Below are 57671 nucleotides of genomic sequence, written 5' to 3' on the forward strand. Positions count from 1 at the left end.
CGCGACACCGGCACCACCACGTCTTCGTTGATCTTGCCGGGCTTGATCGTGCGCAGCGCCGGCGACAGTGCGCGGCGTGCCGCCCACAGCTTGTCGCGCGCGCTGCCATCGGCGGCCACGTCCAGGCTCACCACGCCCTCGCCCTCGGCTGCAGCGTGCAAGGCCTGCAGTGCGTAGGGCAGGGTGTCGTGATCGCCATCGGCTTCGATCAGCAGCATCGCGCCGGCCTCGGGGACATCGCTGCCGTTGCGGCGCAATAGCGCAATCGCACTGGCATCCATGAATTCCAGCATTGTCGGCGTGGTCGGTTGCGCCATGATGCGCGACACCGCTGCCGCGGCGCTGGCCGCGTCGCGATACAGCGCGCGCAAACCGGCTTGTGCGATCGCACGCGGTGTCAGCTTCAAGGTCGCCTCGACGATGATCGCCAGGGTGCCTTCGCTGCCGACCAGCAGATGCGTCAGGTCGTAGCCGGTGGAATTCTTCGTGTACGCACCGCCGCAGCGGATCACCTCGCCGGTGCCGGTCACTGCGACCAGGCCGAGCACGTTGTCGCGGGTGGCGCCGTATTTCACCGCGCGCGGGCCGCCGGCATTGGTGGCCAGGTTGCCGCCGACGCTGCAGATGTCCGCGCTGGACGGATCCGGTGGCCAGAACAGGCCGTGCGGCTGCAGGGCCTGCTGCAGTTCGCCGTTGAGCAGGCCCGGTTGCACCACGGCGCAGCGGTCTTCCGGGCGCAAGGCCACGATGCGATTCATGCGCGCCATCGACACCACCACGCCGCCGGAAAACGGCACTGCCGCACCGGTGGTGCCGGTGCCCGCGCCACGCGCCACGATCGGCACGCCATGGGCGCGACAGGCCTGCACGATCGCCACCACCTCCTCGGTATCGCGCGGCAGGGCGACGGCGGCGGGCAAGGCCCAGCGGCGCGAATCGTCTTCGCCATGGCGGCGCCGCGCGTCGGCGCCGGTCAGCCAGCCATCGGGGCCAAGCCGCGCGGCCAGCAAGTCGGCCAGGGCAGTGGGAAGCACATCGGTCATGACAGGTGATCCTGTGGTGCCGCGCGCTGGATGCATCTCCATCCCAGCGCGGCGGCGGTGAGCGGCAGCCAGACCCAGCGCAGCTCGGAGAGCAGCGTGGCCAGGCCGCGCGCATTGAAGAAACCATTGACGAAGGGCGACACGCGGATCGGCCGCCACGGCGCGAACCAGCGCGCCTCGCTCCATGGCCAGGCCAGCGCAACGCCCAATCCGCCGGAGGTCATCGCATCCAGCAGCGGATGCGATGCGGCGCAGACGAACAAGAACGTTGCTGCCTGCAGCGCGTCCGCACGCAACAGGCGATGTGCAACACCGCCCAGCAGCGCGATCAGCCCGGCGAACAGCAACGAGTGGCTGGCGCCGCGATGGCCGAACGCATCGGCGTACGGAACATGCAACGCGAACGCCAGCACATCGGCGTCCGGCAACATCGCCGCGACGATGCCGGCAGCGAGCAGGCGTGGCGACAGGCGGCCGCGTTCACTGGCGCACCAGAGCGCGAGCGGCACGGCGGCGTGGGTGATGATGGTGGGCATCGCGCGTGGGCCGTTGTCAGCAGTCGTCGGCGCGGAAGGCGTCGCGGATCCAGTTCAGCACCGGCGGCTCGCCACTGGCTTCCACCACGTCAAAGCGGCACGGCAGTGTCGCCAGTGCCGGGTGATAGGCAAGGAACAATTGCGCGGCCAGTACCAGCTTGCGGCGCTTGCGCGCATCCACCGATACCGCGCCACCGCCGAAGCGGTTGTCGCGGCGATAACGCACCTCCACGAACACCAGCGCCTGTCCGTCGCGCATCACCAGATCCAGTTCGCCGCCGCGGTAGCTGGCATTGCCCACCACCAACCGCAGCCCGGCCTGCTCCAGCAGCGCGCGGGCGGCCGCTTCCACCGCCGCACCACGTTGCTGACGCGCTGCCGGCATGGTGTCAGCGGCCGTCGGCGATCGGCACCGGGCGGCCACCGTTGAAGGTGGACCAGGCCGGGGTGCGCAGCACATTGCCGAAGCCGTCCAGATGCAGGGTGCCGGTGGCGCCGCGCAGGCCGCCATCGGTGCCGGTGGCGAGCTTTTCCAGGTACGCGCTGATCTTCCAGGCGTCGTAGCCGAACGCGAACAGGCGCGCACCCGGTCCGCGTGCGCTGGGCAACGTGCTGGCGACCTGGGTGGAGGCCGGCAGCCCGGACACGCCCAGGGCGGTCCAGGTCTCGCTCGGGTAGACGATGCCGTCCAGGGCCAGGTCGTCTTCGACCTTGCCGGTGCCGGCCACCAGCTGCGAGGTGCCCACGCGCGACTTGCCGGCGAACCCGCTCAAGGCCAGTTGCGGCGCCAGCGCGCGCGCGGTGTTGCCACGCACCGCCAGGAACACCGCATCGGCGGTGCCGTAGTTGCGCAGCTGCGCACCGATGTCGCCCGGCACCTCGGCCACGCTGATGCTGCCGGCGATGGTGCCGCCGCGTTCGCTGAAGCGGTCGCGGAAGGCCTTGATGGTGCGCTTGCCGTTGTCGTCGCTGGTGCCGACGATCAGCACGTTGCGACGTTCGCGCGAGAGCAGGTATTCGGCGGCCATGATGCCGTCGTCTTCCGGCGCCAGCGAGAAGCCGGCGCTGCCGCTGGGCGGTGCCTTGTTGTCGGTGGGGCGGTTGAGTGCCAGCACCGGCACCGCCAGCTGGCCGCGTGCGAACATGGCGCTGACTTCGTCGCGCCCCAGCGGGCCGACCACGTAATCCACCCCGGCGCTCACTGCCTTGTCGTAGGCGGCATTGGCGCCGGCGGCAGTGCCGGCGGTGTCGAAGAAGCGCAGTTCCGGGCGGCGGCGGGTTTCGGCGTAGTAGCCGGCCAGCAGACCGTCGCGCACCGGCGCCGAGGCGGTGGCCAGGTTGCCGCTGAGCGGCAGCAGCACGCCCAGCTTGATCGGCGGGCGATAGCCATCGCGTTCGGCCGGCGGGCGCTTGCTGGTGTCAAAGCCCCATTGCGCGTCGCGGTCGAACGCGCGCGGCAGCGCCAGGCCGCGGCTGATCAGGGCGCGGCCGGCGAAGTTGTACAGCGGATCGCCCGCCGGCAGCGCCGCGGTGCGGCCCTTCAGCGTGGCGTCGTCGAGTGCGGCCAGCAGGCGCACGATCGCGCGCTGGTTCTCGCTGCGCGGGGTGCCGGTCAGGCTGGCATCGGCGCGTGCGCGGTCGGCGGCAGCGCCGAACAGGTCGCCGGTGCCTTCCAGTGCGGCGGCGCGTGCCAGCAGCCAGCGGGTCTGCAGCGGCTGGGGCAGGCCTTGCGGGCTGTCGCCCAGGGCCTGCAGCGCCTGCGCGGCCTGCTTGTCGATCACCGCCAGCTCGCCGGTCAGCAGCGCGAAGCGGGCGCGGTCTTCGCCGCCGAGATGCCGCGCGGTGACCTGCGCCAGCAGCGTGCGCGCACGTGCGTCATCGCCGGCGTCATGCCAGCCGAACGCGGACGCGGCCAGCAGGCGGCTGCGCTGCGCACCGCTGGCGCCGGCGGCCTCGGCTTCCAGCTGCTGCGCCGCCTCGCGCGGCTTGCCCTGGTCCAGCAACGCCAGCGCCGCGCTCTGGGTCGGCGAGGCGGTCTGGGTGACGCTGCTGGTGGCGCAACCGGCGGCCAGCATCACCATCAGCGACAGGGCGGAGATCCTTGCAACACGCTTGTTCATTTCAGATCCATTGGACGGGGCCCGCCGGGGCGGACTGTTAAAAACGCTACGATTCTACCCTTTGCCCTACGGAATACCGTCGATGACCTCCCCTGGAACCCTGCACGTGGTCGCCACGCCGATCGGCAACCTGGCCGACCTGTCGCCGCGTGCGCAGGAGGTGCTGCGTGGCGTGGCCGCGATCTGCGCCGAAGACACCCGCCACACCCGCCAGCTGCTCGGCCACTTCGGCATCGACCGCCCGCTGCTGGCCCTGCACGACCACAACGAGGACGCCATGTCCGAGCGCATCGTCGCGCGCCTGCGCGAGGGCGAGTCGCTGGCCATCGTCAGCGATGCCGGCACCCCGCTGGTCAGCGATCCTGGCTTCAAGCTGGTGCGCGCCGCCCGCGCGGCCGGGATCCGGGTCAGCCCGGTTCCCGGCGCCTGCGCGGCGATCGCCGCGCTCAGCGTGGCCGGCCTGCCCAGCGACCGCTTCGGCTTCGAGGGCTTTTTGCCGGCCAAGAGCGCCGCGCGTCGCGAGCGCCTGGCGCACCTGGCCGGCGAAACCCGCACCCTGGTGTTCTACGAGTCCTCGCACCGCATCGTCGAATCGCTGGCCGACCTGCGCCTGGCCTTCGGCGACGAGCGCCCGGCGGTGATCGCGCGCGAGCTGACCAAGCTGTTCGAAACCGTACTCGACGGCACCCTGGCGCAGTTGCAGGCCAAGGTCGAAGCCGACGACAACCAGCGCAAGGGCGAGTTCGTGGTGATGGTGCAGGGCGCCGCCGATGCCGCCGAAGGCCTGCTGGCCGAAGGCCGCCGCGTCTACGCCAAGCTTGCCGAGCACCTGCCGCCGTCCACGGCCGCCAAGCTGGCCGCCGAACTGACCGGCGCGCCGCGCAAGGCCTTGTATGGCGGCTAGGTGTGCTGTTGCAGGAGCAGGTATACGTGCACTGGGATTTTTCTCGGTAAGGCCTTTCGCGCCCGGGTGCGCTCCTACGGGCAATTGCGGGCCTACCGGCAACGGCGGGGGGAAGTCGCGGCGCCGTTGTGCACGGTGGCGATAGCGTATAGTGCGCCCCGGCGGAGTCGGCCAGACAGTCGCGTCACTCGCAAGAGTGCCGAGGAAAGTCCGGGCTCCATAGGGCAAGGTGCCAGGTAACGCCTGGGCGGCGCGAGCCGACGGAAAGTGCAACAGAAAGATACCGCCTACGTCCCTCGTCACCCCTCTGCCGCCACTGACGCGTGTCGGCGATGCGCAGCATCGCCAAGTGCGTTTAGAGGCTGCAGAGGGGTGGCGAGGGGCCGGTAAGGGTGAAATGGTGCGGTAAGAGCGCACCGCGAGTCCGGTAACGGACCGGCACGGCAAACCCCACCTGGAGCAAGACCAAATAGGGATCCATTGGCGTGGCCCGCGCTGGATCCGGGTAGGTTGCTTGAGCGCTGCGGTGACGTAGCGCCTAGACGAATGACTGTCCACGACAGAACCCGGCTTACCGGCCGGCTCCGCCACCTTCGTTCGGGCGTTCGCCCTTCTCGAAGGTGCCCACGCTTTGTACCGCCGTTGGCGGTACAAAACGCGGGTCCCGCTCCGGGCATGCCACACCCCCGCGGCTGTCGCCGCGCCCCCTTGACTCAAGGGGGCTTGCACTCGGGTGCACTGCTGGAGCGTCGGGTCGTCCGCCATCGATGGAACTGCTGTCGATGGAATTGCTTGGTAATGACTGCTGTTTTCTGCTCCGGCTTGCGGAGGGGAATGGCGGGTCCAGACCTTTTTGCCTTCCACCGCTTGCGGGGGAAGGTGCCCGAAGGGCGGATGGGGGCAGCGCGGGAATGCGTGGCGGATCCCACCCTCATCCGGCGCTGGGCGCCCCCTTCTCCCGCGAGCGGGAGAAGGAGAGCGAAGCGGTCTGCTTCCTCCCGGCTTGCGGGAAGGGGAAGAGCGGTCCCGGAGAGCTCTGCCTTCCACCGCCTGCGGGGGAGGGTGCCCGAAGGGCGGATGGGGGCAGCGCGGGAATGCGTGGCGGATCCCACCCTCATCCGGCGCTGCGCGCCACCTTCTCCCGCAGGCGGGAGAAGGTGAGCGATGCGGTCTGCTTCCTCCCGGCTTGCGGGAAGCGGAAGAGCGGTCCCGGAGAGCTCTGCCTTCCACCGCTTGCGGGGGAAGGTGCCCGAAGGGCGGATGGGGGCGCCGTGGGGACGGGGTGCCCATTCCCTCATCCGGCGCTGTGCGCCCCCTTCTCCCGCAGGCGGGAGAAGGGGTGCTGGGCGATCTGCATTTGCCCGGCCTACGGGAGCGATGCGTGGGCCAGGCCCTTTGTTTCTCGCCTCATCGTCCCGCCACGCAGTACCGGTGTCTCTAAATCTCCAGCCGCGTCTCGCCCTGGAAGATGCCGTTCGGGCCGAAGCGCCGTTCGTGGATGAAGCCGTTGCCGTGGTGGTCCACCGCGACGATGGTGCTGGCGCGGGTGCCGTAGCTGGCGCCGCTGATGAAGGCGGCCGACAGCAGGCGTTCGGTGGGCAGGTCCACGCCGGTGTGGGGCAGGGCGTGGTCCGGCGCGATGGCGGGGTTGCCCAGGGCGGTCCACAGCGGTTGCAGGTCGTCGCTGCCTGCGGCGCACCAGTCGTGCAAGGCCGCGGTCAATGCAGCGGTCTTGGGCCAGTGCGCGTCCAGCGGGCCGTTGGACATGCCGTGGATGCCAGGCGCCAGCGTGCGTGCCAGTGGCGGGTGATTGCTGAGGTGTTCGCAGCGCTCGGCGTCGCACACCACCAGATTGAACGGCGGGAACTCGTGCGCGGCGGCCGCCAGGTCGCCGGCGTAGACGGCCGCGTCCAGGCTGCCGGCCAGGTAATCGGCAATCAGGTGACCGCGCGAGCGGCCGGACGCGCTGGCGAGCGGGTCACGCACGTTGGTCACCACCGCGGCGCGGCCGTCACTGCCCAGGCCCACCCAGCTGCCGCCCGAGCGCAGGTCGCGGCCCGCCAGGACCCCGTCGGCGGGTGCTGGCCAGCGCGCCAGCGCAGCGGTCGGGCGCTCGTGGAATTCATCGCGGTTGCCCACCAGCAGCAGGCGCCAGCGCGGGTGGGTTTTCCAGGCAAGAGCGACCAGGCACATGCCGCCGATTGTCGCCTGTTTGCGCATTGACCATGTGCAGCTGGCGCAGTGTGAAGTGAGACTGCGGTCGGGTTTACATCGCCTTCACGCCCCTGAATTTTCGTTCAATCTCAAAATCTGAGATGAAACAGCAACTTGTGGATAACCTTTGAACAAGTCTCTAAAGAGTGCCGCAACTCATTGATGCGACTGGCGATTTGTGGCCCTCAAAGTTGTTGACAACCTTTGACGCGCTGCTAAGGTGGGCAACGGAGGGAAAACCAGGTGTTTTGTGGTTTTTCGTGGTTCAATGATCCCCCAGCGGGTATTCGAGGTTGTATTCGGTGTTTCAGGGCGAAACTGCCATCACGGTGGACGACAAGGGGCGTATGGCGGTGCCAACCGCGTACCGCGACCTGGTCACGCGCGTGAGCGGCAATCGCCTGGTGCTCACCTACAACCCGTTCGAAGCCGGCTGCCTGTGGCTGTATGCGGAAAAGGAGTGGGAGCGGGTGCGTGACGATGTGATGTCCAAGCCCAACACCCAGCGCGTGGTCCGCACGCTGCAGCAGAAACTGGTGGGTTCTTCCGCAGTGCTGGAGCTGGACGCCAATGGCCGTCTGAGCATCCCGGCCAGCCACCGCAACGCGGTCGGCATCGAGAAGAAGGCCGTGCTGCTGGGCATGGGCGACAAATTCGAACTCTGGAGCGAGCAGGCACATCGCGCACTGATCCAGCAGACATTGTCTGACGGGGATCTGGGCGATGAATTGCTCGATCTCAGGTTGTGAGCCGGGGTGCCCGGATGCGCGGTGAAGCGCAGCCCGGTCACCCGGTGTCGCAGCCGCCGGCGGCCCACGTGCCGGTGCTGTACACGCAGGTTCTGGACGGCCTGCAGGTGATCGAAAACGGAACTTATCTCGATGGCACGTTCGGACGTGGCGGACACGCCCGTGGCGTGCTGCAACACCTTGGCCCGGGAGGTCGACTGCTGGTGATGGACAAGGACCCCGACGCGATCGCCGTGGCCGAACAGTCGTTCGGTGGCGATGCGCGCGTGTCCATCCATCGCGGCAGTTTTGCCGGTCTTGGCCAGGTGGTCGCTGCGGCAACCGTCGACGGCATCCTGCTGGATCTGGGCGTGTCCTCGCCGCAGCTGGATGTGGCCGGGCGCGGTTTCAGTTTCGGCAAGGACGGCCCGCTGGACATGCGCATGGACCCGGATGCCGGCCAGAGCGCGGCCGAGTGGCTGGCGCAGGCCAGCGAGCGCGACATCGCCGACGTGCTGTGGACCTATGGCGAAGAGCGCCAGAGCCGCCGCATCGCGCGCGCCATCGTGGCGCGCCGCGCCGAACAGCCGCTGCTGCGCACCGCGCAGCTGGCCGAGCTGATCGCCTCGGTGATGCCGCGCGGCGACAGCAAGACCCATCCGGCCACGCGCAGCTTTCAGGCGATCCGCATCTATATCAACCGCGAGCTGGACGACCTGGAAGCCGGCCTGGATGCCGCCCTGGGTGCGCTCAAGCCCGGCGGCCGCCTGGCGGTGATCAGCTTCCACTCGCTGGAAGACCGCATCGTCAAGCAGTTCATGGCCCGCTACGCCAAGGCGCCGCCGAGCAACCGCCGCCTGCCCGAAGCCCAGCCTTTCGTGCCGACGCTGCAGCTAATCAGCGGCGCCATCAAGGCCGACAACGACGAACTGAGCGTCAACCCGCGCGCCCGCAGCGCGGTGTTGCGGGTGGCCGAAAAGCTGGGAATGGGAAATGGGGAATCGGGAATGGGCAAAGGCAACAGCGCCGCTGCTTCCCGATTCCCGAATCCCGATTCCCGATTCCCGGCGTCTCCGAACGGAGACGCCGCATGAGCCGCCTGCTGCTCATCGTGCTGCTGGCCTGCAGCATCGCCTCGGCGATCGGTGTGGTGTACATGCGCCACATGCATCGCAAGCTGTTCGTGCAGTTGTCCAAGCTCGAACACACGCGCGATGAATTGAATATCGAATTCGGCCGGCTGCAGCTGGAGCAGGCCACCTGGGCGGAAAGCAACCGCGTGGATCAGGTTGCGCGTGCGCGCATCGGGATGAAGTTCCCGGAGACCAACGACATCGTGGTGGTGCGCCCATGACGGTGCGGCAGGACAACCGTTTTGCACCGCGAAGCCGCCCGCAGGGTGGCGCACATGTCGGTGTTGCGCTCATGACAAAACGGCAGGACAACCGTTTTGCACCGCGAAGCCGCCCGCAGGGTGGCGCACTGGGTGGCGCACACGGAGGTGCGCCATGAAAGCCGGCCGCAACCGCGCGCGCAGCAACTTCAACCTGCGTGGCCGCCTGACGCTGGTCGGCATCGCGCTGGGCCTGTGCTCGGTGACGCTGATCGGCCGCGCGGCGTTCGTGCAGCTGGTCAACCGTGACTTCTACCAGCGCCAGGGCGAGGCGCGCTACCTGCGCGAGCTGCCGATCGCCACCTCGCGCGGCATGATCACCGACCGCAACGGCGAGCCGTTGGCGGTGTCCACGCCGGTGGAATCGATCTGGGTCAATCCGCAGGAGCTGTTGCGCAATCCGGACCGCATTCCCGAGCTGGCCAAGGCGCTCGGCCAGCCGCTGGACGAATTGAACGCCAAGCTGGCGCAGAAGGCCGGCAAGGAATTCATGTACCTGCAGCGCCGGATCAACCCGGACAAGGCGCATGCGATTGTCGATCTGAAGATTCCCGGCGTGTTCTCGCAGCGCGAGTTCCGGCGCTTCTATCCGCAAGGCGAGGCGATGGCCCACGTGCTGGGCTTCACCAATATCGACGACCGCGGCCAGGAAGGCCTGGAGCTGGCGTTCGACGAATGGCTGCGCGGCAAGCCGGGCTCCAAGAAGGTGGTGCGCGATGCGCGCGGCGCGATCGTGGAGAGCGTGGATCTGGTGCGTCCGGCGCAGCCGGGCAAGGACCTGACGCTGAGCATCGATCGCCGCATCCAGTTCCTGGCCTACAAGGAGCTGCGCAACGCGCTGGTCGAAAACAACGCTGCCGGCGGCTCGATGGTGGTGATGGATGTGGCCACCGGCGAAGTGCTGGCGATGGTCAACCTGCCGACCTACAACCCCAACGCGGTCACCGGCATCAACCCCTCGGCGCGCCGCAACCGTGCGGTCACCGATCTGGTCGAGCCGGGCTCGACGATGAAGCCGCTGACCGTGGCCACCGCGCTGACCGCCGGCGTGGTGACCAAGGACACCGTCATCGACACCAACCCCGGCTACATGTCGGTGGGGCGCTTCACCATCCGCGATGTGCCGCGCAACAACGGCGTGCTCAACGTCACCGGCGTGATCACGCGCAGCTCCAACATCGGCGCGGCCAAGATCGCGGCCAAGGTGCCGGACCAGACCTTCTATCAGTCGATCCGCAACTTCGGTTACGGCGCTGCGCCGCATAGCGGGTTTCCCGGCGAATCGGCCGGTGTGGTGCTGCAGCCGGCGCGCTGGAGCGGCCCGTCCAAGACCACAATGTCGTACGGCTACGGCCTGTCGGTGACGCCGCTGCAGATCGCGCAGGCGTACGCCACGCTGGGCAATGGCGGCAAGCTGACCCCGCCGACCTTCGTGCGCGGCCAGCACAACGAAACCCGCCAGGTGGTCACCCCCGAAGTGGCGCGCCAGGTCATCGACATGATGGAAACCGTGGTCACCCAGGGTGGCGCCAAGGGCGCGGCGATCCTGGGCTACCACGTGGCCGGCAAGACCGGTACCGCGCGCAAGAACGGCGCCAACGGATACGAGCGCGGGCATTACAACTCGCTGTTCGCCGGCCTGGTGCCGGCCACGCGTCCGCGCTTTGCCACCGTCATCGTGATCAACGATCCGCAGGGCAAGGTGTATTACGGCGGCCTGGTGTCGGCACCGGTGTTCCATCGGGTGATGGAAGGCGCGCTGCGGCTGATGGACGTGCCGCCGGACGACATCCAGTCGTGGCTGGCCGCGCAGGCTGCCGGCAAGACCGGGCAGCCGGTGGTCAAGCCGCAGCCGGCCGACCTAGACCCGGCATTGGTGCCGGATCCGGTGGACGAAGTGTCCGCCGGCATCCCGACCGCGATCGCACCGCCGGCCGCGCCCACCACCGCCCAGCCCGCGCCGTTGCAGGAGAGCCGCCAGTGAGCCGCGCCATGCCGCTGTCGCAGCTGTTGCCGGACGTGCGGCTTGCGCACGACGTGCAGGTGTCGGGCCTGGTGATGGACAGCCGTGTGGTGCGTGCAGGCGATGCCTTCGTGGCGATCGCCGGTTTCGGCGCGCACGGCCTGGGCTTTGTCGACCAGGCGCGCGCCAATGGCGCGGTGGCGGTGTTGTTCGAGCCGCCGGCGCCGGCCGATCTGCCGGTACCGGTCGATGCGATCGCCGTGCCCGGTCTGCGTGCGCGCCTGGGCGCGATGGCCGATCAGTTCCACGGCCAGCCTTCGCAGGCGATGCGCATGGTCGGCGTCACCGGCACCAACGGCAAGACCTCGACGGTGCAATTGCTGGCACAGGCCCTGACACTGCTCGGCACGCCCGCCGGCACGCTCGGTACCCTGGGCGTGGGCCTGTACGGCAGCGCCGTGCCGACCGGGTTCACCACGCCGCTGGTGCTGCAGACGCATGCCTTGCTGGCGCAACTGCGCGACGAAGGCGCGCAGGCCGTGGCGATGGAAGTCAGCTCGCATGCGCTGGACCAGGGCCGCGTGGATGCGGTGCATTTCGACGTGGCGGTGTTCACCAATCTCACCCGCGACCATCTCGATTACCACGGCGACATGGCGCAGTACGGCGCGGCCAAGGCCAGGCTGTTCGCGCGCGCCGGATTGAAGGCCGCCGTGGTCAACCTGGACGATGACTTCGGCCGCACGCTGCTGGCCTCGCTCGACCCCGCGTTGCGCGCGATCGGCGTGAGTTCGCGCGCGCAGGCCCAGGCGAGCGTGCGTGCACAGGCGCTGCAGCTGGATCACAACGGGATCAATTTCGCGCTGCATATCGACGGTCACGTGCATCCGGTGCACTCGCCGCTGCTGGGCCGTTTCAACGTGGACAACCTGCTGGCCGTGGCCGGCGCGTTGTCTGCGCTGGACATCGCGCCGGCACGGATCGCCGAGGTGCTCGGTCGGCTGCAGCCGATCCACGGGCGCATGAACCGCCTCGGTGGCGCGCATGGCGCACCGTTGGTGGTCGTCGACTACGCACACACGCCCGACGCGCTGCAACAGGCACTGGCCAGCCTGCGCGCGCATGCGCAGGACCGGTTGATCTGCGTGTTCGGTTGCGGTGGCGAGCGCGACACCGGCAAGCGCCCGCAGATGGCGGCCATTGCCGAGGTCAACGCCGACGTGGCGATCGTCACCGACGACAACCCGCGGGGCGAAGATGGCGATGTGATCGTGGCCGACATCCTGCGCGGCTTCGCGCGTCCGGATGCGGCGATCGTGCAGCGCGACCGCGCCGCGGCGATCCATCAGGCCATCAGCATGGCCGGTGCCTCCGACATCGTGCTGATCGCCGGCAAGGGCCACGAGCCATATCAGGAAGTGGCCGGTGTGCGGCATGCCTTCGACGACGCCATCGTGGCGGCGCAGGCCTTGTTGCCGCGGACCGGGCTGGGAGTGCGCGCATGAAGCTCACTCCATTGTCGTTGATCGCCCACTGGGCCGGTGGCGAGCTGCATGGCGAGGACGCCATGATCGACACCGTCGGCAACGACACCCGCACGCTGGCCAACGGCAGCCTGTACGTGGCGCTGCGCGGCGAGCGTTTCGACGGCCACGACTTTGCCGCAGACGCGGTGGCACATGGCGCCAGCGGCCTGCTGGTCGATCGGCTGCTGCCGGCGCTGAGCGTGCCGCAGGTGCTGGTGGGCAATACCGAACTGGCGTTGGCGCGTATCGCCGCCGGCATGCAGCGCGACCGCGCCACGCGGGTGATCGCCTTGACCGGCTCCAACGGCAAGACCAGCGTCAAGGCCCTGCTGCTGGCCATCCTGAGCGAGGCCGGGCGTGTCGACGGCATCACCGTGTACGCCACGCCGGGCAACCGCAACAACGAAATCGGCCTGCCGCTGGCGGTGATCGCCGCCCCGGACGATGCGGATCTGGCGATCTACGAAATGGGCGCCGGCAAGCCGGGCGATATCGCCTATCTCACCGAGATCGCGCAGCCGCACGTGGCCCTGGTCAACAACATCGCACCCGCGCATCTGGAACGCCTGGGCAGCCTGCTCGGCGTCGCCCGCACCAAGGGCGCCATCTACGCCGCATTGCCGGCCGATGGCGTGGCGGTGATCAATGCCGACGATGCCTTCGGTGTCTGGTTCGAGCAGCAACTGCAGGCGCAGCCGGTGCAGGGCCGCCGCGTGTTGCGTTACGGCCTGCAGGCCAGTGCCGAGATCACCGCGCATGGCCTGCGGCTGCAGGCGGGCGGGGCGCAGTTCACGCTGGTGACCCCGCAAGGCCAGGCGCAGATCGCGCTGCCGTTGCCGGGCCGCCACAACGTGCTCAACGCGCTGGCTGCGGCCGGCCTGGCGTTGGGTGCGGGCATCGCCCTGCCGGTCATCGCCGCCGGTCTGGCGCAGGCACGCCCGGTGGCCGGTCGTCAGATCACCCACACCCTGCCTGGCGGCGCGGTGTTGATCGACGACAGCTACAACGCCAATCCCGGTTCGCTGGACGCGGCCATCGACACGCTGGCCGCGGCATCTGGCCAGGGCTGGCTGGTACTCGGCGACATGCGTGAACTCGGCCCGGAAGGCGCAGCCTTGCATGCGGCCGCCGGACGTCGCGCGCGCGCGGCCAAGCTGCAGCGCCTGTACGCGCTGGGCGAGCTCAGTGCCGCCGCCGCGCAGGCGTTCGGCGAGGGCGGCCGCGTGTTCGCCACCCATGCCGCATTGATCGCGGCCTTGCAGGCGGATCTGGCGCAGCTCGCCGTTTCGCCGACTCAAACGCAGGAATCTTCTTCGATGTACGAACACACCGGTGCGGCGGCGCAGACTGCCGCCACCACGGCGCACACCCCGCCCACGCTGCTGGTGAAAGGCTCCCGTGGCAGCGCCATGGACCGCATCGTCACCGCGCTGCTGGCCCCGGCGGAGGACGCATCCCATGCTGCTTGAGCTGGCGCGTTGGCTGCAGCAACTGGAGAGCCTGTTCGGGCTGTTCAACTATCTGACCTTCCGCGGCATCCTGGCGGCGCTGACCGCGCTGTTCCTGTCGTTGTGGATGGGCCCGGCGGTGATCCGCAAGCTGGCCCAGTTCAAGGGTGGCCAGCCGATCCGCCAGGATGGCCCGCAGACGCATTTCTCCAAGGCCGGCACGCCGACCATGGGCGGCTCGCTGATCCTGCTGACGGTGACCCTGTCGGTGCTGCTGTGGGGCGACCTGCGCAACCGCTACGTGTGGCTGGTGCTGGCGGTGATGATCTGTTTCGGCGCCATCGGCTGGTACGACGACTGGATCAAGATCGTGCGCCGCGATCCCAACGGCCTGAAGTCGCGCTGGAAGTACCTGCTGCAGTCGATCTTCGGCCTGGCAGCGGGGCTGTTCCTGTACTACACCGCCGACGTGCCGGCCGCGATCACCTTCTACATTCCGATGTTCAAGTCGATCGCGCTGCCGCTGGCCGGCGTGAGCTTTGTGGTGATCGCCTATTTCTGGATCGTCGGCTTCTCCAATGCGGTGAACCTCACCGACGGCCTGGACGGCCTGGCGATCATGCCGACCGTGCTGGTGGCCTGCGCGCTGGGCGTGTTCGCCTATGCCTCGGGCAATGTGGTGTTTGCCGAATACCTGAAAATCCCGCTGATTCCGGGGGCTGGCGAGCTGATCATCATCTGCTCGGCGATCGCCGGCGCAGGCCTGGGCTTTCTGTGGTTCAACACCTATCCGGCCATGGTGTTCATGGGCGACATCGGCGCGCTGTCGCTGGGCGCGGTGCTCGGCACCATCGCGGTGATCGTGCGCCAGGAACTGGTGCTGGTGATCATGGGCGGCGTGTTCGTGATCGAGACGCTGTCGGTGATGATCCAGGTCGCCAGCTTCAAGCTGACCGGCAAGCGCGTGTTCCGCATGGCGCCGATCCATCACCACTTCGAACTCAAGGGCTGGCCGGAGCCGCGCGTGATCGTGCGCTTCTGGATCATTTCGGTGGTGCTGGTGCTGATCGGCCTTGCCACGTTGAAGGTGCGCTGATGAACGACATGTCCCGCCAAGCCACGCGACTGGACGCCATCGGCGGCCGCTACGACCCGTGGCTGCTCGGGGCCGCGGCCACGCTCGCCTCGCTGGGCGTGGTGATGGTGGCGTCCAGCTCGATCGAGCTGTCCGACAACCCGTTCTATTACCTGACCCGCCACCTGCTGTTCCTGGGCATTGGCGTGGGCCTGGCGTTCTGGGCGATGCGTACCGAGCTCAAGACCATCGAGCAGTACAACCAGGTGCTGCTGCTGGCCTGCTTCGGCCTGCTGATGGTGGTGTTCGTGCCCGGCCTGGGCAGCAGCGTCAACGGCGCCAAACGCTGGATCAACCTGGGCGTGTCGAAGTTCCAGACCGTCGAAGCGGTCAAGGTGCTCTACATCGTGTGGCTGTCCAGCTATCTGGTGCGCTTTCGCGACGAGGTCAACGCGACCTGGCCGGCGATGCTCAAGCCGCTGGGCGTGGCGATCGCCCTGGTCGGCCTGCTGCTGATGCAGCCGGACTTCGGCTCGTCCACGCTGCTGCTGGCGATCACCGCCGGCATGCTGGTGCTGGGCGGGGTGAACCTGCCGCGCATGTCGATGCCGATCGTGTTCGGCCTGCCGGTGTTCGCCTTCATCGCGATCCTGGAGCCGTACCGGCTGCGCCGCATCACCTCGTTCTTGGACCCGTGGGCCGACCAGCTCGGCTCCGGCTACCAGCTGTCCAACGCCTTGATGGCGGTGGGCCGCGGCCAGTGGACCGGCGTGGGCCTGGGCGCCTCGGTGCAGAAGCTCAACTACCTGCCCGAAGCGCATACCGACTTCATCTTCTCGGTCATTGCCGAAGAACTCGGCTTTGTCGGCGTGTGCGGGGTGATCGCGCTGTACGCGCTGCTGGTCGGCCGCGCGTTCTGGCTTGGCATGCGCTGCGTGGAAATGAAGCGTCACTTCTCCGGCTACATCGCCTTCGGCATCGGCTTGTGGATCAGCCTGCAGAGCTTCGTCTCGGTGGGCGTGAACCTGGGCATCCTGCCGACCAAGGGCCTGACCCTGCCGCTGATTTCCTCCGGCGGTTCGTCGGTGCTGATGACCTGCGTGGCGATGGGCCTGCTGCTGCGCGTGTCCTACGAGATGGATCGTGCCGAGCGCCTGCGCAGCAAATTGTCGCCGCAGGGCGCGGGCGCGCCGTCGGCCGAGCCGGCCGAACCGGTGGTCGAATCGGTCGCGCCAGCCTATGCGCCGGCGCACAAGCCGCAGCGTGACCCGGTTGCCGCCGCACCCGCAGCCGCAGCCGCACCGGTCGCTGCCGCATCGGTGGCACCGGCGTCGGCCATCCTGCGCGGCACCAGCCGCATGCAGCCGCGTGTGGAACCGACCTTCGGGAGGATTGCATGAGTGCCCATGCGAATCCCTCGCAAACGCCCGCACATCCAGGTGCGGGGGGTCGACCAGTGATGATTCTGGCTGGCGGCACCGGCGGGCACATCTTCCCGGCTCTGGCCGTGGCCAAGGTGCTGCGCGCGCGTGGCGTGCCGGTGACCTGGCTGGGCGCCGATGGCGCGATGGAAACCCGGCTGGTGCCGCAGCACGCCATTCCACTGGACACGCTGGCCATCAGCGGCCTGCGCGGTAAGGGGCTGGTGAAATTGCTCGGTGCACCGGTGCGGGTGATGCGCGCAGTGCGCGCCGCCGGTTTCGTGCTGCGCAAGCGCCAGCCGCGTGCGGTGATCAGTTTCGGCGGCTTCGCGGCCGGCCCGGGTGGCCTGGCGGCGCGGCTGCTCGGCGTGCCGTTGCTGGTGCACGAACAGAACCGCGCGCCCGGCATGACCAACAAGGTGTTGTCGCGGTTTGCGCGCCGCGTGCTGACCGGTTTCCCGGGCAGCTTCACTGGCGAGGAAGCGGTGGGCAATCCGGTGCGCGCCGAAATCGCAGCGCTTCCCGCGCCGGCCACGCGTCTGGTCGGCCGTGGCGGTGCCGTGCGTGTGCTGGTGCTCGGTGGCAGCCAGGGCGCGCGCGCATTGAATCAGGCCGTGCCAGCGGCACTGGCCGCGCTCGGCCACCCGGATGTGGACGTGCGCCACCAGTGCGGCGAGAAGCTGCGCGCCGAAGCCGAGGCGGCGTACGCGCAGGCGGGCGTCAACGCCAGCGTCGAACCGTTCATCGCCGACATGGCCGCCGCTTACGCCTGGGCCGACCTGGTCGTGTGCCGCGCCGGTGCATCGACGCTGGCCGAACTGTGCGCCGCCGGCATCGGCAGCGTGCTGGTGCCCTTTGCCGCAGCGGTGGACGACCACCAGACCCGCAATGCCGAATACCTGGTCGGGGCCGACGCCGCGGTGCTGCTCAAGCAGGACGACACCCTGGCCGTGCGCCTGCAGCAGGTCTTGCAGACCCTGCTCGCCGACCCCGCACGCCGCCTGTCGATGGCACAGGCCGCCCGCACCCTGGCCAAACCGGATGCAGCCGAACGCATCGCCGACATCATTCTGCAGGAAGCCGGGAGTGGTGAATCGGGAATGGGGAATGGGCAAAGCTCAGAACAATTGCAGGAACACACATTGATGCACGCAGACAAGCGCACCGACCAAGTATCCGTCGCTGCAGGCGCTCCGCTCCACACGATTCCCGATTCCCGATTCCCGATTCGCACCTCCACAGGAGGTGCCGCGTGATCCGCCGCCTGCAGGACAGTGGCGATCTGGTGCGTGCATTCCCGCGCGTGCATTTCGTCGGTATCGGCGGCACCGGCATGAGCGGCATTGCCGAAGTGATGCTGACGCTGGGCTATGAAGTCTCCGGTTCGGACAACTCCGATAACGTGGCGACACGGCGGCTGGCCAAGCTGGGCGCGCGGGTGATGCGCGGGCATTCGGCGGCCAACGTGCTCGGCACCGATTGCGTGGTGGTGTCCAGTGCGATCCGCGAAGACAACCCCGAGCTGATGGAGGCGCGCAGCCAGCGCATTCCGATCATGCCGCGTGCGGCGATGCTGGCCGAGCTGATGCGCTTCCGTCGCGGCATCGCGGTGGCCGGCACGCATGGCAAGACCACCACCACCAGCCTGGCGGCGGCCGTGCTGAGCGAAGGCGGGCTGGATCCGACCTTCGTCATCGGCGGGCAGTTGCTGGCCGCCGGTGCCAACGCCAAGCTCGGCGGTGGCCAATGGCTGGTGGCCGAGGCCGACGAGAGCGATGGCAGCTTCCTGCGCCTGAATCCGTTGATGGCGGTGATCACCAACATCGATGCCGATCACCTGGAAAACTACGGCAACGATTTCGCACGCATCCAGGCCGCATTCGCCGAGTTCCTGCAGCGCCTGCCGTTCTACGGGCTGGCGTTGCTGTGCATCGACGACCCGGAAGTGGCCGCGCTGGCCGGCAAGACGCCGCGCCATGTGATGAGCTACGGCATGAGCGAGAACGCCGACGTGCGCGCCGAAGACGTGGTGCAGGACGGCCCGCGCATGCGCTTCACGCTGCGCCTGCCCGAAGGCACCACCACGCCGGTGACGCTGGCATTGCCGGGCCGTCACAACGTGCTCAACGCACTGGCCGCTGCCGCGATCGGCTGGCAGCTGGGCGTGGCGCCGGAGACCATTGCGCGTGCGCTGGAAAACTTCGCCGGCATCGGCCGCCGCTTCAACGACCTGGGCGAAGTCACCACCAGCACCGGTGCGCGCGTGCGTGTGGTCGACGACTACGGCCACCATCCGCGCGAGCTGGAAGCGGTGTTCGCCGCCGCCCGCGGTGGCTGGCCGGACAAGCGCCTGGTGGTGGCGTTCCAGCCACATCGCTACAGCCGTACCCGCGATCAGTTCGACGCCTTTGCCGCGGTGCTGAGCACCGTCGATGCGCTGGTGCTGAGCGAGGTCTATCCGGCCGGCGAGGCACCGATTCCGGGCGCCGATGCGCGTGCACTGGCGCGTGCGATCCGTGCGCGCGGCCGCAGCGAACCGGTGGTGGTCGGGCAGATTTCCGGCCTGGCCGAAGTGCTGCCGGACGTGCTGCAGGACGGCGATCTGCTGCTGATGATGGGCGCCGGCGATATCGGCTATGTCGCACAGCACATCATCAACAACGGCTTCACCGGAGCCACGGCATGAGCGCGGTGATTCCCAATGCACGCATCAGCGATCCGGCCGCGTTCGGCCGCGTCGCCGTGTTGCTCGGCGGTACCTCGTCCGAGCGCGAGGTGTCGTTGAATTCCGGCGGCAACGTGCTCGAGGCATTGCGTGCGCGCGGCGTCGATGCGCAGCCGGTCGACGGCATTCCGGCCCTGGCGCAGGCGCTGGTCGAGCAGCGTTTCGATCGCGTCTTCAACGTGCTGCACGGCCATAACGGCGGCGGCGAAGACGGCATCGTGCAAGGCCTGATGGAAGCCTTCAAGGTGCCGTACACCGGTTCCAACGTGCTGGGCTCGGCGTTGAGCATGGACAAGATCCGTACCAAGCAGGTGTGGCTGTCGCTGGGCCTGCCCACGCCGCGCTATGCGCGCCTGGCTGCCGGTGCCCATGCCGATGACATCCATGCCGCCGCGCGGCAGATCGGCCTGCCGGTCATCGTCAAGCCGGCCAACGAAGGCTCCAGCGTCGGCATCAGCCGCGTGTTCGACCAGTCCCAGCTCGAAGAGGCGGTGGTGCTGGCGGCGCGCTACGACGGCGCGCTGCTGATGGAGCAGCTGATCGAAGGCGACGAACTCACCGTGGCCGTGCTCGGCGAGGTCGCGTTGCCGTCGATCCGCATCGTGCCCAAGGGCCAGTGGTACGACTACGACGCCAAATACGTGGCCGACGACACCCAGTACCTGTGCCCGGGCCTGGATGGCGATGCCGAGACGCAGATTCGCCAGCTCGCGCTCGATGCCTTCCGCGCCGCCGGCGCGCGCGGCTGGGGCCGCGTGGACGTGATGCGCGACCGCGCCAGCGGCCAGTTGTATCTGCTGGAGGTCAACACGGCCCCGGGCATGACCAGTCACTCGCTGGTGCCCAAGGCCGCGCGCCAGCTCGGCATCGATTTCGAAGAACTGGTCTGGCGCGTGCTGGAGCAGACGCTATGACGCCGGGAATCGGGAATCGGGAATCGGGAATCGTGAACAGCGGCTGCGCTGTTGCCGTTGCGATTCCCTATTCCCGATTCCCCATTCCCACGCGCGGAGCGCGCGCATGAACGCCACCCTGCGCATCCTGGCGTGGTTGCTCGCGGTGGCGCTGGTCGCGTTGCCGGTGGTGGCCGTGCTCAATGGCTGGGTCGGTGCCGAGCGCTGGCCGTTGGCGCGGCTGCGGGTGTCGGGCGATTTCAAGCGCGTGCCGGCCGAGCAGTTGCGTGCGGTGGTCCTGCCGTATGCGCGCGCGGGCTTTTTCGCGGTGAAGTTGCAGAGCGCGCAGGACGCCATCGCGCGCCTGCCTTGGGTGGAAAGTGCGCAGGTGCGCAAGCGCTGGCCGGACGTGCTGGAAGTGCACGTCACCGAGCACAAGCCGTTCGCGCGCTGGGGCACCGACCGCATGTTGTCCGAGCAGGGCCGGTTGTTCCGCACCCCGCCGTTGTTGAAGGACTTCAAGCTGCCGCAGCTCGGCGGCCCGGACAGCAAGACCCAGGACGTGGTGGCGCTCTACAACGAGTCGCGCGCGCTGTTCGCGCCGACCGGGCTGGATGTGGAACGTCTGGAAATGGATGCGCGCGGCAGCTGGTCGCTGGGCCTGAGCAACGGCGTGCAGATCGTGATCGGCCGCGACGACGCCCGCGCCCGCCTGCAACGCTTCGCCCGCGTGCTGCCGCAACTGGCCGACCCGCAACGCCCGATCGCCCGCGCCGACCTGCGCTATACCAACGGCTTCACGGTGGAACGGCGAATGGAGAATGGGGAGTCGGGAATGGGCAAAAAGCCAAAGCCAGTGTCGCCCGCTGCGCCGCACACGCTTGTCCTGAACTCTCCCCGCATCCGTGCACCGCTGTTGACCATTCCCCATTCGCTATTCCCTATTCCCGGCTTTAAGACATGAACCGCAAAGGCGACAAATCCCTCATCGTTGGACTGGACATCGGCACCTCCAAGGTCGTCGCGCTGGTCGGCGAGTACTCGCCCGGCAATCCGATCGAAGTGATCGGCATCGGTTCGCATGAATCGCGCGGTCTCAAGCGCGGCGTGGTGGTGGACATCGAATCCACCGTGCAGTCGATCCAGCGCGCGGTCGAAGAGGCCGAGCTGATGGCCGGCTGCGAGATCCGTTCGGTGTATGCGTCGATTTCCGGCAACCACGTGCAGTGCAAGAACTCGCCCGGCATCGTGCCGATCCGCGACGGCGAAGTGACCTGGAGCGATCTGGAGCGCGTGCTGGATGCGGCCAAGGCCGTGGCCATTCCCGCCGACCAGCGCATCCTGCATGCGATCCCGCGCGAATACGTGCTGGACGATTCGCAGGAAGGCATCCGCAATCCGGTCGGCATGACCGGCGTGCGCCTGGAGGTGCACGCGCACCTGGTGGTGTGCGCGCAGTCGGCCGCAGCCAACATCACCAAGTGCGTGCAGAAGTGCGGCCTGCAGGTGGACGACCTGGTACTGTCGTCGCTGGCTTCCAGCGTGGCGGTATTGACCGCCGACGAGCGGGAACTGGGCGTGGTGCTGGTGGATATCGGCGCCGGCACCACCGACCTGGCGGTCTACGTGCAGGGCGCGATCTGCCACACCGCCTCGCTGCCGATCGCTGGCGACCACGTCACCAACGACATCGCGCACATGTTGCGCACGCCGACCCCGGAAGCCGAGCAGATCAAGGTGCGCTACGCCTGCGCGCTGGCGCAGCTGGCTACCGCCGAGGAAAGCATCCAGGTGCCGTCGGTGGGTGATCGCCCGCCGCGCCGCATGCCGCGGCATGCGCTGGCGCAGGCGGTGCAGGGCCGTTACGAGGAAATCTTCGAGATGGTGCAGGCCGAACTGCGCCGCTCCGGTTTCGAGGAAATGGTGCGTGCCGGCATGGTGCTCACCGGTGGCGCCTCGAAGATGGAAGGCGTGGTCGAACTGGCCGAAGAAATGTTGCAGATGCCGGTGCGCGTGGGCATTCCGCAGCACGTCACCGGCCTGGGCGAAGTCGTCGGCAACCCGGTGCACGCCTCCGGCGTGGGCCTGTTGCTGATGGGCAGCCAGATCGAACACCCGCGCCGCCCGTCGATCCCGACCGGACGGGCCGGCAGTTTGTTCAAGAAATTGAAGAATTGGTATCGCGGGGAATTCTGAAGAATCGGGATTCGGGATTCGAGAATTGGTTGAAGCAAAGGTAAAGCGGTTGCGGCAGATTTGAGTGGAGAGCGGTGAGAGCGGGCAGGGCGTAAATACTTTTGTGGTTCCGCTGAGAAAGTGAAGTTGGTGTGGAGATCGCTCGCAGTTGCGATTCCCCATTCCCAACTCCCCATTCCCGGCATTCAAACAACAACATTCGCCGACGTGCGGGTGTTGGGCTGGCGAACGGAGCAATCCGATTCCCCATTCCCGATTCCCCATTCACGGCATCTAAAGAGGACACTGACATGGCACATTTCGAACTGATTGAAAAAATGGCTCCCAACGCGGTCATCAAGGTCGTTGGCGTGGGCGGCGGCGGCGGCAACGCGGTCGCGCACATGGTCAACACCAATGTCGATGGCGTGGAGTTCATCACCGCCAACACCGACTCGCAGGCGATCAAGAACTGCGGCGCCAAGCTGCAGCTGCAGCTCGGCACCAACGTGACCAAGGGCCTGGGCGCCGGCGCCAATCCGGAAGTCGGCCGTCAGGCCGCGCTGGAAGATCGCGAGCGCATCATGGACGCACTGCAGGGTGCGGACATGGTGTTCATCACCGCCGGCATGGGCGGCGGCACCGGCACCGGCGCGGCGCCAGTCGTTGCACAGCTGGCCAAGGAAATGGGCATCCTGACCGTGGCCGTGGTCACCAAGCCGTTCCCGTTCGAAGGCCGTCGCCGCATGCAGGTCGCGCTGAAGGGCATCGAGGAACTGAGCCAGCATTGCGACTCGCTGATCACCATCCCCAATGAAAAGCTGATCACCGTGCTCGGCCGCAACGCCACCATGATCCAGGCCTTCCGCGCTGCCAACGACGTGCTGCAGGGCGCCGTGCAGGGCATCGCCGACCTGATCGTGCGTCCGGGCCTGATCAACGTCGACTTCGCCGACGTGCGCACCGTGATGTCGGAAATGGGCCTGGCCATGATGGGTACCGGTTCGGCACGCGGCGACGATCGCGCGCAGGCCGCTGCCGAAGCCGCCATCCAGAACCCGCTGCTGGACGACGTCAACCTGGCCGGTGCCAACGGCATCCTGGTCAACATCACCGCCGGCCCGGACTTCACCATGTCCGAGTTCGACGAGATCGGCCGCACCATCGAGGCGTTCGCCTCGGAAGATGCGACCGTGGTCGTCGGCACCGTGCTTGACCCGGACATGCAGGACGAAGTGCGCGTCACCGTGGTGGCCACTGGCCTGAACCGTGCGGTTGCCCGCCAGACCCAGCGTCCGGACCAGCGCGCGCCGATCAAGCTGGTGCGCAACGCCACCACCGGCCAGCCGGAGTTCGGCGATTTCGACACCAGCGGCGGCGATGCGGTGTCCAAGGCCGTCGGCGGCAGCATGGGCCTGGGCCTGCGTCGTCCGAGCAGCGACTCGGTCGGCAGCGGCAGCGGTAGCAACAACGGTGGCGGCTCCGCTGCGCCGGCCGCAGACCTGCCCAACGACTACCTGGATATCCCGGCGTTCCTGCGCCGCCAGGCCGACTGAGGAGCGTCGGCCGCGTCGCTACGGCGGCGCGGTCCGTCCCGCCCCGGGGTTTGCCCCGGGGATGCTGTGCCATGTCCTTTCTGCCGGATCGGCCACGATCCGGCAGCTTTTGCAGTTGCGTGACCCGGGAATTACAGTTCCCGTCACGCGCGACTTGTTAAAATTCGGATAATCTCTACGGATTAGACAGCCGGTTCAGCGTCTGTCTGCATTGTTCATCCAGACTTCGCATATGACCCAGCAACGCACTCTCAAGAACACCATTCGCGCCACCGGCGTCGGCCTGCACAGTGGCGACAAGGTGTACATGACGCTGCGACCGGCCCCGGTCGATCATGGCGTGGTGTTCCGGCGTGTGGACCTGGAGCCGATCGTCGAAGTTCCTGCCGATGCCGAACTGGTCACCGAGACCACGCTGTGCACCGGCCTGACCTGCAATGGCGCCAAGATCCAGACCGTCGAGCACCTGATGTCGGCGCTGGCCGGCCTGGGTGTGGACAACGTCATCGTCGAACTGTCCTCGGCCGAGTTGCCGATCATGGACGGTTCGTCCGGCCCGTTCGTGTTCCTGCTGCAATCGGCAGGCATCGTCGAGCAAAACAAGGCCAAGCGCTTCATCCGCATCAAGCAGACGGTGGAAGTGCGCGAGGGCGACAAGGTCGCGCGCTTCGAGCCGTACGAAGGCTACAAACTCGGCTTCACCATCGAATTCAATCACCCGATGATCCCGGCCAAGCAGTCGCGTCAGGAAATCGAGTTCTCCACCTCGGCCTACGTCAAGGAAATCTCGCGCGCCCGGACCTTCGGTTTCATGCGTGATCTCGAGTACATGCGCGAGCGCAATCTGGGCCTGGGCGGGTCGATGGACAATGCCATCGTGCTGGACGAGTTCCGCGTGCTCAACGAGGACGGCCTGCGCTACACCAACGAATTCGTGCGGCACAAGATCCTGGACGCGATTGGCGACCTGTATCTGGCCGGCGGCGCCATCCTGGGCGCCTACGAAGGCTTCAAATCCGGCCACGCACTCAACAACAAGCTGGTGCGCGCGCTACTGGCGGATCAGGCCGCCTGGGAATGGGTCAGCTTCCCCGAGGGCAGCGTGCAGCCACCGGTCACCTACGCCAGCCCCGTCTACGCCTGATGTCGGGGAATGCCGTAATCGGCGTTCGAAGTGTGAACTGCGTCGGATTTACGGCCCGTTCTTAACTTTTATTTAAGACTTCTCTAACTCCTGCGCGGCCCAGGCCCGCTAGGATGCGTCGGGTCGTGCGCGGCCTTCGCAACTCTTTCACGCCGCGATGGCCGTCGCGTAACAGGCGGCACCGACTCACCGTTTGGTGGGTGGAACGTCCTGCAGGGAGGCCAGCGCATCGCGCAGACCTCGGTGCGTGGCCTCCGACACAGGACGTGGACGCTCGCGATTCTGCTGCGTTGGGGAATGCAGCGGGGTGGTGGTGGTCTTGATGGTCACTGCGGTGGCCTTCAGTCCGATGGATCGGGCGGCATCCAGTAATTGGGTCTCGGCAAGTCGCAACTTGGCATGCCAGACAGGTGAATCAACCAGAAAAACCAGCTGTTCGTCTCTGACATTGGCCAGCCGGCAACGGGTGGCCAGATGAGGCGGTAACAGGGGGCGCAACTGCCGGTCCAGCGCATCGAGCCACAAGGCGCGGCGCAAGGGGTCGCCAGCCTTTTCACCCAACGCGGCCTCGATGGCCGGTTGTGGGACGGAAGGGTTGCGTGCGTTGGACTTGGGCTTGGACATGACACTCATATGGCGTTGAAGAAAGTTGTAATCAAATCTCGCGAAACCCGGGCGCAACGGTTGGCCCGGCAGTTCCAGGGCTTCGCTGCGGATCGACCGATGGTAGTCCTCGGTGCCGTGCTCGGGCTGGGCATGTTGATCGGCATCGGTGCCAGCACCGCCACCGGCATGGTGACCAATTCCGCGTTGCAGGCCAAGGTTGCCCGGCAGCAGGCCGAGCTGGCCCAGGCGCAGCGCGCCTCGCAGGCGCAGGTCAACGCACTGGCCGCGCGCATGGGCGAGCTGCAGGCGCAGGCCACCCGTCTCAATGCATTGGGCGAGCGGCTGACCGAAATGGGCAAGCTGAAGGACGGCGAGTTCGACTTCGACGCGCCGGTCGGCGTCGGTGGCGGCGATGAGCCGGTCAGCGACATGCCGGTCGAATCGCTCAAGCAGACGCTAGGGCAGGTCGAACAGCAGTTCTCCGCCTCCGGCCAACAACTGAACGTGCTGGCCACGCTGATGTTCGATCATCAGCTCGAACAGAATTCGGTGCCCTCGCGGATGCCGATCCGCAACACCTACATCACCTCCGGCTTCGGCGGCCGCGCCGATCCGTTCGACGGCGGCTCGGCCTTCCACAAGGGGGTGGACTTCCACGCCAACGTGGGCGACCCGGTGATGTCGGTCGCCGATGGCGTGGTCAGCTACGCCGGCGTGCGCGGCGGCTACGGCAACGTGGTGGAAGTGGACCACGGCAACGGCTACGTGACCCGCTATGCGCACAATTCCCGCCTGGTGGTGAAGGTGGGCGATCTGGTCCGCGCCGGCCAGCAGGTGGCCAGGGCCGGATCCAGTGGCCGCTCCACCGGCGCGCACGTGCATTTCGAAGTGTGGGCGGACGGGCGGGTGGTCAATCCGCGCAAGTTCCTGGGCGATACCAATACGCCGGTGGGCCGCCGCGGGCGCGGTTGACGACGGCGCGGGTGGTGCTTGATTCGTGAAGGCCCGCCCCAAGCTACAATAGGGTGTTGCCATCGACAGGGCGCAGTGCGCCCTGTTTCGTTTACGGCGGCCGGGTCTTGGGGACCGGCGTCGGTCAAACCGTTCCTTTTCAACCGGTTTCTTCAATGATCAACAGTCTGCTTACCCGTGTCTTTGGCAGTCGTAACGAACGCCAGCTGCGCCAGCTCAACCGCCTCGTCACCCAGATCAATGCGCTGGAGCCGACGATCGAGAAGCTCTCCGACGCCGAGCTGCAAGCCAAGACCCCGGAGTTCAAGCAGCGACTTGCCGCCGGCGAGTCCCTGGACAAGATTCTTCCCGAAGCCTTTGCGGTGTGCCGCGAGGCCAGCCGCCGCGTGCTCGGCATGCGCCATTACGACGTGCAGCTGATCGGCGGCATGGTGCTGCACCTGGGCAAGATCGCCGAGATGCGCACCGGTGAAGGCAAGACCCTGGTGGCCACGCTGCCGGTGTACCTCAACGCGCTGCAGGGCGAGGGCGTGCATGTGGTCACGGTCAATGACTACCTGGCCCGACGCGACGCCGCGCAGATGGGCAAGTTGTACAACTGGCTGGGCCTGAGCGTGGGCGTGGTGTATCCGGGCATGCCGCACAGCGACAAGCGCGAGGCCTATGGCAGCGACATCACCTACGGCACCAACAACGAGTTCGGCTTCGACTACCTGCGCGACAACATGGCGCTGTCCAGGGCCGACCGCTACCAGCGCAACCTGCATTACGCGATCGTCGACGAAGTCGACTCGATCCTGATCGATGAGGCGCGCACCCCGCTGATCATCTCCGGCCCGGCCGACGAATCGCCGGAGCTGTACATCCGCGTCAACCGCATCGTGCCGCAGCTGACCCGGCAGGAAAGCGAAGAGGGCGAGGGCGATTACTGGATCGACGAGAAGGGCAAGCAGGTGCATCTGTCCGAGGCGGGCATGGGCCACGCCGAAGAATTGCTGATGCAGGCCGGCATTCTCGAGAATGCCGAGGACGGCCTGTATGCCGCGCAGAACCTGAGCGTGGTGCATCACCTCAATGCCGCGCTGCGCGCGCATGCGATCTACCAGCGTGACGTGGACTACATCGTGCGCGATGGCGAAGTGGTCATCGTCGACGAATTCACCGGCCGCACCCTGTCCGGGCGTCGCTGGTCCGACGGCCTGCATCAGGCGGTCGAGGCCAAGGAAGGCGTGCCGGTGCAGCGCGAGAACCAGACGCTGGCCAGCATCACCTTCCAGAACCTGTTCCGCATGTACAAGAAGCTGTCCGGCATGACCGGTACGGCCGATACCGAAGCCTACGAATTCCAGAGCATCTACGGCCTGGAAGTGGTGGTGATCCCGACCAACCGCCCGACCGTGCGCAAGGACCATCCGGACCAGGTGTTCCTCAACCGCAAGGGCAAGTTCAACGCGGTGCTGGCCGACATCGAAGACTGCGCCAAGCGCGGCCAGCCGGTGCTGGTGGGGACCACCTCGATCGAGACCTCGGAGATGCTGTCCGAGCACCTGCGCAAGGCCGGGGTCAAGCACGAAGTGCTCAACGCCAAGCAGCACGAGCGAGAAGCCACCATCGTGGCCAACGCCGGCCAGCCGGGCGCGGTGACCATCGCCACCAACATGGCCGGTCGCGGTACCGACATCGTGCTGGGCGGTTCGCTGGAAACCGAACTGCATGCCATGGGCGAGGACATCAGCGACGAGCAGCGCCTTGCGGCCAAGACCGAATGGCAGCGTCGCCACGACGCGGTCAAGGCGGCCGGCGGCCTGCACATCATCGGTACCGAGCGGCACGAGTCGCGGCGTATCGACAACCAGCTGCGCGGCCGTGCCGGTCGTCAGGGCGACCCGGGTTCCTCGCGCTTCTACCTGTCGCTGGAAGACAACCTGATGCGCATCTTCGCCTCGGACTGGGTCCAGAAGGCGATGCGCATGATGGGCATGAAGGAGGACGACGTCATCGAAGACCGCCTGGTCAGCCGGCAGATCGAAAAGGCCCAGCGCAAGGTGGAGGCGCACAACTTCGACATCCGCAAGAACCTGCTGGATTTCGACGACGTCAACAATGATCAGCGCAAGGTGATCTACGCCCAGCGCGATGAATTGCTGGATGCCGAATCGGTCAAGGACAACGTCGACGGCATCCGTGGCGATGTGATCTACGACCTGGTCGCGCGCTTCGTGCCGCCCAATTCGGTCGACGAGCAGTGGGATCTGAAGGGGCTGGAAGCCACGCTGGAATCGGAGCTGGGCATGCCGCTGGCGCTGAGCGAGATGGCACGTACGCAGGAAGAACTGGACGCCGAGCAGATTGCGGCCAAGGTGCAGGCGGCGGTGGATGCGCACTTTGCCGAGAAGGAAGTGGCGGTGGGCAGCGACACCATGCGTGCCTTGGAGAAGCACGTGATGCTGACCGTGCTGGACCAGGGCTGGAAGGAGCATCTGGCCAAGATGGATTACCTGCGCCAGGGCATCTATCTGCGCGGGTATGCGCAGAAGCAGCCCAAGCAGGAATACAAGAAGGAAGCCTTCGAGCTGTTCTCCGAGATGCTGGAGAACGTCAAGCGCGAAGTGATCAACCTGCTGGCGCGCGTGCGCATCCGCAGCGAGGAGGAAGTGGCCGAGCTGGAAGAGCAGGAACGCCTGCAGGCGCAGGCGCGGCTGATGGCCTCGCAGTTCCAGCATCAGGACGCCGGCGGCTACGGTGCCGACGAGGAAGTGGAACAGATGCAGGGCGGCAACGCCCCGGTGCCGGTGTCGCAGGTGACCCGCGACGAGCCCAAAGTAGGCCGTAACGATCCGTGCCCCTGCGGCAGTGGCAAGAAGTACAAGCACTGTCACGGTCAACTCAGCTGAGCTGAGTTGACCGTGGTGCAGCCCGCCTGGCGGGCTGCACACCAGGCGTCCGCGTCGCGGACGCCTGGTACACGGTCCTTGCTTCCGATCCCCGCGCCTCTGGCGGGCCCCTTACCAAGGGGGCTCTGCTGACGGAGGGATTCGTTGGAGCTGCTGATACTCAGGCATGGAATGTGGGTGGCGGGGTGCAATGACCCCACTGAATCTCACGCTTTTTCCAACTCTCCGCCTAGTCCCTGTCAACGGCTTGGCTTGCGTGGTTGCCAGGCACGGTCTGCAACCCGTGGCATAGACGCCAGGAGCGTTCGACCAGCTCGATGGGCGCTGTCCTGGTGAGCCTGGGCTTGGCGCGGTTCGCCCCACGCTTGTCCATCGCGCGCCGGTGGCAACCATGCCTGCTGCACGCAGGCTTTTCCGCCTGCGACACTGCGGGGCGTATGCTCGATCCACGTCCTGCGGGGGAGTGCGTCATGTCGCAGCTGTCGAGCCAGCAACTGAAGGTGTTCGTGCCTGCGCGCGACTACGCGCTGTCGCAGCGGTTCTATCGCGCGCTGGGCTTCGTGCAGGAGGACGAGGTGGGCAATGTGACCTGCTTCCGGCATGGCACGCATTGCGCGTTCCTGCTGCAGGATTTCTACCTGCGCGAGCTGGCCGAGAACCTGATGCTGCACCTGTGGGTGGACGATGCCGACAGCTGGTGGCAGCACGTGCACGATGCCGGCCTGGACGCGCAGTTCGCAGTGACCTGCAGCGTGCCGGAAGACCGTCCATGGGGCGCACGCGATTTCACCCTGCACGATCCCAGCGGAGTGCTCTGGCGCATCGGCCATCCACTGTAGACGTGAATCGGGAATCGGGAATCGGGAATGGGGAGTTGCAAAGGCGGGCATGGTGCGTGCTTCAAACGATTCCCGATTCCCGAATCTCCAATCCCCGCCCTCAAGCGATTGCGCTGAACCGCTCACTCGCGGCACTCTTGTGCCCATGCCCGATTCTCTGAGATCCATCCACGTCGTCGCCGGCGTGATCACCGACGCCCGCGGCCGCATCCTGCTGACCCGCCGCACCGAGACCCGCGACATGCCCGGCCTGTGGGAATTTCCGGGCGGCAAGCGCGAACCCGGCGAAACCTCCGAACAGGCCCTGGTGCGCGAACTCAACGAAGAGCTCGGTATCGAGGCGCAGGTCGGCGAGTGGTTGATGGACGTGCCGCAGCTGTACCCGGACAAGCGGCTGCGCCTGGAAGTGCGCCACATCACCGCCTGGAAGGGCAGCCCGCGCGGCCGCGAAGGCCAGGCAATGACCTGGGTGGCCGCGGACAAGCTGACCCGGTATTCGATGCCGCCGGCCGACGTGCCGGTGGTCGGCGTGCTGCGCCAGCCCGACCGCTATCTGATCACGCCCGAGCCGGACGATGACGCGCTGTGGCTGGAAGGCCTGGAGCGTGCACTGCAGGACGGCATCACGCGCATCCAGCTACGTGCGCGGCAGGCCGAACCGGCACGCTGGCAGGCCTTGCTGCAACAGGTGCTGCGCCTGCGCGGCCGTACGCGCGCGCAGCTGCTGCTCAATCGCGACATCGCACTGGCCGGCGAACTCGGCATCGGCGTGCACCTGGGCGCGGAGCAGTTGGCCAGCCTGCAGGAGCGCCCGTTGCCGGCCGAACAGCCGGTTGCCGCCTCGTGTCATGGGTTGGAGGATCTGCGCCACGCCCAGCGTCTGGGCTGCGATTTCGCGGTGCTGGGGCCGGTGCAGGCGACCGCATCGCATCCGGGTGCGACACCCCTGGGATGGGAGGGGTTCGAACGCTTGCGCGAGCAGGTCTCCTTGCCGATCTACGCACTCGGGGGCATGCAGGTCGACGACCTGCGCGAGGCACGTGCGCATGGCGCGCAGGGCATCGCGGCGATTCGCGCGCTGTGGCCGCAGTGACTGCGCCGTCAGCGACCTTGGTGGTGTTCGGCGGATTGCCCGGCGTCGGCAAGAGTTCCATTGCCCAGGCGCTGCTGACGCACTGCACTGCGTTTTATTTGCGTATCGATACGATCGAGCAGTCACTGCGCGAAAGTGGTGCACTGGCCAACGACGTCGGACCAGCCGGCTACATGACCGCCTATGCGCTTGCCGCGGCCAATCTGCGGCCGGGTCACGTGGTGGTCGCCGATTGCGTGAACCCACTGCCGGTCACCCGTGAGGCGTGGCGTGATGTGGCGCGCCGCACACGCAGCCGCCTGTTGGAGATCGAAGTAGTGTGCAGCGATCGCAAGATGCATCGGCAGCGCGTGGAATCGCGGCAGAGCGAGGTGCCCGGATTGCGCATGCCGGATTGGTCCTCCGTGCTCGCGCATGACTACGTGGCGTGGACCGAGCCGCATTGGATGATCGACAGCGCCGCGCTGAATCCGCAGCAGGCGGCTAGGCAGATCATGGACCGGCTCGCCGCGTAGCCTGCGGGCCTCACCTCCTGAGGCATGGGGTCCAACGGACTCTCGGAGCCGATACGCTCTACCGACGCAGGTACTTCGCCACTGCAATCCGCCGGCGTCCGTCAAGACGGGCGTTGCGCTAGAACGTCACCCAGAAGCAGTTGTACTGCCGACGCAGCCGCAATACGCTGCGCGCGGGTGTGCCGCTGGCGAGATTCTGCTCCAGGCGCAGGCCCCAGGGGCGTGGGCGGCCCGGGGGTGCCGGGAGTGGGGTGTCGGTCGCACTGCCGTCCAGTGATGGAGCCGCCGCCGACGTGTTCGCATCGGCTTGCCAGGTCGGCGGATCGCGTTGCGGGTACATCGGGACGATATCCAGCAACGGACGTTGCACGATGGCTTCCAGCCGGCTCAGTACCTGGCTGGCGGCCGCGTCGGACTGGCCGCTCCACAGGTACAGGCTGGAGAGCCGGTTGACGTCGCGGCTGTCCACCGCCAGTTGCAGCAACGACACCAGTTCGCTCAGCCGGCGCGGGCAGCCGTAGCCAGACAGGCCGGTAGTGCCCTGCGTGCGCGTGGCCGGCGGCGGGCGCGCCGCGGCGCCGACATCTTCGCAGCGGCGGTCGGTGAACATGGTCTGCCCGTCTGCTGTCACGCAGCGGCGGATCTCCTGCGCCTGCCCGCGCATGGCCGGGCAAAGGCAGGACAGCAGCAGCAACGGCAGCAGGAGGCGGGGCATCGACGCAGCGTAACGGGCCGTGCGTGAGCCGGCGCGCAACGTGCCAAGACAGCGGTAGCCTGTACGGCGCTTGCGCATCACGCGCGCCTGCCGGTGCCGTGCCCGCACAGACAGCCAGCAACGGCATGGCATCGCTGGCGTGGCTCAGCGCCCGAGCAGCTGCAGCACCTGCGTGGTCGGCTTGGCCAGGTTGAGCGTGTAGAAGTGCAGCGCAGGCGCGCCACCGGCGATCAGGCGCTCGCACACGGTGGCCACTACTTCCGCACCGAAGGCGCGCACCGCCTCGGCATCGTCGCCGAAGGACTGCATCTTCTTGCCGATCCAGCGCGGAATTTCCGCGCCGCATTGCTCGGAAAAACGCCGCAGCTGCGAGAAATTGGAGATCGGCATGATGCCGGGGATGATCGGGATCTCCACGCCCATGCGCTGCACCGTGTCGCGGAAATGAAAGTACGCATCGGCGTTGTAGAAATACTGGGTGATTGCGGCATCGGCACCGGCATCCACCTTGGCCTTGAAGTAACGCAGATCGCTCAGTGCGTCGGTCGCCTGCGGATGGGTTTCCGGATACGCACCGACCTCGATCCGGAACGCATCGCCATGCTCGGCGCGGATGAAGGCGATCAGGTCCGAGGCATAGCGCAGGTCGCCCGGATGGCCCATGCCCGAGGGCAGGTCGCCGCGCAGGGCGACGATGCGGGTACAGCCGATCGCGCGATACAGCTTGAGCAGCTCGCGGATCTCCTGGCGGCTGCCGCCGACGCAGGACAGGTGCGGGGCGGCCTCGAAACCGTGCTTCTGCTTGAGGTGGCGCACCGTCTCGGAGGTGTAGCTGAGCGTGGAGCCGCCGGCGCCGAAGGTGCACGAGACGTACTCCGGCGCGTAGCCCTTCAACCTGGCCGCCGTGCGGTCCAGCTGTGCGCGCTGGTCGTCGGTCTTGGGCGGGTAGAACTCGAAACTGAGAGGCGTCATCGCGGCGGGTCCGGCGGATCGTGCCGGCATAATATCGCTTCATCGCGATGAATGCATATTTGGTTGCGAGTGTCCTGGATGCGGCTGCCTCGGGGAACTCGTGCATGCCTGCGCCATGTGCGACAGGGGTTGGGGCCGCTTCGGGCGCCAGTCTCCGGGGTGCGGCGTACACGGTAAGCTCCAGTCCCCCAGGCCATTTGATCGGAGCGCGACATGCAAGAACAGCAAATGGATGTCATCGCCGAATCGCTGGGCCGCATCTGGGTTGCGTTGGCACGCAGCGTCGGTGATCTGGCGCTTGCCCTGGCCGAGCAACCCGGCGTGGATGGCGACAAGTTGCTGAGGGACTTCGCCGCCCGCCTGCCGTCGGATCAGGATGACGGCACCTCCAAGGTGTTCGAGGCGATTCGCCAGTACATCGACCAGGACGCCGCGCCCAGCGCGCAGTGATGCGTTGCCACGTGCGTCTGCAATGCAGGCGCGCGTGCTGATGCGGTGTGGTCTTGCGATGCGCTTGCCGGCAACGGAATGACGGCCCGGTCTGCGGGCCTGCGGGCGATTGCCGCATAGAGGCGCACCCGGACTGGCATCAGTGCGGTGGCGTGCGTCCGTTGCAGCACCGCTTCAACGCGTGCGCCGGCCATCGCGTAGTCGCTCGCCCTGCGTTGGTTGAGAGTGGGGTCACGCCGCGCGTGGGTGAGGTGTGGCGACCGGGCGTGCGCCATGCCTTGACGCAGGGATCCCTACACTGGGCGCACTTTCTACGGAGTGCTGCGCATGAGCGATACCACGATGACCGCAATCGCCATCCGCGATGGCAAGGGCGATGCGGATGCGCTTTACCCCGACGAGCAGCCGCGTCCCCGCCCCGCGCCGGGGCAGGTGCTGATCCGCGTGCATGCGGCCGGCATCAATCGTCCCGATCTGCTCCAGCGTGCCGGCCACTATCCGCCGCCGCCCGGCGCACCGCAGACGCTCGGGCTGGAAATCGCCGGGGAGATCGTGGAGCCGGCCGGCCGCTGGAAGGTGGGTGATCGGGTATGTGCACTGCTGGGCGGTGGCGGTTACGCGCAATACGCAGCGGTCGATGCGCGGCATGTGCTGCCGATTCCGGCCGGCATGGAGATGGCGCATGCCGCGGCGCTGCCGGAAACCGTCTTTACCGCGTACGCCAACCTGTTCGAGCATGGCCGGCTCGCCGCCGGGGAATGGCTGCTGCTGCACGGCGCCACCTCCGGGATCGGGGTGACGGCGATCCAGATGGCCAAGGCCGCCGGTGCGCATGTGCTGGCCACCGCGCGTTCGGCGGGCAAGGCGGCGCAGGCACGCGAGCTGGGCGCCGATGTGGCGATCGACTCCACCACCGAATCCTTTTTCACCGTGGCCAAGGCGCACGGCGGGGTGGATGTGTCGCTGGACATGGTGGGCGCTGCAGTATTCGCCGACACCCTGGAGGCGCTCAATCCGCGCGGACGTATCGTCTACATCGCCTCGCAGGCCGGCTCGACCATCGAGGTACCGATTCCGTTGCTGATGCGCAAGCAGGCCATCCTCACCGGCTCGACGCTGCGCCCGCGCAGTGCCGACGAGAAGGCGCGCCTGGCTGCGGAAGTGGAGCGCGTGGTGTGGCCGTGGATCGCGCAGGGCAAGCTGCGCGTGCTGCTCGACAAGCGCTTCCCGCTCAGCGAAGCCGCTGCAGCGCACCGCTATCTGGAGCAGGGCAGCCACCTGGGCAAGGTCGTGCTGGAGATGTGAGTGCATGCGGCGGCCTGCCTGACGCGTGCGTGTCGGGCAGGTGGCGCGGACCGTCGCAGCGTGAGGTTGCCGGCCAGCGCATCGCCATGCGCGTCCAGGCAGCTGTCTGCAGTCGGCGTGGCTGCCACGGCAGATCATGCAGGCGTGTCGACCACCGCTTCGAGGTGGTGCCCATCCGGATCGATGACGAACGCGGCGTAGTAATCGTCGCCGTAACCCGGTCGCAGGCCGGGTGCGCCGTTGCAGCTGCGCTTGTTGCCGCAATGGCCGCCCTTGCACGGCCACCGGGCGCCGCAGGTATAGCAAAACAAGCAGGAGCGATGTCTCGCAGCGAACCGCGGCCTGACCGTACACTGCGCCGTTGCGTGCGCTTGTGCATCGCGCCGCTGCTGCAGTGTCCGTGTACAAGCGCCTGAAACGGGCGATCGCGGGTCCCGCCACTTCACCATCAGCCCGAAGGTTTCGATGAAGCATCCAGACGCATTGCGCATTGCCCTTGTCGGCATCGGCAAGATCGCCCGCGACCAGCACGTGCCCACCATCGCCGCGCGCGCCGATGTGCAACTAGTGGCCACCGTGAGCCGGCATGGCACGGTCGACGGCGTGCCGGCCTATCACACCCTGGAAGAGGCCTTCGCTGCGCATCCACAGATTGAAGCGGTCGCGCTGTGCACGCCACCGGTGGGGCGGCATGCGCAGGCACAGGCCGCGCTGGCTGCCGGGCGCCATGTGTTCCTGGAAAAACCCCCGGCCGCCACCCTGGCCGAGATCGACGACCTGCGCGCATTGGCGCAGCGCGCGCAACGCAGCCTGTTCACCAGCTGGCATTCGCGCTGCGCCGCCGCAGTGGCGCCTGCGCGGGCGTGGCTGACCGACAAGCAGATCCTGCGCGCGCATATCACCTGGAAGGAAGACATCCGCCATTGGCATCCGGGCCAGGACTGGATTCTGGAGCCGGGCGGCATGGGCGTGTTCGATCCCGGCATCAACGCGCTGTCCATCGTCACGCATCTGTTGCCGCGCCCCTTCGCGCTGCGCCAGGCAGAGCTGCACACACCGGAGAACCGTCAGGCACCGCTGTACGCCAGGCTCGGCTTTGTCGATACCGCCGGTGTGCCGGTGACGGCAGAATTCGACTTCCTGCAGACCGGCCATCAGCGCTGGGATATCGAAGTGGACACCACCGATGGCCTGCTCATGCTCAGCGAGGGCGGCGCCAGGCTGAGCATCAATGGCCAGCCGCAGCCAGTGGAGGCGGCCGGCGAGTACGACGGTTTGTACCGCCGTTTCGTGCAGTTGGTGCGTGCCGGCGAGTCGGAGGTGGACGTCACCCCGTTCGTGCATGTGGCCGATGCGTTCATGCTCGGCGCGCGCAAGGTCACCGCGCCGTTTGCCTGGTAAGTCGGCGCGGTATCGCTCGCGTTCCAGCATGGCGTGGAATGGAAGTGCGCTGTGCGCAACACCCCGACTGAGGTCTCGACGACCCGGGCAATGACACGGCACCAGGCGCATGCAGCGATGTGCCTGGTGCCTGCGCGCCTACCTGCTGTCCAGCGCCACGGTGCCAGCTGCCACGCCGCTCGCATCCAGCGGCCTGGCACGCGTCGCAGTGCGCGCAGCGTGCTGGCGCAGTGCGGGAGTGATCTGCGCACGGAAGCGCCGTACCACCCATGTCTCGTCCAGTAGCGCAAAGGCGAAAAAGCCCAGCAGCGTGCCGGCAACCAGCGTGGGTGCATGTGCGAACGTGCCGGGCAGCAACAGGCTCAGCCACAGGAAGATGTTCGGCGAGGTCTGCAGCAGGTGGATGTCCGAGGCGATCGCCGCGGATACGCCCTTGTCCGTCACGCGCTGGTAGGCGGACAGATACGCTGCGCTGCCCAGGCGGCAGGCCAGCAGCAGCGCAAACGGCAGCAGCAAGGCGGCCCATGCCTGCCAACCCCCATGCCGCAGGGCGTCTGCCAACGGCCTGCCACCCGCTTGCAGCCCCACCAGCAAGGCCAGCGGCACCATCGTCAGCGAGCCCGCCCAGCCCCAGTTGGTGGCCAGTTTGCCGGCTGCGATCGGCCGCGCACGTCGCCAGCCCTGTGCCAGCAGGGACGGCGCCGCCAGCGCGATCAGCAACACCACGAAGAAGCGTTCCAGTGCATGCGCATTGCCCAGCACTTCGTGGTGATCCAGGAACAGCAACAGCAATGCAACCGGCAGCACGATCGACAGCACCAGCGTGTAGCGCGCCGCAAAGAAATAATCGCCGCCGCGCGCAAGCGAGAAGGTGGGCACCGACAGCGCTGGTGGCACGATCAGCAGCAAGCCGAGGACATGCACCCATTCGTTATGCGACTGCGTGAGCAGCACCATGGCCAGCCCGGCGCGTGCCGCACTGACCACGCTCAATGCGAGGTTCTCCGGTCCTCCGGTCAGGCGCAACGCACCCGGTTCGATACGGACCGACAGGAAGAACGCATTCACCGCCAGCAGCGCCACGATGATGGTGGAGATCAGGCCATGCGGTAGTGCGAGGCCCATGCACGACAGCGCAAAGCCGGCCACGGCGGCGATCAGCATCCATTGCAGCAAATGGATTTCGGTCTGCTCGCCCAGGTAGTTCAGACGCGAGGAACTGCGCGCGGTCATGCGCTTGAGCTCCTCCCACGACAACGGGCGCGAGTTGGGCAGCCGGAAGTCGATGTACTCGGCGGGCGGCAGGCCCGAGGCGATCAATGCGAACACTTCGACGATGTACTTGTGCGCCACCACCAGCACCTGCTTGCCCTGGCGGTCCAGCGGTGCCAGCACCGTGTCGTAGTAGTGCTTGCAACGCGCGTACATGTCCATCCAGTGCTCGCCGTCAGGCGGTGCACCATCGGCATCATGAAAACAGGCATCGAAGAGGCCATGGCCGATCGACTTCTTGATCAGCGTCTTGTTCTTGCCGGCGAAAATGCCGAAGTCGCGCTCCTTCAGCGCATCGCTGTACAGCACCTGCGGAGCATCAGGGGCGCCTTCCAGGATGATCGCCGCGGTGGCCTGGGCGCGTTCGAGCGTCGAGACATGCACCTGGTCGAAACGCAGCCCGCGTTGTCGAACGAAGTCGGCTGCCTGCCGAGCCTGTCGGCGGCCCAGTGGCGTCAGCGGCGAATCCTGCGCACCGGCAAAATAGTTCTGCTCGTTGGCGAGCGACTCGCCATGGCGGACGAAGTACAGAGGCATCGGCTTGCTCCGGTTGCTCGATTGTTCGGCGGTCGAGAACGTTGTCCGATGACCGGGCAACGCCCTTCGCTGCACTCGGCACGCCTGCCTGCAGGCGACAACGGCGTGCATCGGGCTGCCACATAGGTCCGGGGCGCAGCAGGATTCGTTGCATCAACGGACTCTCCGTGCCGGTTTGGTTCAGCGCCTGTCCAAGTTTGTGTTGATGGCCACTGGATACAAAGCGGCAGCCGCGGCACGACTGCCCGCCATGGCCGCATGCGGGTGCCTGAAAGCACGCAGCCTGCGCGCGCATGCTGCGGCGCAGGCCGCGTATCGAGCGGCTGGTGACGCGGTGCTGCACAGGAGTGCGAATGCTTACCTGCCCGGTCAACGGTCACCTGCGTGCGGCCGATTCAACAACCGTGGCGATCGCTCAGCGACGCCACATGCGCGCGCCACGCGCCGGCAGCGTAAAGGTGTGGGAGCTGCCGGTGATGCGGACCACGTTGCCGGAGCCCAGCGCATCGGTGTAGTCGGCATTCCAGTACAACACGCTGTTGTTCATGCCCACCGTGGTGGTGACCGGATTGCCGCACTTGTTGATGCCAACGATGCCCAGGCTGCCACGACGGAACAGGATATGGCAGGCGCTGGACGACAGCACCTGCATGTCGGTGCCCTGCATGCCGTTGTGGAAGCCGATCATGCGACGCAGATCCTCGCGTTGGTAGGCGTTGACCCAGCGGTTGTCGCCGCTTTCGTTGTTGTCGGTGTAGATCATCGGCATGCCACCGTTGCGGCCGATCAGATACGCGTACGCCAGCGTCTCATCGACCGGGTCGAGGATGGCGTAACGGAAGCCGGCATTGTTGGGGATGTCGTGGGTGACGGCGAAGGTCACCGCGCGATTGCCTGGCAAGGCCTGCCCGGTGGATGCCGGATCCACCAACTGCTGCAGGCTCGCGCCAATGCCGAATGCATTGCGGACCGCGTTGAACAGCGGGAAGTCGTAGGCCGCATGCGGTGTGGATTGCAGATACGGTGCCAGGAATTGATCGTAATCGCCGTTACCGGTGCCGCCGCCGGTGATGACTTCGCCAAACACGTACACGCCGGAGCGGATGCCGGCATCGAACACGCGGTTGAGGTGGTCGAAGGACATGTGCTTAGCCGCGTCGACCCGGAAGCCGGTAACGCCCAGGCCCTTGAGTGCCTGCAGATAGGCGCGCTGTTGTTGCACCACCCACTCATTGCCGAGCAGATCCGGCAGGCCCGGATCGCTGCCGCCGCCGCAGATACGGTAATTGCGCACCTGATAGGCGTCGTTGTAGTTGGTGATGCACTGCGCAGGGCCGAAATCGCTGGCGCTCAGGAAGTTCGATTGCAGGGTGCCGAACAGGCGCAACGTATCGTAACGGCCCGGATCTGCAGCATATTGCGCGAGCACGGCGCTGCCGGGGTAATTGAGGTCCGAACGTGTCGCCGCCTCGTTGGCCATGTGGTTGAGCACGACATCGGCATAGGTTTCCACGCCGTTGTTGGCCAATGCCTGCACCATGCGCCTGAAGGCGATGGTGTCGCCGAGCGGGTTGTCGATCAGGCGGATGTCCTGCGGCTGGTAGCGCGCCCACCAGGCGCTGCCTTCGGAACGGTACGCCGGCGCAACCAGGACCTTGCGATACCCGGCATCGGCAATCTGCCTGGCGCGCGCTTCCACGGTGGCATACGGCCAGTTGAAGGCATGCAGGATGACATCGGCCTGGACGTTGGCTGTCACCAGCAGCAAGGCCAGCGCGGTGAGCAATGCGCGGGCGCCGCGCTGCAGGGCCGAGGTTGGAGAGTGGGCAGGTGTGGTGCGCATCGGGTGGTTCTCCAGTGGTAGGCGCAGGCCGGCGTGTGCATCACGCTGCCCGCGGCAAGGCCTCCGGCCCCTGTTCCGGAGAGCGCGCGCACGGCGTGCAGCGCGCGGTGATGCTAAGCGTGCATCGCGACGCAGCATCGGTGTTGTGCATACGTATTCAATGCAATGGACCGCGGAACTGCGCACGGCGTTCGGCGGCAACAGGGTGGCCGGTCGCACAATGCAGCGCAGCGGCGAGCGGCGCCGCGCTTGGTTTCGGCCGGGAGCTCGCGGAAGCCGGGTGCCGGGCGCGCTAAACTAGCGGCCAGTTCATTGCCGATCCTTCCCATGCGTAATCCATTGCAAGAACAACTGCTCAAGGCCGGGCTGGTCAAGAAGGCCCAGGTGGACAAGGTGGCGCGTGAGCAGGTCAAGCAACGTCATGCCAAGGGCGGGGCGGCATTGCCCGCAGATGCCGACAAGGTGGATGCAGCGCGCCTGCAGGCCGAGCGCGCCGAGCGTGATCGCGCACTGGCCGAGGAGCGCAAGGTGCAGCTGCGGCGGCAGGAACTGCTGGCCCAGGTCCGGCAGATCGTGGAGACCAACAAGATCAAGCGTGAGGGCGAGATCGACTACCGCTTCAACGACGGCAGCGTCATCCGCAGCGTGCTGGTCAACACTGCGCTCCGCAGCCAGCTGGCCAGCGGCGCGCTGGTGATCGTGCGGCATGGCGATGGCTTCGAGCTGATTCCGCGCGCCGCTGCCGACAAGGTCTACAGCCGCGATGCGGACGCTGTGGTGCTGGATCATGGCCGTAGCAGCACGCCAGCGCCGCCGGACAGCGACGACGACTACTACAGCCAGTTCAAGGTACCGGACGATCTGATCTGGTAAGTGGTCGCGCCGCAGGGCGGCAGGCTACCCTGGCGTCCTTCGCCATCCGACCACGCTCATGTCCATCGTTCTCACACCGTTTGCCCGCACCCGTCTGTTTCCCCGCGATGGTCGTCGCAACGCCATCCAGGATTGCACGCCCGAGCAGTTCATCCAGCGGCTCAACGAAGAAACGCCGGTGCGCGTGATCGCAGGCTATGCGCCGTTCTGCCAGCTGCATGTGCACCGCAACTGGACCTTGACGCGCTGCCTCACTGCGCCGATTACCGACGACAACCGCCATCAGTTGCGTTCCGGCTATGAGGCACGCAGCACGCAGGAGTTGCCGGTGCTGGTGCGTTGGTTCGAAGGTGTGGAGCCGCCGGTGGCGACGTACTTGCTGCCGATCCTCTACAGCCGCGATCAACTGGCCAGGGAAGGCGCGCCGATCGACGCCGATTGGGGCGTGGTCGGTTGCCTCTACACCACCGAGCCGGAAGAAATTCCGATGGCGCCCATCACCATGCTGCGCAACGCACTGGGCGTGGACGAGGGCGGCTCCGGTGTGGCACTGGACCGCGATGCGTACTGGCGCAGCGTTGCGTTCTGGGAACGCAATGCGAACTGGCGGCCGTAGCAGGCCGCCAGCTGCAGCGCATCGTGCGATTTTTCGCGCGGCAGGGAAAAGGGCGCTGCTGCTTAACTCGGGCCTGTCGATGTCGCCGCATGCGGCGAGCGGAGGTCGATCGCCGTGTGGGGCCGCTTCCACGCATGGCCATCACCATCCGGCATCCTGCAAAGAAAACGGGCGCCTTGCGGCGCCCGTTCTGTTCAAGCGGTGACATCCGGGCAATCAACCGCCCGGCTGATCAGTAGCGGTAATGATCCGGCTTGTACGGGCCGGCCACGTCCACGCCGAGGTACTCGGCCTGGTCCTTGGTCAGGGTGGTCAGCTTGACGCCGATCTTTTCCAGGTGCAGACGTGCCACTTCTTCGTCCAGGTGCTTGGGCAGGATGTAGACCTTCTTCTCGTAGCTGTCGCGCTTTTCCCACAGGTCGATCTGCGCCAGGGTCTGGTTGGCGAACGAGTTGGACATCACAAAGCTCGGGTGGCCGGTGGCGCAGCCCAGGTTGACTAGGCGGCCGTCGGCCAGCAGGAAGATCGCGTTGCCGTTGGCGAACACGTACTTGTCGACCTGCGGCTTGATGTTGATCTTCTCCACGCCCTTCAACGCATTCAGCGCATCGACCTGGATCTCGTTGTCGAAGTGGCCGATGTTGCAGACGATGGCCTGGTCCTTCATCGCCTGCAGGTGCTCGACGGTGATGATGTCCTTGTTGCCGGTGGTGGTGACATAGATGTCACCGCGGCCCAGGGTGGATTCGATGGTGTTGACCTCGAAGCCTTCCATCGACGCCTGCAAGGCGCAGATCGGGTCGATCTCGGTGACGATCACGCGGGCACCGTAGGCACGCAGCGAGGCGGCACTGCCCTTGCCGACGTCGCCATAGCCGCAGACCACCGCAACCTTGCCGGCCAGCATCACGTCCATCGCGCGCTTGAGGCCATCGGCCAGCGACTCGCGGCAGCCGTAGAGGTTGTCGAACTTGCTCTTGGTGACGGAGTCGTTGACGTTGATGGCCGGGATCAGCAGCTTGCCGGCTTCGGCGATCTGGTACAGACGGTGCACGCCGGTGGTGGTCTCTTCGGAGACGCCCTTCCAGTCCTTGACCACGCGGGTCCAGTAACCCGGACGCTCGACGGCCACGCGCTTGAGCAGCGCCTTGATCACGCCTTCCTCGTGCGAGGAGGCCGGCTCGTCGACCCAGGTGCTGCCGTTTTCGAGCTCATAGCCCTTGTGGATCAGCAGGGTGACGTCGCCGCCGTCGTCCACCACCAGCTCCGGGCCGGTCTGGGTGCCGTCGGGCAGGGTGAAGGTCAGCGCGTCCAGGGTGCAGTCCCAGTACTCTTCCAGCGTCTCGCCCTTCCAGGCGAACACCGGCGTGCCGGAGGCGGCGATCGCGGCGGCCGCGTGGTCCTGCGTGGAGAAGATGTTGCACGAGGCCCAGCGCACGTTGGCACCGATGTCCTTGAGCGTTTCGATCAGCACCGCGGTCTGGATGGTCATGTGCAGCGAGCCGGTGATGCGCACATCCTGCAGCGGCTTGGTCTGCGCATGCTTGCGGCGGATCGACATCAGGCCCGGCATCTCGTGCTCGGCGATGTCCAGTTCCTTGCGGCCCCAATCGGCCAGGGAAAGATCGGCGATCTTGTAGTCCGTCTGCGCGACGGTTTTTGCGACAGCGTTCATGCAATAGCTCCGGTAGGCAAACAAATGTCTGCAGTTCCGGGCGCCGTTGAACGATGAATGCTGGTCGAGCCTGGCCGTAGTTTCCTGCACCTGTGGTGCAGTAGGCAGATCAGTCCGCCATACCGGTCGCAGCGCCCCTCGACGAGAGCATCGATTATATCGGCAGCACCCCCCTCCGGCATGAATTGGTGTGCACCCAACCAACGGCAGGGGGAGCGGTGCGCGGGCGGCTGCTATGGTCCGGAGTCGATCGACACTGGGGATGGACAATGCAGGCGATACCCGATGCACGGCACGGCAGGCGGCGGCAGCGATGGGTCCTGGTCGGCGCGCTGGCGCTGAGCGCAACACCACTGGCTGCAGCGGCAGCCGTCGCACCGGCCGCCCAGCCCGCCGCGGCGGCAAGCACCGGCTACCAGCTGCCCTCCAAGGCGCTGCAGGCGGTGGTGGATGCCCCGCGCGCACCGCTGCTGCACCTGTCGCCCAAACGCGACCTGGGCGCGATGGTGCAGTTGCCTGCATTGCCGGACATCGCCGAAGTGGCCCAGCCCGAGCTCAAGCTGGCCGGCCTGCGCATCCATCCCAAAACGGTTGCCAGCAGCCGGTTTGCCTTTGCCGACAAGCTGTGGCTGCTGTCGGTGGCCGATGGCAGCGAGCGGCAGATCACCGGTCTGCCGACGCCGTTGGCGCTGGCTACGGTGAGCTGGTCGCCGGATCAGCGTTATCTGGCGTTCCGCCGCGAGGACGCGGCCAGCGGGGCCAACGAACTGTGGCTGGTGGACGTGGCGGCCGGGCAGGCCAGGCGCCTGGTCGCCGGCTTGAACACCAGCGTCGACGACGCCTTGCACTGGTTGCCCGATGGCAGCGGCCTGCTGCTGCAACAGCAGGTGGCCGGGCAGGGCACGCCACCGGCGCGCGACGCGACCCCGGACGGCCCGGCGATCCAGCAGACCAGTGCCGCGGCCGGCGTGCGCTCGCTGCCGACCTACCAGGACCTGCTGCGCAACGAGGCCGACGCGCGCGTGTTCGAGTACTACGCCACCGGCCAGCCCATCATCGTCGGCGTGACCGGGCAGGTGCGCCCGATCGCCACGCCCGGCATCTATCTCAACCTGTCGGTATCGCCGGATGGCCGCTACCTCCTGAGCGAACGCGCCGAACGGCCGTTTTCATACGTGGTGCCGGTGGACAATTTCGCCCGCCGCATCGAGGTGCTGGACCTGCAGGGCAAGCTGGTGCGCCAGATCGCCCAGCTGCCGTTGGTCGAAGGCCTGCCGACCGGCAACGACGCGGTGCCCACCGGCGTGCGCGATATCGCCTGGCGCGCCGATGCGCCGGCCACGCTGGTCTGGGCCGAGGCGCAGGACGGCGGTGATCCGGCCCGCGCGAGCACGGTCCGCGATGCGGTGCTGATGCAGGCCGCGCCGTTCGCGCGCGCGCCGGTGACGCTGGCACGGTTGGGTAGCCGGTATGAAGGCATCCAGTGGGGCCGCGGCGATCTGGCCATCCTCAGCGAAAGCTGGTGGAAGACCCGCCGCACCAAACAGTGGCGCATCGCACCGGACCAGCCACAGCGCGCACCCGAATTGCTCTGGGACCGCTCCTCGCAGGACCGCTACAACGATCCCGGCACGCCGGCGACCGTGGCCGACGGCAAGGGCCGCACGCTGCTGCAGACCGGTGCCGACGGCAACAACCTGTTCCTGCTCGGCAAGGGCGCTTCGCCGGAAGGTGATCGCCCGTTCGTGGATCGCTTCGATCTGCGCAGCAAGCGTGCCACGCGTCTGTTCCATTCGCAGGCGCCGAGCTATTCCGCGCCGCTGGCGTTGCTGGACGCGCAGGGCACGCAGTTGCTGCTCAGCCGCGAATCGCCCGAGGAGCCGGCCAACTACGTCGTGCAGACGTTGGGCGACGCAGCGCCTGCACCGCGGGCGTTGACGCATTTCGCCCACCCGCTGCCGCAGTTGCGCGGCGTGCAGAAGGAGCAGATCCGCTACAAGCGCGCCGATGGCGTGGACCTCACCGCCACGCTGCTGCTGCCGCCCGGTTACGACCCCAAGCGCGACGGCCCGCGGCCGCTGCTGATGTGGGCCTACCCGGGCGAGTTCAAGAGTGCCGATACCGCCAGCCAGGTCACCGACTCGCCGTACCGTTTCAACGCGATCAGCTACTGGGGCCCGCAGGCGTTCCTGGCGATCGGCTATGTGGTGCTCAACAACCCGACCATGCCGATCGTCGGCGAGGGCGATGCCGAGCCCAACGACACCTACGTGCCGCAGTTGGTCGCCGATGCGCAGGCCGCGGTGGACGAAGTGGTGCGGCGCGGGGTCACCGACCGCGAACACATCGCCATCAGCGGGCATTCCTATGGCGCCTTCATGACCGCCAACCTGCTTGCGCACACGCGGCTGTTCAAGGCCGGCATCGCGCGCAGCGGGGCCTACAACCGCTCGCTGACGCCGTTCGGCTTCCAGGCCGAGGAGCGCAACTACTGGCAGGCGCAATCGGTGTACCAGGCGATGTCGCCGTTCAACTACGCCGACAGGATCAAGGACCCGCTGCTGCTGATCCACGGCCAGGACGACAACAACACCGGCACCTTCCCGATCCAGAGCGAGCGCATGTTCGCCGCGATCAAGGGTCTGGGTGGTACCGCGCGGCTGGTACTGCTGCCCAACGAATCGCATGCGTATCGCGCACGGCAGTCGATCCTGCAGATGCTGGCCGAGAGCGAGCAGTGGTTGAAGACCCATCTCGGCGAACCGGTGAAGGAGACCGGCGCGACGCGTACGCGTTGATCGATGGTGGGCCGGCACCGGCAGGAGCGCGCTTGCGCGCGATGCGGGGTTACCGGTGAAGCGTCGTCGCGCCCGGGTGCGCTCCTACGTGGATGCGGTCTGCGCGTCCCGGGACGCATCGCTGCGCCGCCCACGCGATTGCCGCGGTCACCCGTAGGAGCGCACCCGGGCGCGACGGGGCATGACCAGGACAACCCCACCCCGCAGGCGCGGCTTGTCCGCGATGGGCGTTACCCGGACAGCCCCACCTCGCAGGAGCGGGCTTGCCCGCGATGGGCATTACCGGGAAAGCCCTATCGCGCGCCAGCGCGCTCCTACGAGAGTCATCGGACAAAGCGCTGGCACACGATGGTTGATGATGAAACCGTCGTGCCGGTCGCGATCATCTAATCCTTTTGGGTTAGTCTTCGACGACTTTGCGCTTGAGAGGGTGTGCGTTTCCGATGAACGAGTACCGCAGCAGTCTTGTGTTCGCTACCCCCGACCTGCCCTTGCGCGACGATGTGCGTCGGCTCGGCGCCCTGGTCGGTGACCTGCTCGCCGAGCAGGTCTCTGCGGAATTCCTCGAGGAAGTCGAACGCGTCCGCACCACCGCGATCGCGCGGCGCGAGGGCGATGCGCCGCCGTCCACGCTGAGCGCGCAACTGGCCGGGCGTGAACCGCGCCAGGCCGAGGCGCTGGTGCGTGCCTTCAGTACCTATTTCCAGGTGGTCAACATCGCCGAGCGCGTGCACCGCATCCGCCGCCGCCGCGAATACCAGCGCAGCGGCACCGACACGCCGCAGCCCGATGGCCTGCACGATGCATTGCGTCGGCTCAAGGCGCAGGGCGTGAGCCTGGACGAACTCAGCGCGTGGTTGCCGCGCATCGACGTGGAGCCTGTGTTCACCGCCCATCCCACCGAAGCGGTGCGCCGCGCGCTGCTGGAAAAAGAGCAGTTGATGGTCGCCAGCCTGGTCGACAACCTGGACGGCATGCGCACGCCCAACGAGCGCGCCACCGACGCGGCGCGCTTCCGCATGGCCCTGACCGCCTCCTGGCAGACCGCCGACTCCTCGCCGGTGCGTCCCACCGTGGAGGACGAGCGCGAGCATGTGGGGTTCTACCTCACCCAGGTGCTCTACCGCGTGGTGCCGGTGATGTACGAAACCCTCGAACACGCCATCGAAGAGACCTACGGCAGCGTGCCGACCCTGCCGCGGCTGCTGCGCTTCGGCACCTGGGTCGGCGGCGACATGGATGGCAACCCCAATGTGGATGCCACCACCATTGCCGGCACGCTGGATGCGCAACGGCGTGCGGTGCTGGACCGCTATCAGAAGGAACTCTGGCAACTGGCCAGCCTGCTCAGCCAGTCGACCACGCTGGTGGCGGTGAGCCCGGCGTTGAGCGAGCAACTGCAGCGCTACCGCGCGTTGTTGCCGGAAGACGCCGCACGCTCGCGTCCGCGCCATGGCGACATGCCGTACCGGCTGCTCAACGATCTGATGCGCGCGCGCCTGCAGGCCACGCTGGACGATGCCGAGGGCGCCTATACCAGCCCGTCCGAGCTGGAGCACGATCTGCAATTGATCCTGGACAGCCTGCAGGCCAACAAGGGCCTGCACGCCGGTTGGTTCGCGGTGCGCCGCCTGTTGTGGCGCGTGCGCAGCTTCGGCTTCCACCTGGCGCGTCTGGACGTGCGCCAGGAATCAAGCGTGCATGCGCGCGCGGTGGCCGACGCATTGGGTCAGGCAGACTGGGACGAACAGGACGCCACCCAGCGCGCCGCATTGCTCGGTCCGTATGCCTCCGGCGAACAGGCATTGCCGCGCGTGGATGACGAAGGCAATGCGCGGCTGGATGCGGTGTTCGCCGCGCTCGCCGACGCGCGCAGCCGCCATGGCGCCGATGCGCTGGGCAGCTACATCATCTCGATGGCGCACAACCGCGCCGACGTGCTGACCGTGCTGGCGCTGGCACGGCGCGGCGGCCTGGTCGATGACGCCGGCACGGTGCCGCTGGATATCGTGCCGCTGTTCGAAACCGTGGACGATCTGCGCGGCGGCACCGGCACCGTGCAGGACCTGCTCGCCGACCCGGTCTACCGCCAGCACCTGGCTGCGCGCGGCGATACGCAGATGGTGATGCTGGGGTATTCGGACAGCGGCAAGGACGGCGGCATCACCGCCTCGCGTTGGGGGCTGCAACGCGCGCAGGTCGAACTGCTGGAGGCTGCCGCCGAACTCGGCGTGCGGCTGACCTTCTTCCACGGCCGCGGTGGTTCGATCGCGCGTGGCGGCGGCAAGACCAGCCGCGCGCTGGATGCCGCGCCGCGCGGCAGTGTCGATGGCCGGCTGCGCGTGACCGAGCAGGGCGAGGTGATCCATCGCAAGTACGGCATCCGTGCCCTGGCGCTGCGCTCGCTGGAACAGATGACCGGCGCGGTGCTGCTGTCCAGCCTGCGTCCGCGTGCGCCCGAGCCGCGCGAGGAGCGCTGGCGCCCGGTGATGGATCTGGTCGCCGAGCGCAGCACCGTGGCGTATCGCGCCTTCGTCGGCGCGCCGGATTTCATGCAGTACTTCCGCCTGGCCACGCCGATCGATGTGATCGAACGCATGACGCTGGGCTCGCGTCCGTCGCGCCGGCTCGGCCAGGACGCGGCCTTGTCCAACCTGCGCGCGATTCCGTGGGTGTTCGCCTGGAGCCAGGCGCGTGCGGTGATCCCGGGCTGGTACGGCGTGGGCAGCGGCCTGCAGGCGGCAGTGGATGCGGGGCACGAGGAGACCTTGCGCGAGATGGCGCAGGACTGGCCATTCTTCCGCACCTTCCTCGACGACGTGGCGATGGTGCTGTCCAAGGGCGACCTCACCATCGCCGAGCTGTTTTCGCGCTTGTCGGGCGACCTGCATGCGCGGTTCTTCCCGGGCATCGGCGCCGAGCTGGCGCTGACCAAGGGCTGGGTGAAGGCGTTGACCGGCCAGCAGTCGCTGCTGCAGCACGACCCGCGGCTGGCCTTGTCGATCCGCCTGCGCAACCCCTACATCGACCCGATCAGCGTGCTGCAGGTGGACCTGCTGCAGCGCTGGCGCGCCACCGATGGCGAAGACGACGAATTGCTGCGCGCGCTGGTGGCCTGCGTCAACGGTGTCTCGCAAGGCGTGCAGAACACCGGCTGATCCGTTCGCTGCTCCGGCCGTCGGAGGCGGCTGCCGGAGCAGGCTGCCGGAGCAGACCGTTGGTCGGAGAGGGCGCAGATTGGTGAAGCGGACTCTGGTGTTACCGGACAAATCTGTCCGATAATGCCGCGATGACGACTTCCCGCCCTGATGCCGCGCTGCGCCGCCGGCAGATACTCGATGCCGCCGACGAAGTGTTCAGCGAACACGGCGTCAACGCCCCGCTGGAACTGGTGGTCGAGCGTGCCGGCCTTGGCCGCGCCACGCTGTACCGCAATTTCCCCGACCGGCTCGCGCTGATGACGGCGCTGATGACCCGTGGCCTGGATGGCCTGGAACGGCTGGCCGCCGATCTGGCCGAGCGCCCGGACGGGCTGGCCGTGCTGCTGCACGATGTGGCCGAGCACATCGCCCAGTCCGCGCCGCTGGTGGATTTCTGGCGTTCGATCGAACGCGCGCACCCGGCCGTGGACGCGGCCGACCGGCGTGTGGTGCGCATCTTCCTGCCGTTCGTGCACCGCGCCCGCGACGCCGGCCTGTGCCGTGCCGATGTCGATGACGAGCAACTGCTGCTGGTGATCGACATGCTCGGCAGCTGCCTGCGTGGCAACGACGAATCCGAACGCAAACGGCTTGCCCATCGCTCGGCCGACTTGTTGATGCACGCACTGGGCATGCAGGTGCCGGAAGGCGGCACCCGATGAAACCGGCCACGCGTTCGCGCATCGGGCGCTGGGCGCTGCGGGGGGCGCTGGTGCTGGCCGCGCTCTGGGGCGGGCTGGCGATCTACTTCGCGCTGACCGGCAATGCGTTCGTGCGCGCGGCGTGGGTGGGCTCGTGGTGCGCGATGGCAATCGCGGCGTTGTGGGGGTTGCGGCGTGGCCGCGAGAACTGGGCCTTGGTGGGCATCTTCAGTGCCGCCTTCGCGGTGCTGGCGCTGTCGTGGTGGATGATGCAGCCCAGCCAGGAGCGCGACTGGGCCGACGATGTCGCCCAGCGCCTGCAGCCGGAGGTGCACGGCAACATCGTCACGCTGCACAACGTGCGCAATTTCGACTGGCATGGCGAAACCGACTACCAGCCGCGCTGGGAAACCCGCCAGTACGACCTGGATCGCCTGGTCAGTGCCGATCTGGCGCTGTCGTACTGGATGGGCCCGGCGATCGCGCACACGTTGGTGTCGTTCGGTTTCGACGACGGCTCGCATGTGGTGTTCTCGCTGGAAATCCGCAAGGAGCGTGGCGAATCGTTCTCGGCATTGGGCGGGTTCTTCCGCAGTTTCGAAGAAACCCTGGTGGCCGCCGACGAGCGCGACATCCTGCGCGTGCGCACCAACGTGCGCGGCGAGGACATGTACCTGTACCGGCTGGCGCTTCCCAAGGCCGGGCTGCGCCGCATGTTCATGGGCTACGTGGGCCTGGCCAACGACCTGAATCGCGCGCCGGCGTTCTACAACACGCTCACCAGCAACTGCACCACGATCGTGTTTGCGTTGGCGCGCCAGTTGCAGCCCACCTTGCCGCTGGATCATCGCCTGTTGCTGTCCGGCTACGTCGACGAATACGCCTACGATCACGATGGGCTGATGCCCGGCTACGACTTCGCCACCCTGAAGCAGCGCGGACATTTCACCGCACGTGCGATCGCCGCCGACAAGGCCGCGGATTTCTCCGAGCGCATCCGTGCCGGCATGCCGCAGGCGCCAGCACCAGCACCAGCCGGAAGCGCAGTGCGATGACGCCGCGCCTGCGTGGATGCCGCGCCGCTGCCGTGCTGGCAGGACTGCTGGCGAGCCTGTGGCTGAGCGGCTGCGCGATGGTCACGGTGCAATCGCACAGCAGCGGCGACTACATCGCGCGCACGCGCGGCGATGTGCTCAGTACCGGCGCATTGAGCCAGGCCAGCAGCGAGACGGTGCAGGTGGCCGGTCTGCAGCCCAAGGCCTGCCGCAGCGACCCGCTGCCCTGCCTGCAGCAGCTCACCACGGTCGCAGGCATCGGCAACGAGCGCCGGCTGGCGACGCAGGCCGAGCTATGGACGGCGCAGGCGATTGCCCTGGGCGGGCGCGACCCGGCAACGATGAGCGATGCGGCAGTCGACGCCTGGCTGGAAGCGGCGCGGCATGCCTACGCCTACCTGTTCTTCACCGATCGGGCGCCCAGTGCGCGTGCGTTCGAGAATCGCCAGACGCAGGTACGCGACTACTACAACTATGCGGTGCAGCAGGTGATCGAACGCCTGTTCGCGCGCGCGCAGCAGACCGGCCAGACCGAGCGCGAACCCACCACCCTGGGGCGCTGGCAGGTCAGGATCGACATGTCTGCGTATCGCTTGCCGGGCGGTGGCAACACGCCGCGCGCGATCTTCGCCGCCTCGGCGTTGCGCTTCGATGGACTGCGCAGCACGTATCGACGCGACGGCTTCGGGGCCGAACTGGTGGCCGAGGTGGACCCGCAAGTGGTCGGCGATCCGGCCGGGCTGGCCTTGCAACCAACCGCCACCGTCGCAGCACCGGAGCGTCCGCTGCCGACCTTCAGCGAGATGCCGTACGCACCGGCAACGCTGCTGCTGCGTTTCGATGGACAGACGCTGGATGCGGTGCTGCGTGGCCATGCCGCCACCGTGGTGCCCTACGACCCCTATCGCCAGAACGAGGTGGTGCTGCATGGCCAGCGCGTGCCGCTGGCGGCCAATTTCACCGCCGCCTATGGGCTGTGGCTGGCCAGGTCCGGGTTTGCCGCGCAGTCGCTGCGGTCGATGCTGGGCCGCGCGCGCGGCATCGACCGCCCGCATCTGTATCTGATGCAGCCCTACGACCCGGACCGGCGCGTGCTGCTGATGCTGCACGGGCTGGCCAGCAGCCCGGAAGCCTGGGTCAATGTCGCCAACGAAGTGATGGGCGATGAAGCGCTGCGCCAGCGCTACCAGATCTGGCAGGTGTACTACCCCACCAGTGCGCCGGTGGCGGTCAACCGCGCCGAAATCCAGGCCCTGGTGGAGCGCAGCCTGCAGCACTTCGATCCGGCCGGCACGGCGCTCGCATCGCAGGACATGGTGTTGATCGGCCACAGCATGGGCGGGGTGATCGGCCGCCTGCTGGTGTCCTCCTCCGGCGAGCGCCTGTGGAATTCCCTGCTGGAAAACTACCGCCTGGACGGCGAGCGCGGCGCACGCATCCGCGCGAAGTTGTCGCCGCTGCTGCATTTTTCGCCAATGCCGCAGATCGACCGCGCTATCTTCATCGCCGCGCCGCATCGCGGCACGCCCCTGGCCGAGGGTGGGCTGGGGCGTTTCGTCGGCCGCCTGGTGCGTTTGCCGATCGCCTTGCTGGATCGCTTCGGCGATGTGTTTCAGGACCTGGCCAGCAGCGAGCGTGGCGGGCAGGGGGGCGACCCGCGCCGCAAGCGGCGCCTGCTGCCGCCGACCAGCATCGACAACCTGCGCGATACCGATCCGTTCGTGCGCGCCAGCATGGACCTGCCGATTTCCCCGCAGGTGCATTACCACACCATTGTCGGGCGCGAGAAACCGCAGGTGCCGCTGGCCGACTCCGACGATGGCCTGGTGCCGTATCGCAGCGCGCACCTGGACGGTGCCGAGTCCGAACTGGTGGTGACCTCCTGGCACAGCGTGCAGGAAACGCCGCAGGCGATTCTGGAGATCCGCCGCATCCTGCACGAGCAATTGCGCTCCGAGGCGGTGGGCGCAACGGATGCGCAGGGCAAGCCAGCGGCCGCAACGCCCGCGACATTCTGATCGCGCTGCAGCGCACTGCCGGAAGGCGTGGCTTACAGGGCACGCACTGCGGATGTGGAATTTGCCAGCGGCCGACAATGCGCCCTGCCATCCGATGCGCGTCCCGCACTAGCGCATTGTTTATCTGGCCCGTGCTATCAGGCGGTTTCCCGAAGACGCCTGAAGCAGGGAAGAGGCAATGCGTACGATGCGGTCGGCAGTGATCCGGGTGCCCCTGCTATTGGCCGGCCGCGGCCGCGACGAAGGCCAACGGCAGGCGGCCGGTCCCGCGGGCACCACGCCGCTGCCAGCACAGACCGCAGCGCCTTCATCCGCAGCGCCACCCGTGGCCGATCAAGCGCTACCCGGATTCCCGGCCATCCCGCCGATCGTGATTGCATAAGCACGCAGGACAACGACGATCCCGTGCAGGTGGCGCAGCATGCGCGTGCTGAGGACAGATGTGCCGATGCGTTGATGCCGGCCCATCGCAAGTCATCGTGCCGCGGCCCTGTGCAGGGCGTCCTGACGGCCGGTGCGAAGGCTATCCACGCAAGGTGGCGCACCGTGCGGCGCGGTGCGGTTCGTAAGGGCGCCTGCCGCGCCCGTCACCGCGGCCGCGCGGCTGATGCGCAGCATCATCGTCGCGTGGTGCCTGCCCGGACATGTTCGCGAAGTTCCGCCGGATGTCGTCTGCCTGGCACATTGGCAACGTAGATTCCGCCATGACCAACGGGATGACCACCAAGCATGTGTTCTGGGCACGCGATGACAACGGGGCAGGGTAGTGACCCGACGCCTGCAGGCGATGACGGCAGCGACGCGATGGGGGTTGCGTTGTTGCCATCCTGCAAAGGCGTCGCGCCGTTGCGCGCAGGCATCAGGCCGGCATCGACGACAGCGTCTTGGCTGCGATGGCTGGTGCCGGCGCTCAGCTTCGGCGCGCTGCTGCTGATCGGCTGCACGCCGCGTCCGCCCGGACCGCCCGCAGTCGCAAAGACCGCGCAGGCCGCGCAACTGGAACGCGTGGTGGTTGTCTTTCGGCACGGCGTGCGCGCACCGCTGCAGGGCGAAGCCGCCGCGGCGCACTACGCCGACGCGCCATGGCCGCAATGGTCCACAGCGGCCAGCCTGCTGACGCCGCGTGGGCGCATCGGCGTGCAATTGAGCGGCGACTATCTGCGCCAATGGCTGGTGCAGCAGGGCGTGTTGCCACCGAGCGGGTGCCCGGTACCAGGCAGCGTGTCGGTCTGGGCCAATACCGACCAGCGCACCATCGACAGCGGCGCCCTGCTGGCCGCGGCGCTGGCACCGGGCTGCGGGATCGTCGCCGGGCATCGCCAGGCCGGCAGCAACGATCCGTTGTTCCGACCGATCGAAGCCGGCGCAGTGCCGTTCGATGGCGCAGCGGCAGTTGCGGCGATCAAGAGAGAAACCGGTGGCCCAGCCGCGGTGTTGCGAGGGCACGCGGCCGAGCTGCAGGCGATGCAGCAGATCCTGGGCTGCACGCGCACACCCTGCGACTTTGCGCAGATGCCGTCCACGCTGACGCCGTCGGCCAACGGGCGCGGCCTGGCGCTGGGTGGGCCGATCGATCTGACCTCCGGCACCGGCGAGGTGTTGCTGCTGCAATACGCCGAAGGGCTGCCGCTGGCGCAGGTCGGCTGGGGCCGTGCCACACCCGAGCGGCTGGCGCAGGTGTCCCGACTGCATGCCTTGTTGTTCGACATCTATGCACGTCCGCATTACATGGCCTCACGCTCGGGCGCACCGCTGGCGCGCAACGTGCTGCAGCGCTTCGGCAATATGCAGGCGCCAACGGTCTCTGTTTTCGTCGGCAGCGATACACATATCGCCGCGTTGAGCAGTTTGCTGGGCCTGCACTTCCATCTGCCCGGCTACGGCGCCAATGATCCGCCGCCGGGTGGCGCGTTGGTGCTGGGCCTATGGCGCGAACCGAACGGGCAGCAGGTAGTGCGTGCGCAGTATCTGGCGCAATCGCTGGATCAACTGCGGACGCTGGCGCCGTTGGATCTGGCGCACCCGCCGTTGCAGCAGACGTTGGCGCTTGGCATTTGCACAGCTGGGCAACGCATGGCATGCCCGTTGCCGGAGTTTATGTACTCGCTTGAGAAACAGCTGCAGCTCGATCGGTAACCGTGCAGCAGCAATCCTGATCTGGAAAAGGCGATCACCGGTTGTTCCTTCTCCCACCGGGAGAAGGTGCCCCGCAGGGGCGGATGAGGGTACGCGCGACGCCTGGTGTCATCGAATATGCAAAGAGGCTACGCCCCGTACCCTCACCCCAATCCCTCTCCCGCAGGAGAGGGGCTTTTCTTTTTTCAGCCTCCGACGATGATCGGTGGTGCTTGCGCGCGTGCCGGTGTGGGGCCTTGAGCGGCATGGATGCCGCGCCAGAGCCTACAAGGACGTACTTGCGGCGTGTCCCACGCCGGTACGCGCGCAAGCACCCGCAGCAGACCGAAGCTTCTACGGAGCACCAGCAGATCTCATGCGCAGGTTGGTCGGTGTGCGGAGTTGGTCGGCAGCGCGGCGCCGCATCCAGTGTCGGGACACGCCGTGAATCCATCCCTGGAGGCTCGGTGGCGGCATCCATGCCGCCACACGGTCCCGCCCCCGGACGCGGCACCGCGCTCCCAGCGTTGCCACTGCTGATCGGCAGGCGATTACGCTTGCAAGCGCCTTCAGTGGCCGAAGCCTTCAGTCACAGAGCGTCAGTGACTGGAGCATTCGCACAAACCCACTAGATGTCCAACGCGCAGATTCGTCAGTAAGCGGTGGCCGCATCAAAAACCCGGACACGCAGTGAATCCAGCCGTGGGGTTCGGTTGTAAGCATCCATTCCACCAAAACGCACATGGGCCGCATCAGCGGCCCATGTGCAATTCACTGCATCCGCTCCCGCAGGAGCAGTCTGCTTACTTCAGCTTGGCGTCGGCGCGCAGCGCGTCGGCGCGGTCGGTCTTTTCCCACGAGAACGCGGTGGCGTTATGCTGCTCCCCGGTTGCGTCGGTGTAGGAGAAGTCCTTCGGCTTGCGGCCGAAGTGGCCGTAGGAGGCGGTCTGCTGATACATCGGGTGGATCAGGTCGAGCATCTGGATGATGCCGAACGGACGCAGGTCGAAATGCTTGCGGATCAGCTTTTCGATCTGTTCGTCGGCGATCTTGCCGGTGCCGAAGGTGGTGACCGAAATCGAGGTCGGCTCGGCCACGCCGATGGCGTAGGAAACCTGCACTTCGCAACGGTCGGCCAGGCCGGCAGCCACCACGTTCTTGGCCACATAGCGCGCGGCGTAGGCTGCCGAGCGATCGACCTTGGACGGATCCTTGCCGGAGAACGCGCCGCCACCGTGGCGCGCCCAGCCGCCGTAGGTGTCGACGATGATCTTGCGGCCGGTCAGGCCGCAATCGCCCACCGGCCCGCCGATCACGAACTTGCCGGTCGGGTTGATGTGGAACTTGGTGCCCTTGTGCAGCCACTTGGCCGGCAGCACCGGCTTGAGGATTTCCTCGCGCACGGCCTCGACCAGGTCCTTCTGCTTGATGCCCGGATCGTGCTGGGTCGACAGCACCACCGCGTCGATCGCGGTCGCAACGCCGTCTTCGTAGCGCAGGGTGACCTGCGACTTGGCGTCCGGACGCAGCCAGGACAGCGCCGAGTTCTTCTTCTTGCGGATCTTGGCCTGCTGCTCGACCAGGCGGTGCGCCAGATGGATCGCAGCCGGCATGTGACTGTCGGTCTCGTTGGTCGCATAGCCGAACATCAGGCCCTGGTCGCCGGCGCCCTGCTGCTCGGGGTTCTTGCGGTCCACGCCCTGGTTGATGTCGGGCGACTGCTTGCCGATCAGGTTGAGCACGCCACAGGTCTCGCCGTCGAAGCCGACGTCGGAGCTGTTGTAGCCGATGTCCAGAATGACCTTGCGGGTCAGCGCTTCCAGGTCGATCCAGGCACTGGTGGTCACTTCGCCGGCAACGATCGCCACGCCCGTCTTGACCATCGTCTCGCATGCCACGCGGGCGCGCTTGTCCTGGGCCAGGATGGCATCCAGCACTGCGTCGGAGATCTGGTCGGCGATCTTGTCCGGATGGCCTTCGGAGACCGATTCGGAGGTGAACAGGTAGCTGGACATCAGGCTTATATCCCTTGATTCGGATGAAAAGATGGGTGCGGATGATACACCGTCCGACAACCCTGTGCATTGTGCGCCTGAACAGCCCGGTGTGGCGTTAAACCCGTGTCGTGGCACGGGTTTGCACGGTCATCGGGGTGTCGTCAGCTTGCCATGCAGTGGTCGTATCGAGCGGTCAGCATGCGCGCGTACCTGGCGCCTTGGCTGCTTGCGGCCGGGGCGCCGCAGGGGAATCAGCGATGCCGTTGGACAGCGTGCCGGGGCGAGGGCGCATGGCTGCTATGGCGCCCACGACCCGCGATGCGGTGTCCGAGGCAGCGCGTCGCGGCTTGCGGCGGGGCGTGCATCTACGCGCGTGCGCTGCCGGCGCCTGCGGGCGGCGCACGC

General features: G+C 67.3%; 44 protein-coding genes, 1 other RNA gene, 1 pseudogene and 1 riboswitch (1 of these 47 only partly in view). Of the genes and pseudogenes, 33 read left to right on the forward strand and 13 right to left on the reverse strand.

Annotated features, from left to right (window positions below; all coding sequences use genetic code 11):
* The 4 genes in view from EO141_RS02975 to EO141_RS02990 are tightly spaced (at most 16 nt apart) and all read right to left on the reverse strand, a layout consistent with a single transcriptional unit that may run on beyond the window.
* Positions 1-1043 carry the 5' portion of an FAD-linked oxidase C-terminal domain-containing protein gene (locus EO141_RS02975; protein ID WP_127168507.1) on the reverse strand. Its footprint begins 346 nt before the window's first position, so 1043 of the gene's 1389 nt are visible here — the first part of the coding sequence; its start codon is at positions 1041-1043; its stop codon lies off the left edge, out of view.
* A complete protein-coding gene (locus EO141_RS02980; protein ID WP_127168508.1) occupies positions 1040-1579 on the reverse strand; it encodes a metal-dependent hydrolase in 540 nt (179 codons plus the stop codon). The genes EO141_RS02975 and EO141_RS02980 overlap by 4 nt, the downstream gene beginning before the upstream one ends.
* A gap of 16 nt (positions 1580-1595) precedes the next feature.
* Positions 1596-1964, reverse strand: coding sequence for a YraN family protein (locus EO141_RS02985; RefSeq protein WP_127168509.1), 369 nt, complete (start codon positions 1962-1964; stop codon positions 1596-1598).
* Between the two features lie 4 nt (positions 1965-1968).
* Positions 1969-3699: a penicillin-binding protein activator gene (locus EO141_RS02990; protein ID WP_127168510.1), complete on the reverse strand. Its 1731-nt coding sequence runs from the start codon at positions 3697-3699 to the stop codon at positions 1969-1971.
* A gap of 82 nt (positions 3700-3781) precedes the next feature.
* On the opposite strand from EO141_RS02990, the gene rsmI reads away from it, so the two are divergent.
* Both rsmI and rnpB read left to right on the forward strand, forming a co-directional pair.
* Entirely contained in the window at positions 3782-4603 is an 822-nt protein-coding gene (gene rsmI / locus EO141_RS02995; RefSeq protein ID WP_104649691.1) for a 16S rRNA (cytidine(1402)-2'-O)-methyltransferase, read from the forward strand.
* 163 nt (positions 4604-4766) lie between these two features.
* An RNA gene (rnpB, locus tag EO141_RS03000) (RNase P RNA component class A) lies at positions 4767-5193 on the forward strand.
* 847 nt (positions 5194-6040) lie between these two features.
* On the opposite strand, the gene EO141_RS03005 is transcribed toward rnpB, so the two are convergent.
* Entirely contained in the window at positions 6041-6796 is a 756-nt protein-coding gene (locus EO141_RS03005) for an NRDE family protein (protein WP_126946159.1), read from the reverse strand.
* 314 nt (positions 6797-7110) lie between these two features.
* On the opposite strand from EO141_RS03005, the gene mraZ reads away from it, so the two are divergent.
* The 15 genes from mraZ to lpxC all read left to right on the forward strand — a co-directional run bounded on the left by mraZ (position 7111) and on the right by lpxC (position 24864).
* Positions 7111-7566 carry a division/cell wall cluster transcriptional repressor MraZ gene (mraZ, locus tag EO141_RS03010; RefSeq protein WP_016903087.1) on the forward strand — a complete coding sequence of 152 codons (456 nt, stop codon included), beginning with the start codon at positions 7111-7113 and terminating at the stop codon, positions 7564-7566.
* Positions 7567-7580: 14 nt separating this feature from the next.
* The gene (gene rsmH / locus EO141_RS03015) at positions 7581-8639 is read left to right on the forward strand and encodes a 16S rRNA (cytosine(1402)-N(4))-methyltransferase RsmH (protein WP_164739040.1); all 1059 of its coding nucleotides are present in this window, start codon (positions 7581-7583) and stop codon (positions 8637-8639) included.
* Positions 8636-8899, forward strand: coding sequence for a cell division protein FtsL (gene ftsL, locus EO141_RS03020; RefSeq protein ID WP_005991913.1), 264 nt, complete (start codon positions 8636-8638; stop codon positions 8897-8899). Before rsmH ends, ftsL begins: the two co-directional genes overlap by 4 nt.
* A 154-nt stretch (positions 8900-9053) precedes the next feature.
* Positions 9054-10922, forward strand: coding sequence for a penicillin-binding protein 2 (locus EO141_RS03025; protein ID WP_119130736.1), 1869 nt, complete (start codon positions 9054-9056; stop codon positions 10920-10922).
* Between the two features lie 8 nt (positions 10923-10930).
* Positions 10931-12406: a UDP-N-acetylmuramoyl-L-alanyl-D-glutamate--2,6-diaminopimelate ligase gene (locus tag EO141_RS03030; protein ID WP_181116520.1), complete on the forward strand. Its 1476-nt coding sequence runs from the start codon at positions 10931-10933 to the stop codon at positions 12404-12406.
* Entirely contained in the window at positions 12403-13896 is a 1494-nt protein-coding gene (murF, locus tag EO141_RS03035) for a UDP-N-acetylmuramoyl-tripeptide--D-alanyl-D-alanine ligase (RefSeq protein ID WP_127168511.1), read from the forward strand. The genes EO141_RS03030 and murF overlap by 4 nt, the downstream gene beginning before the upstream one ends.
* A complete protein-coding gene (mraY, locus tag EO141_RS03040; protein ID WP_104538520.1) occupies positions 13886-14971 on the forward strand; it encodes a phospho-N-acetylmuramoyl-pentapeptide-transferase in 1086 nt (361 codons plus the stop codon). Before murF ends, mraY begins: the two co-directional genes overlap by 11 nt.
* On the forward strand, positions 14971-16350 hold the full coding sequence (gene ftsW / locus EO141_RS03045; RefSeq protein ID WP_115676106.1) for a putative lipid II flippase FtsW: 1380 nt from the start codon (positions 14971-14973) through the stop codon (positions 16348-16350). Before mraY ends, ftsW begins: the two co-directional genes overlap by 1 nt.
* The gene (gene murG, locus EO141_RS03050) at positions 16347-17627 is read left to right on the forward strand and encodes an undecaprenyldiphospho-muramoylpentapeptide beta-N-acetylglucosaminyltransferase (RefSeq protein ID WP_127168512.1); all 1281 of its coding nucleotides are present in this window, start codon (positions 16347-16349) and stop codon (positions 17625-17627) included. Before ftsW ends, murG begins: the two co-directional genes overlap by 4 nt.
* Positions 17624-19057: a UDP-N-acetylmuramate--L-alanine ligase gene (murC, locus tag EO141_RS03055; protein ID WP_104584564.1), complete on the forward strand. Its 1434-nt coding sequence runs from the start codon at positions 17624-17626 to the stop codon at positions 19055-19057. The genes murG and murC overlap by 4 nt, the downstream gene beginning before the upstream one ends.
* Positions 19054-20010: a D-alanine--D-alanine ligase gene (locus EO141_RS03060; RefSeq protein ID WP_127168513.1), complete on the forward strand. Its 957-nt coding sequence runs from the start codon at positions 19054-19056 to the stop codon at positions 20008-20010. Before murC ends, EO141_RS03060 begins: the two co-directional genes overlap by 4 nt.
* 106 nt (positions 20011-20116) lie before the next feature.
* Positions 20117-20953, forward strand: a complete 837-nt coding sequence (locus tag EO141_RS03065) for a cell division protein FtsQ/DivIB (RefSeq protein WP_127168514.1) — start codon at positions 20117-20119, stop codon at positions 20951-20953.
* Entirely contained in the window at positions 20950-22185 is a 1236-nt protein-coding gene (gene ftsA / locus EO141_RS03070) for a cell division protein FtsA (protein WP_003485272.1), read from the forward strand. Before EO141_RS03065 ends, ftsA begins: the two co-directional genes overlap by 4 nt.
* A gap of 290 nt (positions 22186-22475) precedes the next feature.
* The gene (gene ftsZ, locus EO141_RS03075) at positions 22476-23720 is read left to right on the forward strand and encodes a cell division protein FtsZ (RefSeq protein WP_104584569.1); all 1245 of its coding nucleotides are present in this window, start codon (positions 22476-22478) and stop codon (positions 23718-23720) included.
* A gap of 232 nt (positions 23721-23952) precedes the next feature.
* The gene (gene lpxC, locus EO141_RS03080; RefSeq protein ID WP_104584571.1) at positions 23953-24864 is read left to right on the forward strand and encodes a UDP-3-O-acyl-N-acetylglucosamine deacetylase; all 912 of its coding nucleotides are present in this window, start codon (positions 23953-23955) and stop codon (positions 24862-24864) included.
* A gap of 186 nt (positions 24865-25050) precedes the next feature.
* On the opposite strand, the gene EO141_RS03085 is transcribed toward lpxC, so the two are convergent.
* On the reverse strand, positions 25051-25497 hold the full coding sequence (locus EO141_RS03085) for a DUF721 domain-containing protein (RefSeq protein WP_104543326.1): 447 nt from the start codon (positions 25495-25497) through the stop codon (positions 25051-25053).
* Here EO141_RS03085 and EO141_RS03090 point away from each other — a divergent pair, their 5' ends adjacent.
* The 5 genes from EO141_RS03090 to EO141_RS03110 all read left to right on the forward strand — a co-directional run bounded on the left by EO141_RS03090 (position 25498) and on the right by EO141_RS03110 (position 31783).
* Complete coding sequence (locus tag EO141_RS03090; protein ID WP_104649684.1) at positions 25498-26442, forward strand: M23 family metallopeptidase; 945 nt, start codon at positions 25498-25500, stop codon at positions 26440-26442.
* A 155-nt stretch (positions 26443-26597) separates the two neighbouring features.
* The gene (gene secA / locus EO141_RS03095; RefSeq protein WP_104584574.1) at positions 26598-29336 is read left to right on the forward strand and encodes a preprotein translocase subunit SecA; all 2739 of its coding nucleotides are present in this window, start codon (positions 26598-26600) and stop codon (positions 29334-29336) included.
* 470 nt (positions 29337-29806) lie between these two features.
* Entirely contained in the window at positions 29807-30175 is a 369-nt protein-coding gene (locus EO141_RS03100) for a VOC family protein (RefSeq protein WP_119129628.1), read from the forward strand.
* A 145-nt stretch (positions 30176-30320) separates the two neighbouring features.
* A complete protein-coding gene (locus tag EO141_RS03105) occupies positions 30321-31268 on the forward strand; it encodes a Nudix family hydrolase (protein WP_104649683.1) in 948 nt (315 codons plus the stop codon).
* Complete coding sequence (locus tag EO141_RS03110) at positions 31265-31783, forward strand: AAA family ATPase (protein ID WP_127168515.1); 519 nt, start codon at positions 31265-31267, stop codon at positions 31781-31783. Before EO141_RS03105 ends, EO141_RS03110 begins: the two co-directional genes overlap by 4 nt.
* A gap of 118 nt (positions 31784-31901) precedes the next feature.
* On the opposite strand, the gene EO141_RS03115 is transcribed toward EO141_RS03110, so the two are convergent.
* Complete coding sequence (locus tag EO141_RS03115) at positions 31902-32498, reverse strand: hypothetical protein (protein ID WP_104584619.1); 597 nt, start codon at positions 32496-32498, stop codon at positions 31902-31904.
* A gap of 144 nt (positions 32499-32642) precedes the next feature.
* A complete protein-coding gene (gene metF, locus EO141_RS03120; protein WP_126970534.1) occupies positions 32643-33470 on the reverse strand; it encodes a methylenetetrahydrofolate reductase [NAD(P)H] in 828 nt (275 codons plus the stop codon).
* 213 nt (positions 33471-33683) lie between these two features.
* On the opposite strand from metF, the gene EO141_RS03125 reads away from it, so the two are divergent.
* Positions 33684-33920 carry a hypothetical protein gene (locus EO141_RS03125; protein ID WP_104649680.1) on the forward strand — a complete coding sequence of 79 codons (237 nt, stop codon included), beginning with the start codon at positions 33684-33686 and terminating at the stop codon, positions 33918-33920.
* Between the two features lie 327 nt (positions 33921-34247).
* On the forward strand, positions 34248-35225 hold the full coding sequence (locus tag EO141_RS03130) for an NAD(P)H-quinone oxidoreductase (RefSeq protein WP_127168516.1): 978 nt from the start codon (positions 34248-34250) through the stop codon (positions 35223-35225).
* Positions 35226-35359: 134 nt separating this feature from the next.
* On the opposite strand, the pseudogene EO141_RS21885 reads toward EO141_RS03130, so the two are convergent.
* Positions 35360-35470: pseudogene (locus EO141_RS21885) on the reverse strand (VOC family protein); the annotation flags it as partial.
* Between the two features lie 220 nt (positions 35471-35690).
* Between EO141_RS21885 and EO141_RS03140 the strand changes: the two are divergent.
* Positions 35691-36626, forward strand: a complete 936-nt coding sequence (locus EO141_RS03140) for a Gfo/Idh/MocA family oxidoreductase (protein ID WP_127168518.1) — start codon at positions 35691-35693, stop codon at positions 36624-36626.
* 138 nt (positions 36627-36764) lie between these two features.
* Here EO141_RS03140 and EO141_RS21615 read toward each other — a convergent pair whose 3' ends face one another.
* Positions 36765-38435 carry a histidine phosphatase family protein gene (locus tag EO141_RS21615; protein ID WP_241236615.1) on the reverse strand — a complete coding sequence of 557 codons (1671 nt, stop codon included), beginning with the start codon at positions 38433-38435 and terminating at the stop codon, positions 36765-36767.
* 415 nt (positions 38436-38850) lie between these two features.
* On the reverse strand, positions 38851-40221 hold the full coding sequence (locus EO141_RS03155; RefSeq protein WP_206514777.1) for an alpha-amylase family protein: 1371 nt from the start codon (positions 40219-40221) through the stop codon (positions 38851-38853).
* Positions 40222-40605: 384 nt separating this feature from the next.
* Between EO141_RS03155 and EO141_RS03160 the strand changes: the two genes are divergently transcribed.
* Together EO141_RS03160 and EO141_RS03165 are read left to right on the forward strand one after the other, a co-directional pair.
* Positions 40606-41151, forward strand: coding sequence for a DUF2058 domain-containing protein (locus tag EO141_RS03160; RefSeq protein ID WP_127168520.1), 546 nt, complete (start codon positions 40606-40608; stop codon positions 41149-41151).
* 58 nt (positions 41152-41209) lie between these two features.
* Positions 41210-41767 (forward strand): DUF3228 family protein, encoded by a 558-nt coding sequence (locus EO141_RS03165; protein ID WP_127168521.1) that lies wholly within the window; start codon positions 41210-41212, stop codon positions 41765-41767.
* Positions 41768-41999: 232 nt separating this feature from the next.
* Here the strand turns inward: EO141_RS03165 and ahcY are convergent, their stop codons facing one another.
* Positions 42000-43442, reverse strand: coding sequence for an adenosylhomocysteinase (gene ahcY, locus EO141_RS03170; RefSeq protein ID WP_127168522.1), 1443 nt, complete (start codon positions 43440-43442; stop codon positions 42000-42002).
* Between the two features lie 31 nt (positions 43443-43473).
* Positions 43474-43588: riboswitch (S-adenosyl-L-homocysteine riboswitch) on the reverse strand.
* Between the two features lie 123 nt (positions 43589-43711).
* On the opposite strand from ahcY, the gene EO141_RS03175 reads away from it, so the two are divergent.
* The 6 genes from EO141_RS03175 (at position 43712) to EO141_RS03205 (ending at position 55290) form a co-directional block, all read left to right on the forward strand.
* Positions 43712-46240 (forward strand): prolyl oligopeptidase family serine peptidase, encoded by a 2529-nt coding sequence (locus EO141_RS03175; RefSeq protein ID WP_127168523.1) that lies wholly within the window; start codon positions 43712-43714, stop codon positions 46238-46240.
* A gap of 443 nt (positions 46241-46683) precedes the next feature.
* A complete protein-coding gene (ppc, locus tag EO141_RS03180; RefSeq protein WP_119130748.1) occupies positions 46684-49398 on the forward strand; it encodes a phosphoenolpyruvate carboxylase in 2715 nt (904 codons plus the stop codon).
* Between the two features lie 131 nt (positions 49399-49529).
* On the forward strand, positions 49530-50102 hold the full coding sequence (locus EO141_RS03185; protein ID WP_102583939.1) for a TetR/AcrR family transcriptional regulator: 573 nt from the start codon (positions 49530-49532) through the stop codon (positions 50100-50102).
* On the forward strand, positions 50099-51136 hold the full coding sequence (locus EO141_RS03190; RefSeq protein ID WP_127168524.1) for a DUF4105 domain-containing protein: 1038 nt from the start codon (positions 50099-50101) through the stop codon (positions 51134-51136). The genes EO141_RS03185 and EO141_RS03190 overlap by 4 nt, the downstream gene beginning before the upstream one ends.
* Complete coding sequence (locus EO141_RS03195) at positions 51133-53154, forward strand: alpha/beta fold hydrolase (protein ID WP_127168525.1); 2022 nt, start codon at positions 51133-51135, stop codon at positions 53152-53154. The genes EO141_RS03190 and EO141_RS03195 overlap by 4 nt, the downstream gene beginning before the upstream one ends.
* A 747-nt stretch (positions 53155-53901) precedes the next feature.
* On the forward strand, positions 53902-55290 hold the full coding sequence (locus EO141_RS03205) for a histidine-type phosphatase (protein ID WP_241236616.1): 1389 nt from the start codon (positions 53902-53904) through the stop codon (positions 55288-55290).
* Positions 55291-56072: 782 nt separating this feature from the next.
* Here EO141_RS03205 and metK read toward each other — a convergent pair.
* Entirely contained in the window at positions 56073-57284 is a 1212-nt protein-coding gene (gene metK, locus EO141_RS03215) for a methionine adenosyltransferase (RefSeq protein WP_104584603.1), read from the reverse strand.
* Positions 57285-57671: the final 387 nt, after the last annotated feature.

It is taken from the genome of Xanthomonas sp. BRIP62415 (genome assembly GCF_003993515.1).
GTDB lineage: Bacteria > Pseudomonadota > Gammaproteobacteria > Xanthomonadales > Xanthomonadaceae > Xanthomonas > Xanthomonas euroxanthea.

What these genes read in the sequence shown, in the direction of transcription:
- EO141_RS02980 (WP_127168508.1), bottom strand. Translation starts at nt 1,579, where the DNA reads ATGCCCACCATCATCACCCACGCCGCCGTGCCGCTCGCGCTCTGGTGC.
- EO141_RS02985 (WP_127168509.1), bottom strand. Translation starts at nt 1,964, where the DNA reads ATGCCGGCAGCGCGTCAGCAACGTGGTGCGGCGGTGGAAGCGGCCGCC.
- EO141_RS02990 (WP_127168510.1), bottom strand. Translation starts at nt 3,699, where the DNA reads ATGAACAAGCGTGTTGCAAGGATCTCCGCCCTGTCGCTGATGGTGATG.
- rsmI (WP_104649691.1), top strand. Translation starts at nt 3,782, where the DNA reads ATGACCTCCCCTGGAACCCTGCACGTGGTCGCCACGCCGATCGGCAAC.
- EO141_RS03005 (WP_126946159.1), bottom strand. Translation starts at nt 6,796, where the DNA reads ATGTGCCTGGTCGCTCTTGCCTGGAAAACCCACCCGCGCTGGCGCCTG.
- rsmH (WP_164739040.1), top strand. Translation starts at nt 7,581, where the DNA reads ATGCGCGGTGAAGCGCAGCCCGGTCACCCGGTGTCGCAGCCGCCGGCG.
- ftsL (WP_005991913.1), top strand. Translation starts at nt 8,636, where the DNA reads ATGAGCCGCCTGCTGCTCATCGTGCTGCTGGCCTGCAGCATCGCCTCG.
- EO141_RS03025 (WP_119130736.1), top strand. Translation starts at nt 9,054, where the DNA reads ATGAAAGCCGGCCGCAACCGCGCGCGCAGCAACTTCAACCTGCGTGGC.
- EO141_RS03030 (WP_181116520.1), top strand. Translation starts at nt 10,931, where the DNA reads ATGCCGCTGTCGCAGCTGTTGCCGGACGTGCGGCTTGCGCACGACGTG.
- murF (WP_127168511.1), top strand. Translation starts at nt 12,403, where the DNA reads ATGAAGCTCACTCCATTGTCGTTGATCGCCCACTGGGCCGGTGGCGAG.
- mraY (WP_104538520.1), top strand. Translation starts at nt 13,886, where the DNA reads ATGCTGCTTGAGCTGGCGCGTTGGCTGCAGCAACTGGAGAGCCTGTTC.
- ftsW (WP_115676106.1), top strand. Translation starts at nt 14,971, where the DNA reads ATGAACGACATGTCCCGCCAAGCCACGCGACTGGACGCCATCGGCGGC.
- murG (WP_127168512.1), top strand. Translation starts at nt 16,347, where the DNA reads ATGAGTGCCCATGCGAATCCCTCGCAAACGCCCGCACATCCAGGTGCG.
- EO141_RS03060 (WP_127168513.1), top strand. Translation starts at nt 19,054, where the DNA reads ATGAGCGCGGTGATTCCCAATGCACGCATCAGCGATCCGGCCGCGTTC.
- EO141_RS03065 (WP_127168514.1), top strand. Translation starts at nt 20,117, where the DNA reads ATGAACGCCACCCTGCGCATCCTGGCGTGGTTGCTCGCGGTGGCGCTG.
- ftsA (WP_003485272.1), top strand. Translation starts at nt 20,950, where the DNA reads ATGAACCGCAAAGGCGACAAATCCCTCATCGTTGGACTGGACATCGGC.
- ftsZ (WP_104584569.1), top strand. Translation starts at nt 22,476, where the DNA reads ATGGCACATTTCGAACTGATTGAAAAAATGGCTCCCAACGCGGTCATC.
- lpxC (WP_104584571.1), top strand. Translation starts at nt 23,953, where the DNA reads ATGACCCAGCAACGCACTCTCAAGAACACCATTCGCGCCACCGGCGTC.
- EO141_RS03085 (WP_104543326.1), bottom strand. Translation starts at nt 25,497, where the DNA reads ATGAGTGTCATGTCCAAGCCCAAGTCCAACGCACGCAACCCTTCCGTC.
- EO141_RS03090 (WP_104649684.1), top strand. Translation starts at nt 25,498, where the DNA reads ATGGCGTTGAAGAAAGTTGTAATCAAATCTCGCGAAACCCGGGCGCAA.
- secA (WP_104584574.1), top strand. Translation starts at nt 26,598, where the DNA reads ATGATCAACAGTCTGCTTACCCGTGTCTTTGGCAGTCGTAACGAACGC.
- EO141_RS03100 (WP_119129628.1), top strand. Translation starts at nt 29,807, where the DNA reads ATGTCGCAGCTGTCGAGCCAGCAACTGAAGGTGTTCGTGCCTGCGCGC.
- EO141_RS03105 (WP_104649683.1), top strand. Translation starts at nt 30,321, where the DNA reads ATGCCCGATTCTCTGAGATCCATCCACGTCGTCGCCGGCGTGATCACC.
- EO141_RS03115 (WP_104584619.1), bottom strand. Translation starts at nt 32,498, where the DNA reads ATGCCCCGCCTCCTGCTGCCGTTGCTGCTGCTGTCCTGCCTTTGCCCG.
- metF (WP_126970534.1), bottom strand. Translation starts at nt 33,470, where the DNA reads ATGACGCCTCTCAGTTTCGAGTTCTACCCGCCCAAGACCGACGACCAG.
- EO141_RS03125 (WP_104649680.1), top strand. Translation starts at nt 33,684, where the DNA reads ATGCAAGAACAGCAAATGGATGTCATCGCCGAATCGCTGGGCCGCATC.
- EO141_RS03130 (WP_127168516.1), top strand. Translation starts at nt 34,248, where the DNA reads ATGAGCGATACCACGATGACCGCAATCGCCATCCGCGATGGCAAGGGC.
- EO141_RS03140 (WP_127168518.1), top strand. Translation starts at nt 35,691, where the DNA reads ATGAAGCATCCAGACGCATTGCGCATTGCCCTTGTCGGCATCGGCAAG.
- EO141_RS21615 (WP_241236615.1), bottom strand. Translation starts at nt 38,435, where the DNA reads ATGCCTCTGTACTTCGTCCGCCATGGCGAGTCGCTCGCCAACGAGCAG.
- EO141_RS03160 (WP_127168520.1), top strand. Translation starts at nt 40,606, where the DNA reads ATGCGTAATCCATTGCAAGAACAACTGCTCAAGGCCGGGCTGGTCAAG.
- EO141_RS03165 (WP_127168521.1), top strand. Translation starts at nt 41,210, where the DNA reads ATGTCCATCGTTCTCACACCGTTTGCCCGCACCCGTCTGTTTCCCCGC.
- ahcY (WP_127168522.1), bottom strand. Translation starts at nt 43,442, where the DNA reads ATGAACGCTGTCGCAAAAACCGTCGCGCAGACGGACTACAAGATCGCC.
- EO141_RS03175 (WP_127168523.1), top strand. Translation starts at nt 43,712, where the DNA reads ATGCAGGCGATACCCGATGCACGGCACGGCAGGCGGCGGCAGCGATGG.
- ppc (WP_119130748.1), top strand. Translation starts at nt 46,684, where the DNA reads ATGAACGAGTACCGCAGCAGTCTTGTGTTCGCTACCCCCGACCTGCCC.
- EO141_RS03185 (WP_102583939.1), top strand. Translation starts at nt 49,530, where the DNA reads ATGACGACTTCCCGCCCTGATGCCGCGCTGCGCCGCCGGCAGATACTC.
- EO141_RS03190 (WP_127168524.1), top strand. Translation starts at nt 50,099, where the DNA reads ATGAAACCGGCCACGCGTTCGCGCATCGGGCGCTGGGCGCTGCGGGGG.
- EO141_RS03195 (WP_127168525.1), top strand. Translation starts at nt 51,133, where the DNA reads ATGACGCCGCGCCTGCGTGGATGCCGCGCCGCTGCCGTGCTGGCAGGA.
- EO141_RS03205 (WP_241236616.1), top strand. Translation starts at nt 53,902, where the DNA reads ATGACAACGGGGCAGGGTAGTGACCCGACGCCTGCAGGCGATGACGGC.
- metK (WP_104584603.1), bottom strand. Translation starts at nt 57,284, where the DNA reads ATGTCCAGCTACCTGTTCACCTCCGAATCGGTCTCCGAAGGCCATCCG.